Genomic DNA, 57,671 nt, shown 5'->3' on the forward strand with positions numbered 1-57,671 from the left:
TCTCTTTTTGGTGCATGCCAAGGTTCTAAACCTGTTTTTATACAATAGTCTTTAATGTCTTTTAGTTGATTTTCAAACTCAGCATCAAATAAACCTGAATCTTTATTGAGGTTATCACCACACCACCAAGTACCACGTTTTTTAAAACCAAGTGTGAATTCATCAATATCCGTTTTTAACTCATGGTCATAACCAATGGCAGAAAAGCCATATTCCATTTTATTTCTATAATGGAAAGTATTAGGCGAATCAACAAATTCATCAAATTTATCTTCAATATCAGCAACTTTACCAATACGCTTAAACAATTCTAAAGTACTTTTCTTTTTGTATTGATGTTGTTTTTCTATCGGTAAATTAATATAAGGAGCACCAGGAATACTTTGAAAAGGCATCTCAATTTCATCTTCCGATGATTCTAAAACTTCAAAAAGTTTACCCTCTGCATATTTTTTACTACTCTTCTTAATCTGAGTTTTTACTAATTGTCCTGGTAATGTATTAGGAACAAAAACAACAAATTCTCCATATTCATTTCTAATACGACCAATACCTTTGCCTCCAAAAGCGTAATCTTCGATTAAAATTTCAATGATTTGTCCGCGTTTTACAAATTTATTTCGTTCTCTTTTTGGCATTTTATGATGATTTGGATGCAAAGATAGCTGTAATTTTATAAATAGTTAAGCATAATTAGGTCTGTATAATTTAGATTAACTTTAAAATATTTTAAAATTAAATGAACCTTTTTAGAATTCTTTCGTCTTTAGAGTATGCAAGTCACAAACAACCATAAACGAATAATTAATCAACCTAAAGAAAAGGTATCTCAACTATTTAAAACTTTAGCGACACCACAAGATCAAATTTGGCCTCATAATAATTGGCCAGCAATGCGATTCAAAGACGGATTGAAAATAGGAAGCAAAGGAGGTCACGGAAGAATTCGTTACACAATCATTGCATTTGAAGCTGGAAATCATATTAAATTCAAATTCACAAAACCAGCTGGTTTTAATGGAACTCATGAGCTTACTGTTAAAGCTATTTCTAAAGTTACTTCGGAAATATCTCACAACATTACAATGAACACGATTTTTAAAGCTAGTCTGCTGTGGATTTTCGTTATAAGATGGTTTCACGATGCTTTAATGGAAGACGCTTTTGATAACGTGGAGAATTATTTTTCCGAAGAAAAGAAAAAAACGAATTATAATTTTTGGGTTAAATTTCTTAGAGGTCATTACAAACGTAAATCGAATAAAACGAAAATAGCCTAATTGAAAAAAGATAACCACATAGATATTGCGCTTGTTGAAGCTTATCAAGCAGGAGATCAAAAAGCAATAGCAGCTTTGGTAAAGCGATGGCATGTGGTGTTTTGTAAAAAGGCCTTTTTTTTGGTAAAGGATTCAGATATATCCAAAGACATAGCTCAAGACTGTTGGCAAACCATAATGGCGAAATTAGATACTTTAGAAAAACCATCTAGTTTTAAAAGTTGGGCTTTACGAATTGTGTATAATAAATCACTAGACGTTTTACGCCAACAGAGCAAGAATCATTTAAAGCAAACCAAAATTGATAATTTACAAGTTGTAGAAGTTGATGATTACGAAGAAAACACAGCGCTTAAAGCTGCATTATTAAAAGCAATAAAACAATTGCCAAAACAACAACAAATCGTGGTGAGACTTTTTTATACTGAAGACTATTCACTTAAAGAAATGAGTGAGTTATTAAAAATATCTGTTGGGATATCAAAATCAAGATTGTTTCACGCCAGAGAAAAACTAAAATTAATACTAAAAGACAATAATTATGAAAACTAATATGGAAGATATCGATCAATTAATTAAAGATACATTAACCCAAGAAGAAGCAAAGTTCTATGATAAGCTTGAAGAACAAAGCGTTTTAGGAATGATAGGAGGTTTGTTTACAGGTAAGAACAAATGGGTTGTAATTCTTATGAATATTATGACACTAGTTTTCTTTGGACTCTTCATTTATTGTGTGGTCAATTTCTTTGACACAACAGAAACTAATGAATTACTAAAATGGGGAATTGGCAGTCTTGTGTTTTTAATTGGAGTAAGCATGCTAAAGATTTTTGCCTGGATGCAAATGGATAAAAATGCGATTCTAAGAGAAATGAAGCGTTTGGAGTTACAAGTCTCATCATTATCTGTAAAAATTTCGGAATAAGCTTTTAAATTATTAATTTGCAAGCCTAGGGATGATTTCTCTCCTACGCTGCTTTTTCAGCTTCTCTGAAAGAATAAAGGTGATGAAGGAATGGTTATTTTATTAATTTAAAACAAAATTAAAATGGCTGTTTTAGACCAATTAACTTCGCAACAAGCGATCGATTTAGAAAACAAGTATGGTGCACACAATTACCATCCATTACCAGTAGTATTGAGTAGAGGAGAAGGTGTGTTTGTTTGGGATGTAGAAGGTAAGAAATATTATGATTTCCTATCTGCTTATTCTGCTGTAAACCAAGGACATTGTCATCCAAAAATTGTAGATGCAATGACTAAACAAGCTCAAACACTGAGTTTAACTTCTAGAGCATTTTATAATGATGTGCTTGGGAAGTATGAGAAATACGCATCTGAGTATTTCAACTTTGACAAATTATTACCAATGAATACAGGAGCCGAAGCTGTTGAGACTGCTTTGAAAATTTGTAGAAAATGGGCTTATGAAGTTAAAGGTATTGCTGAGAATAAAGCTGAAATTATCGTATGTGAGAATAATTTCCACGGAAGAACAACAACTATTATATCATTTAGTAATGATCCTGTTGCCAGAAAAAACTTTGGACCATATACAGATGGATTTATTAAGATTGAATACGATAACTTAAAAGCTTTAGAAGAAGCTTTAGAAAATAATAAGAATGTAGCAGGATTCTTAGTTGAACCAATTCAAGGTGAAGCAGGAGTTTTTGTACCAAGCGAAGGTTATTTAGCAAAAGCTAAAGCCTTATGTGAAAAGCATAATGTTTTATTTATTGCAGACGAAGTACAAACAGGAATTGCAAGAACAGGTCGTTTATTGGCTACCTGCGGAAATTGTAGTTGTGCAGATAAGAATTGCTCTGGTACTCCAGAAGTGAAACCAGATATTTTGATTCTTGGTAAAGCATTATCGGGAGGAGCATATCCTGTAAGTGCAGTTTTGGCTAATGATCCAATCATGAATGTGATTAGACCAGGAAACCATGGTAGTACATTTGGAGGAAATCCAATTGCTGCAGCTGTAGCTATTGCAGCTCTTGAAGTTGTTAGAGATGAGGATTTAGCTGAGCAAGCGTTTCAGTTAGGAGAATTGTTCCGAAGTGAATTAAATAAATATATCGAAACTAGTAGTTTAGTTAATCTTGTAAGAGGTAAAGGTCTATTAAATGCTATTGTTATCAATGATGATGAGGATAGTGATACTGCTTGGAATATCTGTTTGGCTCTTAGAGACAACGGACTCTTAGCTAAGCCAACTCATGGCAATATTATTCGTTTTGCACCACCATTGGTAATGACTAAAGAGCAACTGTTAGATTGTGTTTCAATTATTGTTAAAACGCTGAAACAATTTGAAGTTTAAATTTTCAGAAGAAAATAATAAGCATAAAAAAAACCTCAATAGAAATATTGAGGTTTTTTAATTTATGTTCTAATTGACTGACTATTGATTTTGCTCAGCCCATTCTTGCATACGTTGTTGCAATAATTCTTGATCTTGTAAAGCTTCCCATCCAAAGGTAGAAATTGCCCAAACAGTAGCTAATAAATACAATACGCTAAGAACTAATCCTATAATTGCTAATATTTTTCCAGTTTTTACATTTTGAAAACCTGTGTACATATCAGGATTTTCAGCATATATAGCTGTTGCTTTTTGAGCTAGAATTATTGTAACTATTCCTAATACAATACCTATAACTCCATAGCAACAACATGTTACTATAGATAAGATTCCTAATACTAAAATTAGAGTTGAGTTTTTTAATTGTTCTTGAGTTTGATTGTGGTCCATGTTATAATTTTTAGTTGATAAAAGTTTTATATATAAAATTGCCTAATATGAGAAAGCCATTTATGAGAGCCAAAATAATAATTATTTTGTGAGCATGCTTAAAATTCATGAAGTAATTTATAAAGATAAGACCAACCAAAGCTATTAAACTATAAATAGCTGGATACATTTGAAATGCAGCAATAAAATCACCATTTAGAATTAATGCTATTGAACGTTGCATACCGCAACCCATGCAATCTAAACCAAAGAGTTTTTTGTTTAAGCAAGGAAGCATGTAATCTTCTGGAGACATCATATTGATTGATATAAGTCTCACAAAAGTAGCAAAATATATTATTTAATATTAGTTTTTAATGACAACCTTCTTAGAAATAGCTTGATTATTATCAACGGTAACAGTAGCTACATAAATTCCATCACTTAATGATTTTGTTGTAAATCGATATTCATTTTGAGTACCTACGTTATTAGTATTGAGAATAACTTTACCTGAAACATCTATAAGTCTTACAGATTTAATGTTTAAACTGTTTGGGTTTAAAACTGTTAGCTCTGAGTCTTTAGTGTTTTGGTAAACTATAAAATCTTCATCTGTGATTTCTTCAACATTTAAAGTTTCTGGAGCTTGGAATGTTATTTCAAAGCGGTTTGTGTAGTTTCCAGCTTGAAGATTGATGTTATAATTTTGTTCTCTTAAATCTATATAGATTTCGTTTTCGATATCATGAACATAGATAGGTTGAGAGGTGTCAAAATTTTGAACATCAAAGATACTAAACTCAATAGGTTGTTGGTTTTCTAACTTTATAACAACAGGGATTCTTTTTTCAATAGCAAAAGCATGTGCTTGTATAACGAAATCTTCATCGTCTTGTGTCCATGATGCATCTGTTGGTGAATCGTCAGAACCTGGAGCTTCTAAGCCATAATCGAAGCCATCTGTAGCTGTGTTATGGAAATTTTGAACCAACTGTCTTGTAAAATCTTGGTTAAAATTGACATTTAATCTAAAACGTTTAAAATCGCTAGGAACTATATTGAGTCCTAATTCATCGTATTGGGTTTCTTCTACACTTGAATTAGAATTTGTGGTAGTATTGTTTTGTCCATTTGTTCTAAAGAAATAGCTGTCTCCACTTGATTCTTTTGTAAATACACGATGCTCATTTTTAACATATATTAAACTTGATCCAGAACCAGTTGCACCTTCAACCATAAAACCTTGACCAATAGGAATATATCTTTTTGCTACTTTAGATGGACCAGGTCCTGGAGGGGTTGGTGCCGCATTACCTTGATCATCATAACCGTAAAATGTAGGAAAAGAAAAAGTTTCTACGCCTCCTGAAGAAATTGTATAAGCACCATAACCACCTACATAATCTGCTGTATTGTGTGTTGTTGGTGTTTGTTCCCAATAGTAAAGAACACCAGTTGTTGTTGGAGCGTATTCAGGAAGTCCAGGAGATACAGCAATATTTGTATTTTGAGGATCGTGAATTAAAAGTAGTGCATCAATAGCAGAAGGATAAGGGTTACCTATTAATGTAAAGTTATCTGCTAAGACGTTAGTTGTTATTGTACCATTATTTGGCTTACCTCTAAAATCATATAATTGACTTCCTCCTCCAATTCCTTTCATGGTAAAACCTAAACCTGTTTGGATAGGAGTGTTTGAGTTTAATACAATCCAATCTGCATATAGATCTGAGACTACATAAGAGTATAACCAACGACTAGATATAGTTAGTGGAGACGTAGCACCATCATCTGCTGTTGTGAATAGAGCATCATTACTAGTAATTAATCCAGTTGACTCGTCAATTAAATCAACTCTACTAGCTTCATTACCTGAAGCAACTGAATTATTTCCTACAGGTGAACACCAGTAATTATATGAAAACGTATTAGCAGTACCTGTTTGTTGAACACTCAGTTCTCCAACTCCAGAATTGGTTGAAACAGTATTACCTTGTAGTAATTGGGCTTCGTTACGTAAGTATATTTTACTGTTTGCATTATTAAGGTTAACAGCACCAGTTACAAATAAAGGCGCCACATCAGGAGCTTCAGTAAAGCCATCTCCATCGACGTAAATATATGCGCTATTGGTTACTGTTAATTGCGCAAAACCAAAAGTTGTAACTAAAACTGTAATTATGAGGGTGTACAATTTTTTCATGGTAAATGGATTATTTTAATATTTAATGATATTATAATTAAAAGGTTAACTTTTTTGTGGTTTTTTAATACTGAATTTTTAGGTTAAGATTGAAAAAAATAAAATTTTTAGGGAACTACATGTATATGCTTTTAAATATAAGTAATTAAGCGTGTTTCTTATTCTTGAATTGTTGTAAGGCATCAATTCTCTATGGATTACTTATTATTTGCTTTTAATTATTGTTTTGAATTTTCTTTTCTGTTTTTGGTAACGATAAGTATTCCTTAAAAGATAATGCTTTTACAGGTTTAGATATAATTATTTTTGTTTTATCTGTTATCTTGTTGACTTCTGAATCTGAATTATATATTATCTTTTTTTTCGCTTTTTGAAGCCTATGATAATCAGACATTGAAAGAGCTACTACTTTTGGTTTGTCAATTATTTTTTTGTTACTATCTGTACGCGTATTAGATTTTTCGCTGTTTAGATTTATAGCCTTCTTTTCGACTTTAGGACTATCAAGATATTCTGTTAAAGATAATGCTTTGACGGAAGGCAAAGTAATTTTGTTTTTTTTAAGCTCAATCGAATCTGATTGAGAATACGAAAATAACGAAAGAAATAAAATTAATATACTTATTGGCTTGTGCATTTTTTTTGAGTTTAATTATTAACTGAAATAATAAAATCCATATTGAGATAATCTGTACCACCACCAAAGATACCTGTGTTATTAGAGATTACAAATCTTACTTCACCTGTTCTAGCTTCTACACTATGAATTGTAATATTATTTCCAATAGTACCACCCCAATCTCCAATCAAAGAAACGTTAACACTAGAAAAACTATTACAACTAGGTATTGTTGCTGTTAAATTATATGTTGTATTGGCATCTATATTCGAGGGTGGGTAATACCAGTATGTGGTATCTGAAAGTTTATTTTGAACAATCCATCTATTTTGAGCACTACTGTACATTAATGTTATTGAAGAGTATCTTCCTGTTAAAATTAGATCTTGTTCAGAGGGTATTAAAATTCTATTAGCAGCAGCACCTCCAATATTATGTTCAATAACCATTATTTGGTTTGTAGTGTTTTGCAATGTTACAATTTGACCATCAGCTCCAGTTACAGGAATTAAGCCTGTAATTGTAAAAAAAGCGGTAGGACCAGTTATTCTGTAATTTGAATATATAACTCCACTAGTTGAAGGAAGTGCGATATTATTATTGTTTCCATTAGTAAGTGTTAAAAGACCTCCATCTTTAGTAGAGATAGCACCATTTATATCCAATTGTGTTCTTGGAGTAGTTGTTCCAATTCCAACCTGAGCGTATATGAAACTTAAATTTGCTAAAGCAAAAACTAAAACAATTGTTTTGAGGTTGATTAACTTTTTCATTTTGAATGGATTAGTGTAATGAAAATTAGTGATTATTTCTTACAAGTTATTTTACTTATTTGATTATTATAACTAATTTCGATGAATCGTAAAATTCATCGTTAACATTATAGTATGAGTAAAAAAATTAGTTATATTTTAATTATAATTGGCGGATTTGTAGCAATTTATGCACAAGCCAAAGAAGAACAAAATCAATTAATTCTCATTGCAGGTATTGTTATTTTGATGCTTGGTATCTATAGTATTTCAAGAAATATCCCTAGCAAAACAAATCAAGAGGATGAACATCAAAATAATTTATAATGAATTTAAAAATTGGTGATTCTGTTTCTGTTTTAGATGAAGCTATTAATGGCGTAATTTCTAAAATTGTAGGTAATACTATTATCATTGAAACTGATGATGGTTTTGATATGGAGTTCTTGTCTTCCGAAGTCATAAAAACCAAAGCCTTATCCTCTCAATTATTTGCAGATATTGATGTTAATACTGTAATTAATGAAAAGGAAACGTCACATAAGCACAAATCCATAAAAGTTAAACCGAAAGATCGAACACTACCTGCAATGGAAGTCGATTTACATATTCATCAAATCACAACGTCTAATAGGCATATGAGTAATTATGATATGCTTAATCTTCAACTAGATACTGCAAGGCATAAGTTAGAATTTGCCATAAAAAAACGTATACAAAAAGTAGTGTTTATTCATGGTGTTGGAGAAGGTGTGCTTAAAGCAGAATTAGATTATCTTTTTGGACGCTATGATAATGTAAAATATTACGCAGCAGATTACCAAAAATATGGCTTAGGTGCTACTGAGGTTTATATTTATCAAAATGTTAAAGACTAATTTTATTCTTCTTCTGGATAAACAAAAATAGTCGTAAATGTATAAGTTCCTAATTCAATAGTATCAATACTAGCGATTCCTAAATTAGAATTCGTAATAACAACACTTACAACAGTAGTTCTTGTGTACTCTGTTTCTCCAAGTTCAATTGCAGTGTAAGAATCATCTGCATTAAAGTCTAAATAACGAGGTACAATATTGATACCTTCTGATTCATCAAAATCATCTGTTAAGAAGGTACTACCATCAGCATCTTCATTAATTGTAGGTGTACCATCTCCATCATCATCGTTATCTAAATAATTAGGCAGGATGTCTCCAGCACTGGCAATTTCTAAGTCAAGATCTGTATTTAATGCGTCACTTGGGTTACCATCTCCATCGGGATCTGGAGTTTCATTTTTGGTAAGAATACTGTCATTATCATCATCTTCATCAATATAATCTGGTAAACCGTCACCATCAGTATCTATAGCATCAGGATATGTACCATCATCAGCTCGAGTACCTCTGCCTTCCTTCTCTGATAAGATTCCATCAAGGTCATCATCTTCAAATGTGGTAGTGAATTCTGCTATCGCACCAGATGCAGATGAGTAGTCTTCAATTATTTCTGTGCCTGGATTTGCTATGAATTGACAAATTAAATCATTTGGATCTCCATTATAAGTTCTGTAATTAAATTTAATAGATGATTCATTTATAGTAAGTGTTTTTACGTAACCTACTGGATCAACGCTATTATATTCTGTTGGTTCAAAAATATCTATATTATTAGATATTGGGAATAGAAGAGAAAGTGACTCGCTTGGATCAAGTTTTGTATCATATAGAAGATTATCATTCTCATTTATATCTATGCAAAGTTCAAGCTCTTGATCAAACTCTAAGCTTACTTCAAAAACATCACCATCATCACAAGACAATGCAACCAATCCAATTAAACAGATATATAGTAAATTACGCATCACAGTATTTTTAAAACAAAAATAATAGATTTAAAAGTTTAATGGTTGGGATTAACAAATAATTTTGAAAGCGTAAAATGATAGTTTTAAAAACGTCGATAATGTTGCATCTTTGCAACACAATTATGTGATTTATGAAAACTGTTTATTTTGATAATGCTGCAACGACATCTATTCGCGATAATGTCATTGATAAAATGAGTGAGGTGATGAAATCTAATTTCGGAAACCCTTCATCAACACATAGTTATGGAAGGCAGTCTAAGTCTTTAATTGAATTATCAAGAAAACGCATTGCTTCACATTTTAATGTGTCTGCTGCCGAAATAGTATTTACTTCGGGAGGCACAGAAGCAGATAATTTAGTACTTAAAAGCGCAGTAAGAGATTTAGGCGTCACAGAAATTATCACTTCAAAAATTGAGCATCACGCTATTTTACATGCAATAGACCAACTCAAAAAAGAGTATGATATTACAGTTAAATATTTAGATTTAAATAGTGATGGAGATATTGACTTATCACAGTTAGAGTTGCTATTGCAAACAGATACAAAACAACTCGTCACGTTGATGCACATCAATAACGAGATTGGTAATATTTTAGATCTCAAAAAAGTAGCTGAATTATGTAAAGCAAATAATGCGCTTTTTCACAGTGATACGGTTCAATCTGTTGGACATTACAAATTAGATTTGCAGGAAATTCCTATTGATTATCTCGCAGCAAGTGCACATAAGTTTCATGGACCAAAAGGTGTTGGATTTACTTTTCTTCGGAAAAATAGCGGACTCAGAGCCACAATATTTGGAGGAGAGCAGGAGCGAGGCTTACGTGCAGGAACAGAGTCTATCCACAATATCGTTGGAATGGACGAAGCACTAACAATTTCATACAGCAATCTAGAAACCGAAAGAAATCACATCAAAACCCTCAAGTCTTATTTTATAGAGCAATTACAATCTGTATTTCCAAATGTTAGTTTTAATGGTCAATCTGGAGATTTAGAAAAAAGCACTTATACTTTAGTTAGTGTGTGTTTGCCAATTTCCGCAGAAAAAGCCAATATGCTACATTTTCAATTGGATTTAAAAGGAATAGCGTGTTCTAAAGGAAGTGCTTGCCAAAGTGGAAGTTCTCAAAATTCACATGTACTAACCGAAATTTTGAACTTAGACGATTTACAAAAACCATCTGTACGTTTTTCATTTAGTTGTTTTAATACTAAAGACGAAGTAGATTATGTGATTGGGATTTTGAAGGAGTTTGTAATCTCTTAATCATTCCATTAGAATTACTCTGTTAAATATTTTAATATCATCTATTGTGCCTTTAAAAGTGCTACTTGGTAAGCTTAATCTAGTACCAATTAATATAGGTGACGTATTGGGATTCATAGTTCCAACTATGGTTTTGGTGTCAATAAGTTCGCCATTGATATACAAGTACATCACTTGTTCTTTGTATATCGCAGCAATTTCATACCACGTGTTTATTTCATATTCGTTAGAGCTAAGAACATTGTAGTCTTCACCATTATTAGAACCTATAAAAAAACTTATAGAGTTTGTAGCAGAAAATGAAATACCAAATGGAGATTTATTGGGACCATTAACTTCTGCACCTTTTCTAACTACAGTTTGAGATTTAATTTCATCTGTTCTTACCAAAGCAATAATTGTAAACTCTTCCAAATTAGAAAACACATCATTATGTGGTACAGAAATAACATCGTCAATACCGTCAAAATAGAAAGCTGAATTTTCATTATTATTACTATCTTGGGTTAAAAAAGGTCCGTCAATAACGCCTGTGTTATGGTAAGTTGAAATATCATTAGCATTACCCTTAAAATTATAATGGGCAATCAAAGTTGGATCAATTGACGTCGTTTGGTTATCATCGTCATTTGAACAACTTAATATTAAAAAAGATAAAGCAGTTAAAAGCGCAGGTAGTTTAGATTTCATAAGAGTTGATTTTGGTTTCAATTAATAAAGGAAATTGAACATCAAAAATTATTCCGTTTGAAGCAGATTTTAGGAATAGATGATTAAAATTTTTTATAAATCATTCATTTCTTTAGCAATTTCCATGACCGTGTTTCCACCAGACTCTCCTAAAATTGAAATGTAATTACCATTTAAGTTATTTATAATCACAAAACTGTTACATCCATAGTGATACTCAAAAAATAGTTTTTCTATAAATTGATCCTTGTCTAATCTCCAATCAATATACTTTATGCGATTAAATTTTATGGTTTCATCTTTTTTGTGAACCCAGTAAATATTATGGTCTAAGATTGTTTTTAATTTTTTGATATATCCTCTGTGATAAATGTTGTTTTCATGTCCATTGGATTTGTATCTGCCATTATTACAACCGTCTCGACCAGGATGATATTGGATGATGCTAAATTTCTTTTTTGAGTTACTGTTTTCTAGATTAGAAAACAAATTTTCTAATTGCGAAGCGCTTAATTTGCCTAAATTCTTTCGCTTCTTTAAAAGTGCTATGTAGCAAGTGTCTTTTTCAAAAGCCAAAGCAATGTATCTCTCATCAAGGCTTTTATATCCAGAAGATTTAATTGAATAATCTTCCTTAGACATTTGATCTCCATTTACATCATAATAATATATAGGTTTAGAGCTAGTTTGACCAAAGCCATAAAAGCTTGTAAATAAAATGATATGAAATAATAACATTTTCATCTAAAACTTAGCACTCAATCTCACATTAAAAACACGAGGCGTTAAAAAGTTAGGAATCGCATATTGACGCTTACTATACACATCTCTAACCCAAGTATTTGTAATGGTGTTTTGTGCATTAAACATATTAAAAATCTCAACACCTAAAGACAACTCTTTGAATTTCTGTTTCCATTTTGAAGTGTAGGTTTTGTTGTGATCAACAAGAACATACGATATCCCTAAATCTGCACGTTTATAATCACGAAGTCGTGTTTGGTAATCATAAGGATCTGCATAACTAGGAGAACCACCAGGAACACCTGTGTTATAAACCAGGTTTAAATACATTTTAAGATCAGGTATGTTTGGCACATAATCTTGAAATAAGATTCCGAATTTTAAACGTTGATCTGTCGGTCTCGCAATATAACCACGATCATCAATGTTTTCTTCGGTTTTTAAATATCCAAAACTAAACCAGCTTTCTGTACCAGGAACAAATTCTCCATTAAGACGTAAATCCAATCCGTAAGCATATGCTTTTGCGTTATTTGTAGCTCTGTAGCGAATTCTCACGTTCTCAAGCGTATAAGGATTTACATCGGTCATGCTTTTATAGTATGCTTCGGAAACGAGCTTAAATGGACGATCCCATAGTTTGAAACTATATTCGTTACCAAGAACGATATGAATCGATTTTTGCGCTTTTACATCTGGTTGTACAGTTCCTGATGAATCTCTCAACTCACGATAAAAAGGTGGTTGATAATATACACCTCCAGCAACTCTAAATAACATATCCTTTTCCCAATCTGGTTTTATTGCAAATTGCGCTCTAGGGCTAAATACAGTTTGTGTAGATGAAGACACACCATTTTGATTAGGAACGTCACTATTTACAGTCCAGTTATGAACTCTCACTCCAGCATTATAAAACACTTCGTTATTGCCTAACATGGTACGTTTACTCCATTGAGCATAAGCTTGCAATCTGTCAATTTTCACATAATTTGTGGCTCTTACATTTTGAAAAGCAACCAAAGGACCTTCAAAAGGCTCATATGGTTGATTGTTTGGAAAATCAAAGATTGGAGGTCTTACAGAGAACCCAGCACTATCAATAATTTCCCATTCTACTTGACGATCACGTATGTCTTCATGCGTATATTTTACAGACCATTCTAATGTGGTTTCATCATCAATTTTATAATCACCTTTATGTTCTATATTAAAAATCAATGCATCTAGATCATTACGAGCATGTGTGAGTTGTGAGCCAATACCTTCAGCGAATTCTACTTCACCTAAATTCTCGTCACCAATATTACTATTCACTTCTCCTAGTCTATATCGTGCTAAAATATCAAAGTATTCTTCTTCAGTAGTGTGGTACGCAGAAGCAATTAATTTAAGTGTTAAGTCTTCGGTTGCGAAGTAATTTGCTTTAAAAGCCCCAAAATTGGTAAGGTATTGGTCTTTTTCTTGTCCGTCATAATTCACCAAAAGAGCCACAGGTTCGTCTAGCGTTCCAAAGTTAGTCTGACGATTTTTTGGTTGAAATGTATATTTGTTGAGTGAGATATTTCCGAGGAAATTAAGATGAAACTTATCACTAAACTTATACGTTAAATAAGTTTGAGCATCTGCAAAAACAGGTTTTACATTAGTTTCAGTTTCTAGAGAATTAATCAACAAACTGTTGTCTCTATAACGCAATCCTATAATTCCTGAAAATTTCGAATCTTTACTCACAGCTTCTGCAGCAAGGCTTCCACCAAGTAAACTTGCATCTGCACGAATCCCAAAACGTGTAGGATTACGATAAGTAATATCTAATACTGAAGATAATTTATCTCCATATTTAGCTTGAAATCCTCCAGCAGAGAAATCTACATTTTGAACTAAATCGGTATTGACAAAACTCAATCCTTCTTGTTGACCAGAACGAATTAAAAAAGGTCTGTAAATCTCAATTTCATTAACATACACTAGATTTTCATCAAAATTTCCACCACGAACAGAGTATTGCGTACTCAATTCATTAGAAATATTTACACCAGGAAGTGTTTTTAATAGATTTTCAACACCAGGATTTGCACCTTTAACGGTTCTAATAACTTCTGGCGAAATGGTGACAACTCCATCTACTTTTTGTCTCGTATTTGTATTAATAACAACTGTTGCAATTTGCTCAATTTCAACACTCATCACAGGGTTGAATTCTATCTCTTGTCCGTTTTTTAAATTGAATTTAGCTTCAATGCGTTTATGTCCTAAATGAGTAAAAACAATAGTTATATCTGTATTTACTGGGATTTTAAGAATAAAAAAACCGTTTTCGTTGGTGGTTGTACCATCGCTTCCTGCTTTGATGTTTACACCAGCGATTGGTTTATTAGCATCATCAAGAATGACACCTCTAATGGTTGCGGTTTGTGAATTTCCGAAGAAAGAAAAGCCAAGAAAGGCAATGAGTAGTGTGATGTGTAGCTTCAAAAGGTTGTTTTTTTATTTTCTAAAAAATGTAGATTCAAATGTAGTACTATTTCCTACATTATCGGTTACAATTAGTTTTAGGTTGTTTTCAGTTTCTGTATTTACTTTATCATCAAAATCATAGGTCAACATGTTTTTTTTGTATTCGTATTCCATTAAAATCCATTTACCGTTAATGGTTGCTCTGTAATTACTTATTCCAGATAAATCATCGTCTACTTTAACTTTTAATTCGCTCAATTTACTTAACCATTTACCATCTTGAAAATTGACTGGCTTAATTGTTGGATTAACAGTATCTCTGGCTAAAGTAAAGGTTCCTAGTGATTTAGTTCTGGCAGATAGCATGTCACCTAATCGTTTGGTACTTATATAACTCGGGTTTTGGTAATAACCGTATAAATTGGCAATAAATAATTTGTCTTTATCATCATCTGCATAATTTTTAATGTCAAATTTTATGGTATAACTTTTCATTAAGGGGATGATATTCTTGTGCAGTTTTAACGTATCGTTCAAAACACTAAAATCGATATGAAAATCATCGTAGAATGTTTGCTTCGGAAAATAAACAGCTACATTACCTTGTTCTAATTCATTAACTTTATTTGCTATAATGTACGTGTTTGGTTTGAGCTCTGGCGCTTCAAGAATTTCTTTGGCAGGTTTCCCTTTGACAGGAATGGTAAGCCAAGATTCATTACCTTTAAAATCTCTTAATCTTACTTTGTAAACTGTGTTGGTGCTATCTTCTACTTTAATATAACCACTAGCATCAACATCTTTTAACATACTTAATGTATTACCTGGTTGTACAAATAATTTCTGGATTCTTGATTTTTCTTCTTTATAAACTTCGTAATCTATAAAGCGATTGATGTGTTTAGATTCATCAAAACTAAATCGCTTAAAATCCATTTCAAAGGTTTTGTTGCCATTATAAAAACTTTGAATGTTACTTAGTCCGTTTTTGTTATAAGCAAAATCCAGTTGATCATAACTTACAACTCCAAAACCAATATCTCCATAGGCCTCAATAGGTTCTGTCGTATAATCACCATTTTTGTTTGGGATTAAGCGTAGCTCTATTCTTTTCTTTATGTTATTAATATGTGAATTTCTATCTTTAGGGTAAGCATAAACTGCAGAGAGAACAGGTGGTTTGGAGTCTTTAATATCAAAACCAAAGAGTAATGGGTTTATAGGACGTTCTTCATTGTCACGAATTTCAAAATGAAGATGTGGTCCTCCAGAGCTTCCACTATTACCAGATAAGGCAACTATGTCATCTGCAGAAATTGGCAATTCATCAGGAGAAGGAAACACTTCTACTTCATAACTTTCTTTATCATATTGACAAGTCTTTATATATTTTTGAATGCGTGGCGAAAACTTGCTAAGATGTGCGTAAACGCTAACATAACCATTAGGATGTGTGATGTATAGCGCTTTTCCGTAGCCATAATGAGACACTTTAATTCTACTGACATAACCTTGAGCAGCAGCATATATATTTAACCCAGTGCGTTGTTGCGTTTTTATATCTAATCCAGAATGAAAATGGTTTGATCTCAGCTCTGCAAAAGTACCAGATAATACAAGTGTTACATCTAACGGACTCCTAAAATAGTCTTGAGGATAAGGGGATTGTGAAAACCCAAAAGTAAAACAGAATAGTAAGAGTATGGTATATTTCATAAGCAAGTTTAGTTGAATGCTAAAGTATCAATTTCAAAATAATCCTCAAAAGTATATTGACAAAAAAGACTTATATATCAATTATACAGCATTATAACTGATTTTAGCGAATTAAATTTTAAAATTTTTGATAAAACAATAGTAAATATTCACGTAGTATGTTAACTTTGTTACATCAGTATTGAATTTTGTAAATGAGTAAAATTGAAGATGTTGTAGATTCTTTAGAGAATAAAATAAGCAAGGTTTTGCATAAACTTGAAGTTTTAAAGCAAACAAATGCCAAGATTTCTGAAGAATTAGCAATGCAGCAGCAGAAAAATATTCAACAACAAGAAGAATTAAGTTCTTGGGTTGAAAAATATGAAGCTCTAAAAATGGCAAATTCATTACTAGGCAGTGACGAAAATAATCGAGAAACAAAGCTCAAAATAAATACATTAATAAGAGACATTGATCATTGTATTGCTCAATTATCTGAATAATGTGAATCAAATTTAATGGCAGACCAGCTTAAAATAAAGCTATCTATAGCTAACAGAGTATATCCTTTAACTATTGCACCGAGTCAAGAAGAAGGTTTACGTAAAGCAGCTAAAAAGATAGAAGCCATGATAACTCAATTTGAGCAAAACTATTCTGTGAGAGATAAGCAAGACGTTTTAGCAATGTGCGCTTTACAATTTGCATCTCAAGTAGAACAGAAAACAATAGATAAAGCCAATGTTAGTGAAGATATTGAAGATAAGCTTAATGCTTTAGATCAGTTACTTCAAAAACATTTAAGTGCTTAAGTTCTTTTAAATAAATAATAGGTTACTGCCTACATTAGTGATATTTTTTGATAAACTCAACGATCAATTCTTTAAAAAGGGTGAGTCTAAGTTGTAAAATCGTGCTGCCAGGAATTAAATTTATTTAATTTCAAAGCAGATTTTTGATCAGCTTGTTAGCCCTAAACTTGTTTTTTAAGGAGTTTATACAAAACCAGAACTAGTGTAGGCTTTTTTATGCCATAATTTTTGGGTTTTATAGCTCAAAAATAAATTGATATTACCACTAATTAAAACTAACTAAACATGGATATGAATACAATTTTAATGATTGTTGGAGGCGTTGTGCTTGGCCTAGTAATAGGATACATAATTGCCAAATCATTAGAAAAAAACAATGCGTCAAAGCTTATAGAAAATGCTCAAAACGAAGCAAATTCAATTTTAAAACAAGCAAAAAATGATGGAGAGTCTATCAAAAAAGATAAGATGCTCCAAGCTAAAGAGAAATTTTTAGAATTAAAAGCAGAGCACGAAAAAGTGATTTTGTCTCGTGACAAAAAAATGGCTGAAGCTGAAAAACGTACTAGAGATAAAGAGTCTCAAGTATCTAGTGAATTAGCGCAAAATAAAAAATCTAACCAATCTTTAGATGACAAAATAAAAGATTATGATTTTCGCTTAGAATTTTTAGAAAAGAAAAAAGAAGAGGTAGAGAAAGCGCACAAGAGTCAAATTAAGCAATTAGAAGTGATCTCTGGGTTGTCTGCAGAAGATGCTAAATCACAATTAGTTGAGTCTTTAAAAAGTGAAGCTAAAACAGATGCGATGAGCTATATCCAAAATACAATGGAAGAAGCTAAGTTAACAGCACAACAAGACGCTAAGAAGATTATCATAAGTACTATTCAACGTATTGGTACAGAAGAAGCAATAGATAATTGTGTTTCTGTTTTTAATATAGAATCTGATGATGTTAAAGGACGAATCATTGGTCGTGAAGGTCGAAATATTCGTGCTATTGAAGCTGCAACTGGTGTAGAAATTATTGTTGATGATACTCCAGAAGCAATTATTTTATCTTGTTTTGATTCTGTAAGGCGAGAAATTGCACGTTTATCTTTACATAAATTGGTTACCGATGGAAGAATACATCCAGCACGTATTGAAGAAATTGTACAGAAAACACAAAAGCAAATTGAGCAAGAAATTGTAGAAGTTGGTAAGCGTACTGTAATCGATTTAGGAATTCATGGTCTACATCCAGAATTGATTAAAATGATTGGACGTATGAAATATCGTTCGTCTTACGGACAAAATTTACTACAACACTCACGTGAAGTAGCTAAACTTTGTGGTGTTATGGCTGCTGAATTAGGTTTAAATCCTAAGCTGGCAAAACGAGCAGGTCTTTTACATGATATTGGTAAAGTACCATCATCTGAAGCAGATATGGAAACTCCACACGCTATCCTTGGGATGCAATGGGCAGAGAAACATGGTGAAAAACCAGAAGTTTGTAATGCTATTGGAGCTCACCACGACGAAATAGAAATGACAACGCTATTAGCACCAATTGTTCAGGTTTGTGATGCAATATCTGGAGCAAGACCAGGAGCAAGACGTCAAGTTTTAGATTCTTACATACAACGTCTTAAAGATCTTGAAGAAGTAGCATTTGGTTTTCCTGGTGTAAATAAAGCGTATGCTATCCAAGCAGGTAGAGAATTACGTGTGATGGTTGAAAGTGAAAAAGTATCTGATGAGCAAGCTGCTAATTTATCGTTTGAGATTTCTCAAAAGATCCAAACAGATATGACATATCCAGGACAAGTAAAAGTTACTGTGATTAGAGAAACTAGAGCAGTGAATATTGCTAAATAATTTCCGAAGAAAAATATATTGAATATAAAAGCACTCTTTTTAAGAGTGCTTTTGTTTTTGAAAGGTGAGTATAAATGTAGAGCCTTCGCCCAATTTGCTTTCTACTTCAATTGTTCCTCCAAGAGTCTCCATTTGAGTTTTAGTGATATGTAATCCTACGCCTCTAGAATCGTCCCTTTTAGTACCATGAAATGTTTGATAAATTTCAAAAATTTTGTTCTTATATTTATTGGTATCTATTCCTATACCATTATCTCCAACTAGAATTTTAAGTTCATTTTTAGTGTGGACAGACTGTAAGATAATTTTAGAATTACGATTATTAGATTTGTATTTAATCCCATTTGTAATCAAATTATGGAGAATACTCTCCAAATAAGATCTGTTTACGCTAATAAAGTCATCTTTTCTTATCGAATTATAAATTGCTATGTCATTATGAGCGATATCCATTTCTAGACCATTTATAACCTTTTCTGCACAATTATAAATATTAACACGCTCATTAAGATCATTAGAATTGGATTTAGTTTTTATACTTATAATATCATCTAAATCGACTATTGTCGTTGATAACGCTTTAGAAATTGTCTTTAAATGCTGGAATAGTTGTAATTTTTCTTCTTCGGAATTTGGTTCATCAAGAAACTCAAGGATGTTTTCAAAATTACCTATGTGAGTCTTAAGATTATGCGATACAATATGAGTGAAATTATGCAATCTTTCATTTTGACTTGTTATGAGTTCAAGATAGCGTTCAGACTGTTCTTCTTTTTTCTTTCTATAACTAATATCAGTATGTGTACCAATGATACGGGTTGGTTTACCTTTTGCATTTCTCTCAATAACTTTGCCTTTATCAAGAATCCATTTATAGGTTCCATCTTTACATAAAATGCGATGTTCATTTTCATAAATATCTAATGACCCATTAATATGTGCATTGAAATCTTTAAAATAGGTTTCAGAATCTTCAGGATGTACTCTACGATTCCATTCGGTTGCAGAGTTTGTTAGTTCATTTTCTTCGAATCCTAATATTTTTTTTGACTGTTTAGAGTAATAAACTTGATTACGTATTGCGTCATAATCCCAAAGACCGACATTAGTATTTTCTAGTGCTATTTGCCATCTTTTATCCTCAATAGATTTTGTGTTTTCAATGGTATTTTGAGTTGTGGCTTTTTGTCTTTTCCAGAACATTTTGTAGGGCTTTTTTTATAAGACACTTATTATACGAAATTGTCACTTTTTTATCAATTTTATTTTTGCTTTTATTCTGCTAATTAATAAGAAAAACTAAAATGCATTGTGACTCAATAAGTTTCAAAAATTAAAGTGTTGTGGTATAAACGTAAATAACATTTGATTTATTCTGAAAAAAATAAAAACATGAGGTTTTTATGAATAGAGTAGTGGGTGTTCATAGGCAATTTTTCCGAAGAAAAGAATAGTAGAGAAAGTCTTACTATTAAGTCTTAATTCGTTGCAATAATTTTAAAGGTTGTGCCTTTACCTAATTCACTTTCTACTTTAATTTTGCCATTAAAGCTTTCTATTTGATTTTTTATAAGATAGAGACCAACACCTTCTGATTCCATATTGGGATGAAAAGTCTTGTAGAGTCCAAAAATATCGTTTCCAAATTTATTTAGGTCAATTCCAGAACCATTATCTGAAACACTCAATTCTATCGTTTTATGATCAAATATGCTGTCTATATTTATAACCGGATCTCTATCAGGATGTTTGTATTTAATTGCATTTGTTAGCAGGTTTTGAACAATGCTTTCAAAATAAGATTTATTGTACGTTATAAATAATTTTTCATTGACGTTATTTTTTATTGTTGCATTAGATTTTTTGATAACAAAATCTAACGAATTTAAAATACGATCAACTTCTTTAGAAATATTAATTTTTTCTAATCGTTTATTTTTATTGTTTTGAACACATACTATTTTGTTTAAATCACTTATGGTTTTACTTAAAGAGTTAGATAGTGTGAGCATGTGTTTAAAGATGTCGTTCTTTTCTGTTTCATCTTCTTCTTCTTGATAAAATTCTAAAAGACTTTCTAAATTACCTGTATGTTGTTTAAGGTTATGTGTTACTATGTGTGCAAAATTTTTGAGTCTATTATTTTGTTCTGAAGCAATGGTTAAAGCGTTGTTAATTTGTGTTTCATTGTTTTTAAGTTTTGTGATGTCTGTGTGAGTACCAATGATTCGTTTGGGTTTATCATCATTTGTCCATTCTACAATTTTCCCTCTATCTCGTATCCATTTATACCTACCGTTTTCACACTTTACCCTATGTACGTTTTCATACATGGTTTTATGACCGTTGAGATGGTCTTGAAAATCTTTAAAATACTGTATTTTGTCATCTGGATGAACACGGTCATTCCAATCTTGTGGATTTTTTCCAAAGTCGGGATTTGTAACTCCTATAATTTGTCTTGAACCTTCAGAAAAATGAACTTGATTTTTTTCGGCATTATATTCCCATACTCCAATACTAGAATATTCTAATGCAAGTTTAGATTTATAACCTTCTGTAACGTCTTCTTTTTTTGAAGCACTATGAAATCCCATCTTTAAATAATTCATATATAATATGTATTAAAGAATTTCGTTAGGGACTTCAATTCTTGGTTAATGCATTGATATTAGTAAGATTAAATGTACTAAATAAGCTTTAAAGATACAAGTTTTATAAGATTTTTCTAACGCCTTGGGTGAAACTCCATTAATGCATCTTTTAAATGTGATCTATCCACATGCATATAAATTTCTGTAGTAGTAATACTTTCATGGCCGAGCATGAGTTGTATGGCTCTTAGATCTGCACCATTTTCTAAAAGATGAGTTGCAAAAGAATGTCTAAAGGTATGAGGGGAAATAATTTTATTTAAATTAATTGCTTTAGCGAGGTCTTTTATGATTGTAAAAATCATTGCTCTTGTTAATTGTTTACCTCTATTATTAAGAAAAAGGGTGTCTTTGTGTTCTGGATGTACGTTGATATGAGTTCTTATATCTTTCCAAATGAGTATATATTTTTGAGTATTCGTACCAATTGGTACAAAACGTTGTTTGTCACCTTTTCCAGTGACTTTTATGAATCCTTCATCAAAAAATAAATCTGATATCTTTAAATTAGTAAGTTCACTAACCCGAAGACCACAACTGTAAAGTGTTTCTAATATGGTCCTATTACGTTCGCCAATTTTTACGCCATTATATTCTTTAGACAAGTCAATGGCATTTATAAGGTTATCAATGTCGTCTATAGATAATGTGTCTGGTAGTTTTCTACCAATTTTTGGAGATTCTATTTGGTCTAACGGATTAGTTTTACGGTAATCTTCAAAAACCAAATAGTTAAAAAAGCTACGTAAACCAGAGATTAAACGTGATTGAGATCTAGAATTTAATTGTTTTGAAGCATCATATATAAAAGCCTGTACTTGCTCGTAATCAATATTTATTGGGGAAATGATACTATTATTAGTATCAAGATAGTTGATGAGCTTTTCTACATCTAATTCATAATTTAAAATAGAGTTATTAGATAAGCCTCTTTCTATTTTGAGGTAATATTTATAATCGTTTAACGCGTTTTGCCATTTCATAACTATAAAAGTAAAAAACCATTCTAAACTAGTAAGAATGGTTTTAAATTTATTTTAAATAAGGAATATCTATTAGAAATTATCTGTAATAATATTTACTAAATCAACAATTGCCCAGACACCTAATCCTCCAAAAGTAAGGATGAATAAAATGTTCCAACCAATTGGTTTTCCATAATACCATCTGTGAGCAGCAAAAGGCCACAAAAATACCCATAAAAGAATTCCAACCACTTTATCATCACTAGCTTTAGCTGCTGGAGAATAAAACTCGTCTGATCCTACATCGCTAGATATATTGTCAGATAACGTAGTCGTTGTTGCAACAGTTCTTTTTACAGGAAATGATGCATGACTCAAAGTGATTGCCCCAAAAAAGAACAAAAACGAAAGTAAAAATTTAAATTTCATATAATATTGGTTTAAGTTTGTCTAACAATAATAGGAAATAATATGCGAAATTACATTGTAAGAATACTCTTTATTTTTATAGCAAGCATTCAGGTCACTGCACAGGAGGCAAATGAATATATTGGAGCTATTAAATTAAACGATTCTGCTATTATAACTTATAAAGTCAAATTTGATATAAATTATGATCAAGTAGAAGGCTATTCTATAACAGATTTTGGTGGAGACCATGAAACCAAGTCTAAATTAAGAGGGTCATATAATCCTTCTACAAGAGAGTTGTCGTTTAATGAATATGATATTATATATACTAAATCTGATGTGATTCATGACGATTTTTGCTTTGTGCATTTTGAGCCAACTTATTTTAAACCAGGTAAAACTAAATATTTTAAAGGTGACTTTAAAGGTGAATTTTCTGATGGCGAAGAATGTATTAGTGGAGAGTTATTTCTCAATTCTGCAGAAAATGTAGAAAAGCGTATGGAAAAGATGACGAAAAAAATTAATAATTCTAATCGTGTTCCAGATAGTATTAAACAAAAAGCAACAGATTTAAAAGTTTTAGATAAACTCAATATCAATATTTTGAAGAAATCTCAAATTACCAGCGTGTTTTCTAATAGTAAAGCAGTGTCCTTACTTATATATGATGGCGGACAAGAGGATGGAGATATCATCTCTATTAAAGTTAATGGTGAGATTGTACTTAGACGACATACTATTTCTAAAGAAGTTAAAACCGTTGAAATACCTCTTACATCAAAAAAAACAATAATTGAAGTCATTGCTGATGGTGTTGGTACAATATCTACAAATACTGCAGTCATAGAAATACATGATGGGATCAATGCAATCAAGGCAATGACTAATCTTGAAAAAAATCAATTCACTCAAATACATATACTTCAAAAAACACAATAAGGCCTCTAATTGTTAATAACTTTTATTTTAAAAAAGACTAAATCAGTGGTTTATGTGTTTTTGTTTGTAAAATTGTTAATAACATTTGTGAATTTGTTGATAGTCTCAAAAAAAAGTCTTTAGTTTGTATTAATCAATTTTAAAACTTTTTATTATGAAAAAATTAATGTTATTAGCTGCAGTTGCAGTTTTTGGATTATCGAGCGTAAATGCTCAAGAAGTTAAATTTGGAGCGAAAGCTGGTGTTAACTTTTCTACTTTCGGAGGTGACTATGAAGATGTGAAATCTAGAACATCATTTCATGTTGGTGGTATGGCAGAAATTAGTATTTCTGAGAAATTTGCTTTTCAACCTGAATTACTGTATTCTTCTGTTGGAGCAAAAGCTGACGAAGGTGATGGAGAACTAAAATTAGATTACATTAGTATTCCTTTAATGGCTAAGTATATGGTAGCTGAAGGTTTTTCTATTGAAGCTGGACCACAAATAGGTATTTTAGCTTCAGCTAAGTCAGAAGGAGGAGGAGAAGATGTAGATGTTAAAGATGAGACTAATGGTATCGACTTTGGTGTTGGTTTAGGTGCTAGTTATAGAATGGATACTGGATTAAATTTTGGACTTCGCTATAACTTAGGTTTGTCTAATGTTAATGACGCAGAAGATTCTGATGATTTTTCATTCCAAAACAACGTATTTCAAATATCTGTAGGATATTTCTTTAACTAAGAAGAAGTAATACTTAAATAATTAAAAAGGAAACCGCTAGGTTTCCTTTTTTTATGGATTAAATCGTTGAACGACATGATATTGACGATTAAGTGTGTTAAAAACATGTTATTTTTCTTGTGAGGTATTAAATTAAGATATAGTTTTGCCGACCAATTATAAAACGTAAATCTCAAATTAATTAAACTTTATTATTATGAAAAAATTATTATTTATTGCTGCAGTTGCAGTTTTCGGATTATCAAATGTAAACGCTCAAGATGAAGCACCTGCTTTTGGTTTTGCAGAAGGAGATATTTTTGCAACAGGATCTATTGCTTTTGGTTCTGAATCTGAAGGCGATTTAAAAACAAATTCATTTAACTTTTCTCCAAAAGCGGGTTACTTTGTATCAGAAAACATTGCTGTAGGAGTTGCTTTAGGAGTTACAACATCAAAATTAGAAGAGCCAGGTTTCGAAGATTTAAAAGGAAACATGTTTGAAGCAGGTGTATTTGGACGTTACTACTTTACTCCAGCTAAACAATTTTCTATTTTTGGTGAATTAGGAGCAAACTATGAAACTTCAAAATTAGAACAAGGACCAAATGAGTTAAAAAACGATGGCTTTAATATTGGTTTAGCACCAGGTATTAGCTATTTCGTGTCAGATTGTTTTGCATTAGAAGCTAGTTTTGGTGTATTAAACTATGCTACAAATGAAGATGATATTGATGGGGCTGAATCTACAGATACTTTTAGCTTTGGTTTAGATTTAACTGATATCAATTTTGGTATTGTATACAAATTCTAATTACTAGAATTCATAAAATTTTAAAAACCGAAGCCTAATCGCTTCGGTTTTTTTATGACCAAATTTTAATATCTTTACTATATGAAGAAACTTATCATCATTAACGGTCCAAACCTAAACCTCTTAGGTAAGCGTGAAACTAATATCTACGGAAATTTAACGTTCACAGAGTTCTTTGACCAAACCATCAAAAAAATTCCAAACGTTTCGCTAGAGCATTTTCAATCTAATATAGAAGGAGAGCTAATTGATAAAATTCAAGAGGTTGGCTTTAAATACGACGGGATTATTCTCAATGCTGCAGCTTATACACATACGTCAATTGGTATTGGTGATGCTGTAAAAGCGATTACAACTCCAGTAGTTGAAGTTCATATTTCTAATACGTTCTCTCGTGAGGAGTTTAGGCACCAATCTTTTATCTCGCCAAATGCTAAAGGAGTTATTTTAGGTTTTGGTTTGCAGAGTTATGAGTTGGCAATTCAAAGTTTTTTGGATAATTAATCATTAAGATTACTACAATAAAAATACATTATGAAATATGTGATGACACTTTTTAGTTTGTTTTTCTTCTTTTTAATTCTGAAATGTACCGCACAATCTAATGTTGACTTCGGAATTAAAGGAGGTCTAAACCTCACATTTTTTAAAGTGCCTGAAGCACAATTTGGAAACACCATCCAAACCGAAACTGGCTTTTATGGAGGTGTCTCCGCAGCTTTTGAAATAGATGAAAATGTTTCTCTTCAACCAGAACTATTATACATTCAATTAAGCGATTTCAAATTTTTAAACGCACCAATTTATGCTAAGTTTCAACTATCTGATAAATTGAGCTTCATGGCAGGACCAAGTCTCAACTACTTTTTTGACTTCTTTACCAATAAGTTTAAAGTAAGAGGAGATATTGCTACATCATACAATATAACAAATGCTTTAGATGTCCATATGAAATTTGTGGTCGGCTTTACTGAAGTGGCTCCAAATGGATTGTTTATAGGAACAGGTTATAAATTTTAAGTCTACTTATTATTGTTTTTTTTAAAGTGATAAACAATTATTTTTTTGAATACATATTAGGTTTATCTAACCTCACTTTTTCTTCTAATTCTAATCACCCAAATATTTTAATTTATTACCAAAATATAGTTATTTATAATTTAAAGAGTTAATGTTTTTATTGAAAAAGAACATCAATTATTCTCAGTTATAGTATAAAATTTAAGGCAAAAATTAAACTTCGTTAAATCACTGTTAAGTATTTAAAAATGACAATTACAGCCATTAATTTCGCTGTATTAACCCAAATAAATATTTAAAAATGAAAAAAATAATCTTAATTACAACAGCAACTTTTTTTACATTATTTACTTTAAATGCACAGTCAGATTCTAAGGCAGTCCAAGTAGGAGCAAAAGGAGGAGTTAACTTTTCAAATATTAATGGAGATGATATTGGTGACAATAAATCAAGAACCAGTTTTAATGTAGGTTTAGTTGCCGAAATTCCGCTTTCAGAAAGGATTTCATTTCAACCTGAGTTGCTCTACTCTGGTCAAGGATTTGATTTAAAAGAACAAGATCAAGATAATGTTTTTGATACAGATGATAATATAGAATACCAATTGGATTACATCCAAGTGCCATTATTAATTAAAGCATATTTGGTAAAAGGTTTGAGTGTTGAAGCAGGACCACAATTTGGTTTCAAAATAAATGAAGAAATTGATTTTCAACCTAATTCAGATGGAGGAGATTTAGATATCAATAGAGATGATTCTTATGTGAAAAATTTTGATACTAGCTTAGCTTTAGGTTCGTCTTATAAATTTGATGGAGGTTTTTTTGTAAACGCTCGTTATACTTTAGGACTGACTAATATTTTTAAAGAAGACACTGTTTTAGAAAATGTTGATGCCAAAAATAACGTATGGCAATTTGGTATTGGTTTTATGTTTTAAACTGAATAACATATTAATTTAAACTAAAAAGTTCCAGATAAATCTGGAACTTTTTTTGTTTTTATATCAAGTTACTCTACAAATGAATCACTTCATCATAAGCAGCAGCAACAGCTTCCATAACCGCTTCACTCATCGTTGGGTGAGGGTGTATCGCTTTTAATACTTCATGACCAGTTGTTTCAAGTTTACGACCTAAAACAGCTTCTGCAATCATATCTGTTACACCAGCTCCAATCATATGGCAACCTAACCATTCGCCATATTTAGCATCAAAGATTACTTTAACGAAACCATCTTTTGCTCCACTAGCACTTGCTTTTCCTGATGCTGAGAACGGGAATTTACCGACCTTAATGTCGATACCTTGGTCCTTTGCTTGTTTTTCTGTCAAGCCAACACTTGCAATTTCTGGAGAACAATATGTACAGCCTGGCACATTTCCGTAGTCAAGAGCTTCAACATGTTGTCCTGCAATTTTTTCTACACATAAAATACCTTCGGCAGAAGCAACGTGTGCTAATGCTTGACCTGGAGTTACATCACCAATAGCGTAGTAACCAGGAATATTTGTTTGGTAGTAATCGTTTACTAATATTTTATCTCTATCTACAGCGATACCAACATCTTCTAAACCAATATTTTCGATATTAGATTTGATACCTACAGCAGATAATACGATGTCTGCTTCAAGAACTTCTTCGCCTTTACTTGTTTTTACTGTTGCTTTAACACCTTTTCCTGAGGTATCCACATGAGTAACTTCCGAAGAAGTCATCACTTTAATTCCGCTTTTCTTGAAAGAACGTTCTAATTGCTTAGATACATCTTCATCTTCTACAGGAACTATTCTTGGTAAATATTCTACGACAGTAACATCTGTTCCCATCGAGTTATAGAAATAAGCGAACTCAACACCAATAGCACCAGAACCAACAATAATCATTTTCTTAGGTTGTTTCTCTAAGGTCATGGCTTGTCTGTATCCAATTACTTTTTTACCATCTTGTGGTAAACTAGGTAACTCACGAGAGCGAGATCCTGTAGCAATAATGATATGATCTGCACTGTAATCTTTACCGTCTACTTCAATTTTTTTACCTGTTTTAAGTGTTCCGAAGCCTTCAATAACGTCAATTTTGTTTTTCTTCATCAAAAACTTAACACCATTACTCATGCCATCTGCAACACCACGACTACGTTTTACTACTGCAGTAAAATCTTTGTCATATTCTTTAACAGAAAGTCCATAATCATCTGCATGCTTTAAGTATTCAAAAACTTGTGCAGATTTAAGTAATGCTTTAGTAGGTATACAACCCCAATTTAAACAAACACCACCTAAGTTTTCTTTTTCTACAATTGCAGTTTTAAAACCTAATTGAGATGCTCTAATTGCTGTTACGTAGCCTCCAGGACCACTACCAAGTACTATAATATCGTATTTACTCATGAGTTTTTTTTTGTCATAATTTTAAGGAAACGAAGATACAAAACCAAATTGTAATATTAAAGGTCATCTGTAAAATGTCTACGACCTTTTTCTTTACTAAATTTTTTAGTGTTGTAAGTTGTGGATTGCCCTTTAGGGATTGAGAGTGATTCCCATTGTTTTCCTTTGGTTAATTTTCCAAGAAAAACGAGCTGTCCAATATGATAAGAATAATGTGCTAGTTGACGATTTATCGCCTCAGTAACTGTGTGACCTTGATTTCTAATGAAAATGATACACTCTAAATCTTTTGAGGATAAAGGTCTAATGGCTTCAAATAAACAATCCCAACCTCTGTTCCAATAATTTAATAGTTCTTCTTTGTTTTTAAAGGTGTCTTCAAATTCATTGTCGCGATGTCTCCATTCTTTTTCACCATCTTCGGTTAAAAAATTAGTCCACCGACTTAGCATATTGCCAACAATATGTTTGATTATTATGGGAATAGAATTTGTCCCGATAGCTATTGGGATTGCAAATTCATGTTGGAGTTCTTCAATTGATAATTGAGCAATTGTTTTGTCGCCAAGACTTTTATAGTATTCAAATTGTTTAATAACACTAGTGAGATATGAGTTTTCCATGTGTTTAAATTTATACTATAAAAATAGCGATACAAGATCTATGAAACTATAAATTATTATAGATAGAAATTATATCGCTATTAAAATGTTTTGGGATTGTGATTTATTCTGCAGGAACAAATACTAAGGCATCACCATTTATACAATGACGTTTACCAGTAGTGTTTCTAGGTCCATCATTAAAAACATGTCCTAGATGTCCACCACAAGTTGCGCAATGCTCTTCATCTCTGCTGTAGCCTAATTTGTTGTCAGATCCAAAAGCGACATTACCTTCAATTATTCTATCAAAACTTGGCCATCCTGTCCCAGAATCAAATTTATGTTCACTTTTAAATAAAGGAGTATTGCATGCTACGCAATGAAATGTGCCTTTACGTTTTTCGTTATTTAGCTCACTAGAAAAAGGACGTTCTGTTCCTTCTTGGCGTAACACATAATAGGCTTCACTTGATAATTCTTTTTTCCATTCGGCATCTGTTTTGCTAACTGGAAATTCATTTTGTGTTTTAGTTTCTTTTTTTTGTGCTGAAGAATTACAACTAAAAAATAAGCCAAGTGTAATTACTAATAATATCTTTTTCATACTTTAAAAATAAGTTTTTTTCTTTTTTATTTTGTCGAACAAGAAAACCAATACTTACGAAAACGTTATAATTATAAATTTCAGTATATATTAATGTAAGTTGCTGCTAATTTTATTAAATTCACAATCTAAACATCTATTTAACCAACAAAAATGCAAAATCAAAAGCGTGTCGTTATTGATGCAGTTTCACCTCAAATTAACTGCGGAGAATTTTTTATCAAAAGAGTTATAAATGAAATAGTAAATGTAGATGCACATGTTCTCGTAGATGGTCATGATGTCATTGCAGTATCCGTTTTATTTAAACACGAAAAATCTAAGAAATGGAATGAAGTTAGAATGCATGAAGTTGGCAACGACGAGTGGAAAGCTTCTTTTATAGTTGAAAAGCAAGGGTTTTATAGTTATAAAGTACAAGGTTGGGTAGATTATGCGCTTAACTGGCAACATGGTATTGATCGTAAAATTGACGATAACCAACATGTAAAATCAGAACTACTTGAAGGAGTTACTTTTTTAGAACCATTATTAAAAAAGGCAACAAAAGAAGAAAAAGAGTATTTAAAGTACTGTATCGATTGTTTTAAAGACGAAAAAAAATATAACGATGCTATAAAAGAAGCAATGAGTTCTAAGCTTCATACTATTTTTGTGAAATACCCAGAAAAGTTTTTGGCAAATGAATCTAAAGAACTTCAAGTTTATGTAGATAGAAAGAAAGCGAGATTTAGCACTTGGTATGAGTTTTTCCCAAGATCAGCTTCTGAAGTAGAAGGACAACACGGAACATTCTCAGATTGTGAACGTTTGTTGCCAAGAATAAAACAAATGGGATTTGATACGTTGTATTTTCCACCAGTTCACCCTATTGGAGAAGTAAATAGAAAAGGAAAAAATAACACAACCGAAGCTAAAGATGGTGACGTTGGTTCTGCTTGGGGAATTGGCTCAAAAAATGGAGGTCATAAAGATTTGCATCCGCAATTAGGATCTGTAGCAGATTTTAAAAAATTAATAAAAGAAGCTAAAAAACATAATATTGAAATTGCAATGGATTATGCGTTGCAAGCAGCACCAGATCATCCTTGGGTAGATTCTCATCCAGATTGGTTTAAATGGAGACCAGATGGAACGGTACAATATGCTGAGAATCCACCAAAAAAATATCAAGATATTCTTCCTATTTATTGGGAAAGTAAAGACTATAAAAACCTTTGGAAGGAATGTTTAGACACGATGCTTTATTGGGTAGATTGTGGAGTTAATGTTTTTAGAGTAGATAATCCTCATACAAAGCCTTACTATTTCTGGAATTGGCTCATTTCCGAAGTAAAACAAAAACATCCAGACGTTATATTCTTAGCAGAAGCATTTACAAGACCAAAAGTGATGCAGCAATTGGCTAAGCAAGGTTATACACAATCATACACGTATTTTACTTGGCGTAATTCTAAACAAGAATTTATAGAATATTTGACCGAATTAACACAAACTGATCAACGCGAATACATGCAGCCAAATTTCTGGCCTAACACACCAGATATTAATCCGTATCATTTACAAGGCGCTAACGAAGCTAAGTATTTACAACGCTATGCTTTGGCAGCAACAATGAGTTCTAGTATTGGGATTTACGGTCCTGTTTTTGAGCAAATGATAGATGATGCTATTCCTGGAAAAGAGGAATATTACATGTCTGAAAAATTTGAAGTAAAACATTATGATTGGTTCAAGGTTAGTAAGTTGACATTATTGATTTCTAAAATAAATGCGATTCGTCATGAAAATGAAGCATTGCAACAAACTAATAATATTAAGTTTTTGAATATTGAGAATGATAATATTATTGCGTTTTATAAATGGAATGATGACAGGACTAATGAGCTATTAATCATTATTAGTTTAGATCAATACTATGCGCAACAAGGAAATGTACAATTGCCTTTGGCAGATTTAGGAATTAGCGCAGGACATCGTGTACAAGTTCAGGATTTGATAACAGCAAGTAGTTATAACTGGTATAGCGAATGGAATTATGTAGAGCTCCATCCAGCACTTCCGTTTCATATTTTTAAGGTTAATAAATAATCATGACACAAAAAATGGCAAAAAAAATAGCTTTACAATCACCTTATAATTTTGATGATAAGTGGGAAGAACTCTTACAAAATAAAGAGTTTATAAAAGTATTTTTGTCTGATGTTCTTGAAGATTATATTATTAAACAACGTTGGTATGGTGGCAAAGCAAGCAAGCTAAAATATATTGAACTTGCAGAATCTTTTAGAATCCAAAAAGATGGCGAAGTCTATTACGGATTGATATTAGAAGTCAATTTCACTGAAGCTTTCTATCAACATTATTTTTTACCAATAGCATTTGTATCTGATGAGAATTTTGCAAAAAACGATAGAATTCTACCAATAAGTATTCAGAATCAAGAAGGTTTTATTATTGATGCCATTAATCTTGAAGCGTTTAGAAAAGTCGTTTTTGAACGCATTTTAACCGCAGTTCCAAAAGATAAAACTCGTGTACGTTATCATAAAAGCGAATTGTTTAAAGATTGCTGTTATGAGTCATCACGTCACATGGGATTGGAACAAAGTAATACATCCATTGTATATAATGAGAAATATGTGTTGAAATTTTTTAGAAGAATTTATTCAGATCGTAATCCGGATTACGAAATGAGTCGTTTCTTATCTGAGAAAAAAGATTTTAAAAATACACCAGTATATTTAGGAAGTGTTCAAATTAAGGATGCAGACAATCTTAATGTTACTATTGGTTTAATGCAAGAAATGGTGGAGAACCAAGGTGATGCATGGGAATATATGCTTGGTGAATTTCACAAGGTTTTTTTAAACTTAGAATATAAAAGAATAGACATTTCAAAATTACCTAAAACAGAAGATTTTGGAAGACTAGAAATTAAAGATGTGCCAGCGCAAATTATTGATTGGGTTGGATTGAATGTTTTTATCAAAATTCAAACTTTAGCAAAACGAACTGCAGAAATGCACATTGCTTTAGGTAGTGAGTTTGAAGACACAGCATTTACACCATCACATTTTAATGGCGATTATGAAGTTTGGTTAAAAAACAGATTGCTCTATCAATTTCAAAACAGATTAAATACCATTGAAAACAGTTTACACAAACTTGATGGATTGGCATTAAAATTAGCAAACGAGTTTTTAGAACAAAAGAATAGCATTAGAAAACGTTTTGTAGATTTTGATTGGAGGAAGTTAAAAGGCGAGCGTATTCGTGTTCATGGCGATTATCATTTAGGACAAGTCTTAGTAAAAGACGACGATTTTTATATCCTTGATTTTGAAGGTGAACCAGAAAGTACGATTAGAGACCGTAAAGTAAAACAGCCACCTTTAAAAGATATTGCTGGTTTGTTTAGATCGTTTCATTATGCAATTTATGCGACCATTTTTAATAATATGGATTTGTATAAATACAATCAAGAACATTTGTTTGAAGCAGGAGAAGTTCTATATCAGTATTTAAAATGTGTCTTTTTAGAGACTTATATAACCAAAGTACAAGAAGCTAATCTTAATATAGGTTACAATCAAGAACGTATTTTTTTACTCAAATATGCAATGCTTGAAAAGGCAGTATATGAGTTGGGCTACGAACTTAATTCACGTCCACGTTGGGCAGTAATTCCACTAAAAGGAATTTCAAATATTATTAACAACTAATTTATGGCAGAAGTAATTGCACACAGTCTTTTTACAGAATTTGACATCAATCTTTTCAAATCTGGAAAACACTATCGTTTATACGAAAAATTTGGATCTCATATCACAACCGTTGATGGAGTAGAAGGCGTTTATTTTGCAGTTTGGGCACCAAGTGCTAAACATGTTTCTGTTATTGGCGACTTCAATTTTTGGGTAGAAGGAGAGCATCAACTTAATGTACGTTGGGATTCTAGCGGAATTTGGGAAGGTTTTATCCCAGGAGCAGGAAAAGGCAGTACCTATAAATATAAAATACAAAGTAGCAACAACGATATTAAAACCGAAAAAGCAGATCCTTATGCCAGACGGTCTGAGCACAATCCTAAAACAGCATCGATTGTTTGGGATGAGCCTTATACTTGGAAGGATAGTAAATGGATGGAAAAGCGTAAAAAGAATAATGCTTTAGACGCACCATTTTCGGTTTACGAAGTTCATTTAGGATCATGGAAAAAGAAGGTTGATGAAGGTCGTTTTATGTCTTATGTAGAAATGGCAGACGAATTAGTCGCTTATGTTAAGGACATGAATTTTACGCACGTAGAATTGATGCCAGTAATGGAGTTTCCTTATGATCCATCTTGGGGTTATCAAGTCACAGGTTATTTTGCACCAACATCACGATTTGGTTATCCTGAAGAATTTAAATTGCTCGTTGATAAATTTCATCAAAACGATATTGGGATTATATTGGATTGGGTACCATCGCATTTTCCAGAAGATGCACATGGACTTGGTTTATTTGATGGAACAGCACTATATGAACATCCAGATCCTAAAAAAGGCTATCATAATGATTGGAAAAGTTTAATTTTTAACTATGGAAGAAATGAAGTTAAATCCTTTTTAATAAGTAATGCTATTTTTTGGTTAGATCAATACCATGCAGATGGCTTACGTGTTGATGCGGTTGCATCTATGTTATTTCTAGATTATAGTAGAGAAGATGGTCAATGGGAACCAAATATGTTTGGTGGTCGTGAAAATTTGGAAGCGATGTCATTTTTAAGAGAAATGAATGAGGCAGTGTATACCTCATTTCCAGATGTACAAACTATTGCCGAAGAATCTACAGCATTTCCAATGGTGTCAAAACCAACATATATGGGAGGTTTAGGTTTTGGTATGAAATGGATGATGGGTTGGATGCACGATACGCTTCAGTATTTTGCAAAAGAACCGGTTTATAGACAATTTCACCAAAACGATTTAACCTTCTCAATGACCTATGCATTTACTGAGAATTTTATGTTGCCTTTGAGTCATGATGAAGTTGTTTATGGTAAAAAATCAATATTAGGAAGAATGCCAGGAGATGAGTGGCAACGTTTTGCTAATTTAAGATTGTTATACAGTTATATGTTCACGCATCCTGGAACAAACTTATTATTTCAAGGTTGTGAATTTGGACAAAGCGGAGAATGGAATTTTGAAACCAGTCTCGATTGGCATTTACTGGATTATGCACCACACAAAGGAGTTCAAGAATTAATAAAAGATTTAAATACACTTTATAAAAAACAACCAGCATTATACGAAAAGCAATTTTCTGCGGAAGGTTTTGAGTGGATCGACTACAATGATTCTGAAAACTCAGTATTTACATACATAAGAAAAGGAAATGATGACAAGGATGATTTAATCATAGCTTGTAATATGACACCAATTCCGAAAGAAAATTACCGTATCGGAGTTCCGAAGAAAGGAAAGTTAAAAGAAGTTTTTAATAGTGATTTGAAAAAGTATTTTGGTAGTGATCAATATAAGAACAAACCATTAACTTCTGAAGTTGTGGCGCATCATTATAGAGATAACTCAGTTGAGATTAATATACCACCTTTAGGGATGGTTGCTTTTAGGTATGGGAAGTAAATGAAATTAAAAACCTCTTTAAATTAGATTTAAAGAGGTTTTTACTCCTTTCTTAATTGAATTACATCTTCGAAAACGTTATAGTTAACAATTCATAACAATAACTTTTTGCATTTCTTTATCACGTCTTAATTTTTCCGTTATTTGTATGTTTTTCATATAACAAAGTGATTTATGATTGTAAATACAGAATTAGAAAATAAAGGAAATTTAGTTCCTTCAAAAATAATAAACTTCAAAAAAGACGTTGACACGCTCTATTTTTCAACAGAAAATAATGTAGTGCTACAACTCACAGTACTACGTGATAGTGTCTTACGATTTAGATATACAACAACTGGTACTTTTGAAAATGATTTTTCTTATGCAATCACAAAATATGCGAGTACTGGTTACAATCATTTAGAAATAGAAGAATCTAAAACAGATTATATAATTACCACAAATAAATTAATTTGTCACATTTCAAAAGACAATTTAAGGGTTAAATTATATGATGCTGTAGACAATGTTTTAATCAGTGAAGATGAAACTGGTTTTCATTGGGAGGAAAGTTACCAATACGGTGGAAACATTGTTAAAATGAGTAAGGTTTCTAAAGATGGTGAAAGTTTTTATGGTCTTGGAGATAAACCTAGTCACCCAAATTTAAAAGGAAAACGCTTTGAGAATTGGGTAACAGATTCTTATGCCTACGGAAAAGATTCAGATCCAATTTATAAATCTATTCCATTTTACACAGGCTTACATAACTCTAAAGCCTACGGAATTTTCTTTGATAACACTTTTAGATCGTTCTTTGATTTTGCTCATGAACGTCGTAACGTGACCAGTTTTTGGGCGCAAGGAGGTGAGATGAACTACTATTTTATCTATGGTCCTAAAATGACCGAAGTTGTAGAAAGCTATACTGATCTTACAGGAAAACCACACCTATTACCACCACTTTGGGCTTTAGGATTTCACCAATGTAAATGGAGTTATTATCCGGAGTCAAAAGTAAAGGAAGTCACCTCTAAGTTTAGAGATTTAAAAATACCTTGTGATGCGATTTATTTAGATATTGATTACATGGAAGGATTCCGTTGTTTTACTTGGAACAAAGAGTATTTTCCAGATCCAAAACGTATGGTTAAGGAATTAGCAGACGACGGATTCAAAACCGTAGCCATCATAGATCCAGGAATTAAAATTGATCATGAATATTCTGTTTTTAAAGAAGCTTTAGATAAAGACTATTTCTGTAAACGTGCAGATGGTCCATATATGAAAGGTAAAGTTTGGCCTGGAGAATGTTATTTCCCAGATTATACAAAACCAGAGGTTAGAGAATGGTGGTCTGGATTATTTAAAGAATTAATAGAAGATATTGGTGTAAAAGGTGTTTGGAATGACATGAATGAACCTGCTGTTATGGAGGTTCCTAATAAAACATTTCCAGATGATGTACGTCACGATTATGATGGGAATCCTTGTAGCCATAGAAAAGCACATAATATCTACGGAATGCAGATGGCAAGAGCCACATATCAAGGGCTTAAAAAGTTTGCATATCCTAAACGACCATTTGTAATTACACGTTCGGCATATTCAGGAACACAACGTTATACGTCAACCTGGACGGGTGATAACGTCGCAACTTGGGAACATTTATGGATTGCTAATGTACAAGCACAACGTATGGCAATGTCTGGATTTAGTTTTGCAGGAAGTGATATTGGAGGATTTGCAGAGCAACCACAAGGCGAATTATTTACGCGTTGGATTCAGTTAGGTATCTTTCATCCGTTTTTTAGAGTACACTCTTCTGGAGATCATGGCGATCAAGAACCTTGGACATTTGGTAAAGAAGTCACAGATATTGTTAGAAAATTTATTGAAATTAGATATCAACTTTTACCATATTTATATACATGCTTTTGGAAATATGTTGAAGATGGAACACCAATATTAAATTCATTGGTGCTTTATGATCAAGAAGATGTACAAACACATTACAGAACAGATGAGTTCGTGTTTGGTAACCAGATATTAGCTTGTCCAATTCTAGAACAGAATGCAAAAGGAAGACGTATGTATTTCCCAAAAGGAAACTGGTATGATTTCTGGAGCGATGAAATTGTAAAAGGTGGACGAGAATTGTGGGTAGACTCAGATTTAGATAGTATGCCAATTTTTGTAAAAGAAGGAGCCATCATTCCGAAGTACCCAATACAACAATATGTAGGAGAGAAAAAGATCGAAACTGTGGTGCTAGACGTATATTATAAAGAAGGAAAAGAGAAATCTCAATTGTTTGATGATGCTCATGATGGTTATGATTATACAAAAGGACGTTATAGTTTGCGTACTTTAAAACTAACAGGGAAACCAAATGAGTTAATTATTCAGCAACATAAAGAAGGAAAATTTGATGCTAGTTATGAAACCTTTGAAATTAAAATTCATGGATTGCCTTTTGAAATTTCTGAAATTCAAGTAGATAACGTTGTCATTCCTTTAGAACGTATTGAAACAAACGGAATTTCAACAATGATAATCAATAAAGAATTTTCAGAATTACATCTTATTGGAACCTTATAATTGAAATTATATTCGTTTCAAATGTGACAAAATTATAATGTATTGTGTCAAAGTAAATAGAATCATTTTGTAAATTTAGCTAACACATTAAAAACGATTAAATATGAATATTAAAAATAAAATTGTAGCTGTAGGGATCATAGCATTATTTCTATCCTGTACTACAAACCCATTTACAGGAAATAAAACGTTGGCATTGGTGTCTAATTCAGAGTTGTTTCCTACTGCATTTGCACAGTATGATGAGTTTTTGACAGAAAACAAAGTCATTACAGGAACTTCTGATGCAGAAATGATAAAGAGAGTTGGTCAGCGAATTGCTGTAGCAGCAGAACGTTGGTTAAATGCAAATGGTCATCAAGGTTATTTAGATGATTACAAATGGGAATATAACCTTGTAAACGATAATACAGTTAATGCTTGGTGTATGCCAGGAGGTAAAATAGTTTTCTATACAGGGATTTTACCAATTGCTCAAAATGAAACAGGTATTGCAGCAATTATGGGACACGAGGTTGCACATGCACTTGCAAATCACGGACAGCAACGTATGAGTGCTGGTATGTTACAACAAATTGGTGCAGTTGCAGGTAATGTGGCCATAAAAGATGAGCAAACGAGAAATATATTTAACCAAGCCTATGGTGTAGGAAGTCAGGTAGGTGTGATGTTGCCTTTTAGTAGAAGTCATGAAACACAATCTGATGAAATAGGGTTGTATTTAATGGCAATTGCTGGTTATAATCCTGCTGAAGCAGCAGAGTTATGGAAACGTATGAAAGCCAATAGTGGAGGAGAAGCTCCACAAGAATTTTTAAGTACACATCCATCTAATGATACAAGAATTAAGAATCTTACGGAATGGGCTCCTAAAGCAGTTGCTGAAGCCAAAAAGTTCGGTGTAGATTCATTTAGACCTTTAGGTAACTTTTAATTGAATCACTTGTAAAGCATAAAATTTATAGTAATTTCGAAGCTGTCCAACTAAGGGCAGCTTTTTTTATTTCCTAACTATGGCAAACCTCAAAAAAGGTAGCAAGAAACTTCTCAATGCTTGGGCATTTTACGATTGGGCGAATTCAGTATATACCCTAACGATAGCTTCTTCTATATTTCCTATATTTTATTCTGCATTATTTATTTCAGAAATTAAAACTGTTGAAGCTTTTGGAATGGTTTTTAAAAGCACAGCTTTAATTACTTATGTTACTGCATTTACTTTTTTGGTAGTTACTTTTACATCACCTATACTTTCTGGCATTGCAGATTATGTTGGTAATAAGAAGAGTTTTATGAAATTCTTTTGTTACGTTGGAGGAGCAGGATGTATTGGTTTATATTGGTTTAACTTAGAACATATTCATGTAAGTTTATTGTTTTATTTCATGGGTTTGATTGGGTATTGGGGAAGTTTAGTGTTTTATAATTCGTATTTGCCAGATATCGCTTTTCCTGAGCAACAAGATCGCATTAGTGCTAAAGGATTTTCTCTTGGTTACTTCGGAAGCGTAATTTTATTACTCTTAAACTTAGCTATGGTTATGAAACCAGATTGGTTTGGTTTTGATATTAGTATTTCTGAAAACCTTAGAGAAACTGGTACTGAAGCTCAAATTTCCGAAGCATTAAAAACAGCAAGCGAGAATGCTTCAAAAGAAGCTATGAGAGTTGCTTTTATTACAGTTGGTTTGTGGTGGATTTTGTTTAGCCAATATTCATTTTATGTCTTACCAAAAGGTGTTTCTAATGGACATAAAGTAACTAAAGATGTAGTGTTTAATGGATTAAAGGAACTACGATTAGTTTGGCTTCAGTTAAAACAAAATTTACGTCTAAAACGATATCTAGTCGCTTTTTTCGTGTTTAGTATGGCAGTACAAACCATCATGCTTGTCGCTGTATATTTTGGTGAGGAAGAAATTTCATGGGGAAGTTCTGATTCTAAAACACAAGGACTTATAGTGAGTATACTTGTTATTCAATTAGTAGCTATTCTTGGTGCATTTTTAACCTCTCGTGCTTCTGCTATCTTCGGAAATATTAAAACGTTGATAGTCGTCAATTTTATTTGGATGGGACTCTGTTTTTATGCCTATTTTATGGAAACACCTATGCAATTTTATATTGCAGCTGCTTTTGTTGGACTAGTAATGGGAGGCATACAATCGTTGGCACGTTCTACCTATTCTAAGTTTTTACCTGATACAGAAGATACCACGTCTTATTTTAGCTTTTTTGATGTCGCAGAGAAAATCGGTATCGTAATAGGTATGGTTATCTTTGCAACAATTGATCAAATTACGGGTAGTATGCGTAATGCTATTCTATTTCTATTCGTTTTCTTCTTAATAGGTATTGTTTTACTATTTAGAGTTCCTAAGGAAGCTAATTAAATTTGTATATTTGTAGGATAAAACTCTAAAAAATATAATAATGAAACAATTTAAATTACTTTTTGCTCTTTTAATAGTCACTTCGATGACGTTTTTTCAATCATGTAGTGACTCCGATGATTCTAATAATGGTGAAGCTGCTGGTGCTTTTCAGGTAGATTTTGATGGACAAACTTATGTTGCCGATGTTGTTAGTGCTACAATTACAGATAATAATCTTAATATCACAGGTTTAAGAGGTGCAAATGGTGAAAACATCGTATTAACAATATTTGGAACTTCAGTAGGAACATATCAACTAGGAGTTGTTAGTAATCAAACACAAGTTAATGGTGCAGCGTATATTGAACCTAACAATACTGGATCAGGTGTTTTTGTAGCTCAAACAGACGGTATTGAATCACAAGGAGAATTAATAATTACTGCAATTGATGAAGTGAATTTAACAATGACTGGTACTTTCAGTTTTACTGGATATAATCCAAATACAGATGAAGTAAAAGAATTCACTAATGGTATTTTTAATCAAATTACTTATAGTGACGGATTAGTAAGCGTTGGTGATAATACGTTCTTTGCAAATGTTGATGGCACAGAATTTGTCGAAGATCTTGTAGCTGGTACTAGTTTAAATACTGGTGGAATGTCAACTATAGCTATTTCTGCAACAAAAAATAGTAATGAAACTATTGGTTTGTATTTTGATGCCGATGTTGCTCCAGGAACTTATGATTTTGGTGGATTTGGTGGTACACCACTTGCTCAATATAATTTAAGCTCTTCAGAGTTTACTATTGGAGATGGTACATTCACAATTTCATCACATGATATTGAAAATAAACGTATTATTGGCACTTTTGAATTCACAGCGAGTGATCCATTTGGTGGTAGTTCTACTACTTATGAAATTACAGAAGGGAGTTTCGATGTGACATATTTCTAAATAAAAAGCTAAATCTTAAAAGTATTTTAAAGCCACTATTTAAATTTAAATAGTGGCTTTAATTTTTTTGCTTATTCAGAAATAACGAATTAATTAGTATGTTTGTACAAACCCAATTTGAAATTATTATGAAAAAGTTATTTGCACTTTTATTATGTACAGCAGTTTTAACGTTTGTGTCTTGTGAAAATGAACCTTTAGAGGGAGATTTTGTAACAGGCGGAACAACTTGTGAAACTGCAGTTGCTAACACAGCACAAGCTGCCTTGAATTTTATAGGCGTCAATGATGATAATTATATGCAATTATGTATTGCATATCGTAGTGCTTTGCAAACTCAAATTCAAGCATGTGGTGATACAGATGGTAGTTTGCAAGCTGCAGTAAATGCTTTAGGTGATTGTAGTGAAGTTGTAGAAAGTAATTGTGAAGATGCAACATCAGCTGTAGCTTCGGCTCAAGTCGCTTTTGAAAGTGCTACTGATGATAATTACTCAAGTTCATGTAATGTTTATAGAGCAACTTTAGAAAATCAAATCGTGCAATGTGGAGATGAAGATGGTAGCATACAAGCTGCAATAGACGCTTTAGGAGATTGTACAATTGATATTCAAGAACCAACTGAAGTTGAAGGAACTTGGTTGTTAACTGCTTGGATTGGAACAGAGGCAATTGATTTAAATGGAGATGGAACAGAAAGTATTAATTTCTTAGATGAAATGGACTGTTATGAGAATGAAACTATTGTTTTTAATGCAGATGGAACTGGAGTTACTATGAGTACGTCTTATGCTTCCTTTAATTTTGAAATTGAAGTTGGTACCACGAATGAATATACGTATACGATTACATGTGATCTAGAAGATGAAAACTTAAATTTCACATGGTCTCAAAATGGGAATATTGTGTCAACAAGTGACGGTACTGATACGACAGATTTAACCCTAAATGGAAATCAATTATCAATATTTGTTCCTGAAGGGTTTGTTGCATTTAGCTCAGATTTTACAGCAACTACAACTCAAGATTTAACGTTCGTTTACACAAAGCAATAAATTTTTTTCTTCGGAAAAAATAAAGCCACTAACTGTTTTGTTAGTGGCTTTTATTTTTAGTTATCTGTTGTTTGAAATTCAATTAAATAAGGTTTCAAACGAATGCCATTTTCTAATCTAAAATTAGACACAATCATTTGATATTGCTTATTTGGTTCTAACATCATATTAAAAGTGTAAGATTGATTTTTATTAGTCCACACTCTACTATTATTATCAACATTTGGATATTTTGTTTTGCCTAAAGGTCCAAAATCCAATGCACTATGAATTCCGTTTAATACTTCAGAAAAATTAATAGTCATTATATTAATAGTTGGAGATACAGTTGTGCTTCCATTTTTGAATTCAGATATACTAATAACTTTAGGTCTTTTGAGCTCATAATCATTTTTGATATCTGCTAATGATTTTGGTAAAAACCTTGAAGCATCAACAATGCGAGCAATTTCTTTTTCGTTATAAAAGTCTAACTCGATTAAATCTTTAATTGCTTTTATTTTATCATTACATAAATTGTAATAGCGTTCACTAATCTCATAACCTATATAATATCCTAAATCTCTTTCTTTTAGTTCGTTTCGGTTTTCTCCCCAAAGCCAATTGTAATTATTCTCTGGAGCATACAAATCTTCAATAAATTTATTTACGACAGCTTCATTGTTTTCTTTTCCATAAGCAAGTGCAGGAGTATTTGATTTTTGTTCTGTAACTTTACATGAAATAAATTCTGCAATCCCTTCATAAAGGCACATCGATAATAGATTTTCAACTATTTCTGTTTGTTGTGTATGGACGTATTCATGTGTGCATAATAAAGGTAGATTTTCTAGAGGTTTAAAATCTTTATAATAAGGTTGTCTCCATTCTGGTAGCTCGCTAACATTTGTACTATCATTTCCTAAAGTGAGTTCGCTACCTATTAAGACATTATTCCATTTTGCAGTTCCTCCAGTTCTAAATACACCAACAGTGAAATAAATAGTAGAAGGTTTTAAATCTGGATACGCAGTTTTTAATTTTTGAATATTCTCACGAATAGCATTTTTGTTTGCATCAATTTTGGACATGTTAGGACGAATGGATTTCCAAAATTTCGGATAAGAGTTTATGGCTTCAATATATTCAGCTCTTGAATACCCACGAGCATCTATAATGTCTTTAAGACCTTGACTTGCATTTTTAATATAGATGTCTTGTAGGAGCTTATATTGTAATATGGTATCATTAGTTTGTTTTATTTTGTCATAAGCATTCCAAAAATTATCAATATCAGTAGTAACAATTTTTTGAATAGGCTCGTTTTTACAACCAAAAATTAATAAAACAATTAGCAAGAATATTAGATGTCTCATAATTTGATTAATGGTTAGTTTATATAAAATAGTCACAACTTGAATAATAAATTGTGACTAAAGAGTTTAATTGATTGATGATTTTAGTTTTCTATACTTCCAGAACCCGTAACTTTAGAATCCTCCTTAGTAGGATTTCCTCTATATTCAATGTCACCAGAACCAGTTACTCTAGCTTTTAAATTTCCGTTGCAAACAACTTCTGCATCTCCAGACCCAGTAACAGATACATCTGTGTTTACTGTTTTAAGGTTAAATCCATGAAAATCTCCAGAACCTGTAACTTTAGCACTTAAATTGTTTGTGGTTCCTTTTAGAGTTAAATCTCCAGATCCAGCAACACTACCTGATGCGTTTTGAGATTGAATATTTAAAATAACATCTCCAGAACCAGATAATGTTGCCTTAAAGTTATTTGAATTTATTTGATCTTCATTCCATAAATCACCAGATCCAGAAAGTGATACAGCATCTATATCTTTAAATGGGATTGTGATTTTTATGGTTTTATTATTACTTGGATTTAAATTTTTTCCTTTTTGAGTTTTGATAACTAATTTCCCGTTTTTAACTTCAGTAATAATATATTCAAGTAGATTAGATTCTCCTTCTAAAGTAATCTTACCTTCTGTACCTGCAACTAAGATATAATCGAAACTGCCTGCACAATGTACAGCATCATAATCTGATGTTGTTCTTGTTACTGTTGTAATGTTTCCGTTGCCTTTAATTTTTTTTCCGCCCCATTGAGCATGAGAGAATGTAAAGCTTAATAATACTGCAATTAATACAATTGATTTTTTCATGATGTTATGTTTTTAATGACTTGTTTTTAGTTTCTTTTAAATGTGACACTTCCGTATTCAGATTTTATATTGATTAGGTTTGGACTGTTTGAATCTCCATAATAGCCTTGATAATATTTATCTGTGGATTCAATTCGTTTTTTAGTAAACTCAAAATCATCTGCATCACGTAACGATGCGTATTCTAAATCTATATCAAATCTAAATGTATATGCAGGATCATAACCAATGGTTATCCCATTGTAATCTGATTCAATTTCAATATTGCCAGCACCTGCAGCCATTTTTTCAATTTTTATTGAGCCATAATCTGCTTTGATATTAACGTTTTTATAAATGGTTCCTAATCTAACAGTTAAGTAATCGCCATTACCAGATACATTATTTGCATTGTTGATTTTTATAGAACCATAGTCACAATTGTAGGTAATGTTTTCTGCTATTTCAATTTCAGACTTCGTGTAATCTGCATTGATAGATAGCTTCTTTGCTTTTCCTACAGTATAACCACTATAATCTGCATCAATATTTCCACCTGCTATATATTCAAAATAGGAATTATTTGTATAGTCAAATGAGATAGAATTATTATCTGCCATTAACTCTTTAGTTGTAATTTTTCCGTAGTCACAATTAATCATTGCACGACCTTCTAGTTTGTCTAGATCAATGTTTCCGTAGTCATTATTTAAATCCACATTATTAGTAATAGGCATTTTAATAATGTAATTGATTTCCATGTTTACATTATTGTCTTTTCCCCAATTCCACCAAGAATTAGACTTGCTTTTACTAAACAATGTTTTTGCAGAAACCATTGAATTAGAAGCAGAAAACTCTACATCAATATCATTAAGTTTTTTGTTTACTTTTTCTAAATCATTACCATTGGTTTTAATCCTCACTTCAAAAGTGATTGTAGAACCATCATAGGTTGAAATATTAATGTTGCCATAGCTATTATTGACTTTTAAAGTCGCATTAGAGCTAACATGAAACTCTTTTTTTATCGTTTTTTCTTTGGTGTGCTTTCCATTTGATTTTCCGTTTGAATTGGCAAATACAAGGGTAGGTACTAAGATAAATATGAATAATATTTTATATAGTATTGTTGTTTTCATTTTGGTTTAGTTTAAAATTTTTGACTTCTTCAATGTGTTCTAATACGGTTTGTAATACGTCTATACGGTTTTGAAAATTGGTAATCATTGCGTAAATAACTCGCTTATCATTGCCACTTTCATTTAAATCTATTTTAAGAGATTGATATTCTTTTTCTAAAATTTTAAGCTCTTTCATGGCATCATTAACCATCTCTTCTGTTTCTGGAGAACGTTTAGCTTCTAGAGATGCAATTTCTTGAGCAATAGCAGTAGTAAAAAAAGATTGGGTTTGAGACAACTCTGGAGATACACTCGCCAAATCGTTAAGTCCATTACCTTGTTGCTGTTGCATTACAGTAAAAACACTAAAGCAAAGTACAATAGATGCTGCGACTGCTAAAAATGGTTTCCAGTAGTTGGATTTTTTAGGAGTGCTATCTACAACAGTATTGTTTTGTTGTTTTAGCTTTTCTAAAAACCTATTCTCATGACCATGATTTGGCATGTCAACATCAAAGTTCCCCTCGAAATCGTTGAATAGTTTTTTTATGTTATCTTTTTCTTTCATTGTTTAGATCTTGATTTTTTAAGGACACATGCTGTTCGCTATTAATCATTCCCTAGGGTATAAAGTTTTGAACATGCTCGTTTCATATTAATATTGAACCAATGGCTCTAATTTTTTTCGTAAACTATCTTTTGCTCTAGAGATCATAGTTCTGCAATTTGCTGCCGAAATATCCATAATCTCACAAATTTCATCATAATCAAAACCTTCAATTAAATGAAGCGTTAAGCACGTTTGATAATTGTCTTTAAGCTTTTTCATGGTCTCCAGAATCTGATTAGCTTTAAGGTTTTTAAATTCATAATCTTCAGGTATTCCAGAGGTGTCTTCCACTTTATAAAGAACATCATCAAGTGCAACTTCCTGGTATTTACTATTTTTTTTATAATGATAAATACTGTTGTTAATTACGATTCGTTTTAACCATGATCCAAAAGTTTTAATCTCTTTAAGACTATCCAACTTTGTGAATGCTGTTAAAAATGAATCCTGCATGATGTCCTCAGCCTCAAAACTGTCTTTAACAATTCTAAAGGATGTGTTATACATCGCCTTGTAATATCTATTATAAACCTCCATTTGTGCGTGTTGGTTTCCAGATTTACAAAGCAGTAATAACTGTTCGGTATTTTGATTGGTTAGTGTCAAAAAACAATTGCTTTTATATAGAGAGTCGACGTGTTTTGAATTGTTACACTTTTACTAAAAATAAATTTTATTTCTTCGGAAATATTAATATTCATACAATGGCATAACTATTGGAATTAGATAAAGGTATATAATTACGTTCACTTGTTAAGTATTTGATTATCAGTGAAAATTGTGATTATTAAAATTAATATAAATCTAGAATTCTGTTGTTTTAATGACAGAATGACCAAAAAAATAATATGGCTAAGTCTAAATTTTTAAAGCTTGACAGTTTGTCATTTCAGGATTTTGATGAAAATTCAGAATTAATTCCGTTAATGACTCCTGAAGACGAAGAAGAAATAAATAACGAAGTGTTACCAGAAACCTTACCAATTTTATCATTGCGTAATACGGTTTTGTTTCCTGGTGTCGTCATCCCAATTACTGCAGGACGTGATAAATCTATAAAACTCATTAACGATGCAAACAAAGGTAGCAAAGTTATTGGTGTGGTATCTCAAAAGGATGAATCTGTAGAAGATCCAGGAGCTAAAGACATTTTCAAAACAGGAACAGTAGCGCGAATTTTAAAAGTGCTAAAAATGCCAGATGGTAATACAACAGTAATCATCCAAGGTAAAAAGCGTTTTGAAATCCAAGAAGTCGTGGCAGAAGATCCATACATGACTGCGACGATTAAAGATGTACAAGAAGCTAAACCTGCGGTTGACAATAAAGAATTTTCTGCAATTATAGATTCTATAAAAGATTTATCACTTCAAATAATAAAGGATAGTCCAAATATTCCGTCAGAAGCTTCTTTTGCAATTAAGAATATTGAGAGCAATTCATTTTTAGTGAATTTTGTGTCTTCTAATATGAACCTTTCTGTAAAAGAAAAGCAACAATTATTAGAAATCAATGATCTAAAGGAACGTGCATTAGCAACGTTAACATATATGAATGTTGAAGTTCAAAAATTAGAACTTAAAAACGATATTCAATCTAAGGTTCAAAGTGACATGAACCAACAACAACGTGAGTATTTCTTACACCAGCAAATGAAAACTATCCAAGAAGAATTGGGTGGTGGTGTATCTTCTGGAGAAGAAATTGAAGAGATGCGTACACGCTCTAAAAAGAAAAAATGGAATGATGATGTCGCTGAACATTTTGAAAAAGAATTGGCAAAAATGCGACGTATGAATCCGCAAGTGGCAGAATATTCTATCCAACGTAACTACTTGGATTTATTTTTAGATTTACCATGGAACGAGTTTTCAAAAGACAAGTTTGATTTAAAACGCGCTATGAAAATTCTAGATCGCGACCATTATGGTTTAGACGATGTAAAGAAACGTATCATAGAATATCTAGCAGTTTTAAAATTGCGTAATGATATGAAATCTCCAATATTATGTTTGTATGGACCTCCAGGTGTTGGTAAAACCTCATTAGGAAAGTCTGTTGCAGAAGCTTTAGGAAGAGAATATGTACGTATGTCTCTTGGTGGTTTACGTGATGAAGCAGAAATTCGTGGTCATCGTAAAACCTATATAGGAGCAATGCCAGGAAGAATCATCCAGAGTTTGAAAAAAGCAGGAACATCTAATCCAGTATTTGTATTGGATGAAATAGATAAGTTATCTAATTCTCATCAAGGTGATCCATCATCAGCATTATTAGAGGTTTTAGATCCTGAGCAAAATAGTGAGTTTCATGATAACTTCTTAGAAATGGGTTATGACTTATCTAAAGTGATGTTTATTGCGACTACTAATAGTTTAAATACGATTCAGCCAGCATTACTTGATCGTATGGAAATTATTAATGTTACTGGTTATACCATTGAAGAAAAAGTTGAGATTGGTAAGCGACATTTACTTCCGAAGCAATTAAGAGAGCATGGATTAACAGACAAGCATTTAAAAATAGCTAAACCACAATTAGAAAAGATTGTTGAAGGTTATACTAGAGAATCTGGAGTTCGTGGTTTAGAGAAACAAATTGCAAAAATGGTACGTCATGCAGCCAAAAATATTGCAATGGAAGAAGATTACAATATTAAAGTCACCAATGAAGATGTTATAGATGTTTTAGGAGCTCCAAGATTAGAGCGTGATAAATATGAGAATAACGATGTTGCAGGTGTTGTTACAGGATTAGCATGGACTAGAGTAGGAGGCGATATTTTATTTATAGAATCTATCTTATCTAAAGGAAAAGGTACCTTAACAATTACCGGTAACTTAGGTAAAGTAATGAAAGAATCTGCTACCATAGCGATGGAATATATCAAAGCCAATGCAGAAGAATTTGGAATTGATCCAGAGATTTTTGGAAAATATAACGTGCATATACATGTACCTGAGGGAGCTACTCCAAAAGATGGACCAAGTGCAGGTGTGACTATGTTAACTTCTTTAGTATCTTTGTTTACACAACGTAAGATCAAAAAAAGTCTAGCAATGACTGGAGAGATTACACTAAGAGGTAAAGTATTACCTGTTGGTGGTATAAAAGAAAAGATACTAGCAGCTAAACGTGCAAGAATTAAAGAGATTTTACTTTGTGAAGATAACAAGCGAGATATTGATGAAATTAAACCAGAATATTTAAAAGGGTTGACGTTTCATTATGTAAAAGACATGAGTGATGTCTTGAAGCTCGCGTTAACTAATCAAAAAGTAAAGAATGCTAAAAAACTTTAAATTAATAATTTCAGTTATTTTGGTAACAGCTTCAAGTTTTGGAGCTGTTGCCCAAACTGAAACTTATAAAGATGTTATTTTAGACGGTAAACCAGCAAAACTTAATGTAATAACTGGTGAAGTAACTAATAGTGATGGTACGATAATTAAATCATTGGCAGCAAGAAAAATTAAAGATTCTGTTAAAGCGAGTAATACCATTATTAAAAAAAATCCTATTACTTTTGAATCAAAATTGGATAGCATTAAAACCGCTCAGGAAGTAAAATTAACTCAAACTAATGCTTCTAACACAGTTAAAAGTACTCCCGAAAATGTAATTTATACTAATGAATCTAATACATTAGTTAACTATTACAAAAATAATAAAGTCATAGTTTCTTCAGATTCAGATAAAGTTATGACCACACAAACTGTATTTATTACAACTAATTCCTCAAATATAGATACAATAGAAGCTAAAGGAGCCACCAATATATCTGAAAACGAACTTCTCAAAATTAAAGAAAAAGCAGCATCAGTGGTTTATGAGGTTTCGAAACCTGCTACTAATGATGATAATACTACAAATTTCCATACAGTTCTTAAAGGAGAAACGTTATATATCTTATCACAAAGGTATCATACATCTTTAGGTATACTCAAAAAGGCTAATAATTTAGAAACTACACTTATTAGGGTTGGACAAATTTTAAGAATTAAAAACTTTGAAACATATAGTTATGGACCAATTTCAAATGATTGGACAGTTTCAAAAGGTGATACTTTATACAATATTGCCAACCGAAATAACACAACTGTAGCTTCTTTAAAGTCGCTCAATGGCTTAACAAGTAATCTTATAAAAATTGGACAAAAGCTTCAATTAAAATAGAAAATATTCTTTTTAAAAAATAAAACAGACATACATTCGTTTTAAGATAGATTTATTTACTTTGCAAACTTATATGCTAAAGAGAATTACTACAATTTTTTGTCTGTTATTAACAACTTCAATCTATGCGCAAGTAGGAGGAGAGTCTACATATCAATTTCTCAATTTGATGTCATCACCTAGACAAGCAGCTCTTGGTGGTAAAACGATTACCAATTATGATAACGATGTTACAGGAGGTTTGTTTAATCCTGCGTCTATAAATCCTGAAATGGATAACCAATTAGCCCTCAACTATTCTAGCTATTTAGGCGGAATAAGTTATGGGACAGGAGCATATGCTTACACTTGGGATAGACATGTACAAACATTACATATTGGAATGACATACATCAACTATGGTAGTTTTGACGGTTATGACCTTAATGGTGTTTCTACAGGAACGTTCACAGGTAATGAAGCAGCTTTATCTGCTGGTTATGCGTATCAAATCCCGTTTAGTGATTTTTATATTGGAGCAAATTTAAAATTAATCACATCAAAACTAGAACAATATAATTCCATTGGTGTTGCTACAGATCTTGGAGCAATGTACATCAATGAGCGTTTAGATTTTCATATGGCATTAGTCGTTAGAAATCTTGGAACTCAAATTACAACTTACGCAGGATTAAATGAGAAACTACCTTTAGAAGTCTCATTAGGATTATCACAAACTTTAGAAAATATGCCTTTACGTTGGCATTTAACGTTTGAGAACTTACAAGCTTGGCCAATTGGGTTTTCTAATCCTGCAAGAGCAACAACAGATTTAGATGGAAACCAAACCCAAGAAAAAGTAGGATTCTTTAATGAAGTATTGAGACATACTATTATAGGAGCAGAATTGTTTCCTGAGCGAGGTTTGAATATTAGATTAGGTTATAACTTTAGAAGAGCAGAAGAATTACGTATTGTAGATCAACGAAATTTTTCAGGATTATCGTTTGGTGTTGGTATTAAATTGAATAAAATGAGATTTAATTTTGCTCATGCACGATATACAGGAGCTGGTAATGCTAATTTCTTCGGAATACAAATTGACTTGAGATAATGCAAAAAATAACAATAGCTATAGACGGATTTTCATCCACAGGAAAAAGTACAGTTGCCAAACAACTCGCTAAATCCTTGGGTTATGTGTACGTAGATTCTGGAGCCATGTATCGCGCAGTAACTTTATTTGCCATGCAAAATGGTTTTATAGAAACCGGTTGTTTTGATAAAGATGGTCTTATTTCTCAACTAGATCACATAAAGATTAGTTTTAAGTTTAATAAAGACTTGGGTTTTGCTGAGGTTTATCTCAATGAAAAAAATGTAGAGAAAGACATCAGATCCTTAGAAGTTTCCAACTTTGTAAGTCCTGTTGCAACTATATCTGAAGTGAGAGAACAGTTAGTGAAACAGCAACAAAATTTCGGAAAAGATAAAGGTGTTGTCATGGATGGTCGTGATATTGGTACTGTGGTTTTTCCAGATGCAGAATTAAAGTTATTTATGACCGCTTCCGCAGAAAAAAGAGCAAAACGTCGCTATGACGAATTGATTGAAAGAGGAGATGATGTGAGTTATGATGATGTTTTGAAAAATGTACAAACCCGAGATCATATAGATTCTACACGAGAAGATTCTCCATTAACAATGGCAGAAGATGCTATTAAGGTTGATAATTCTAGTATGAATTTGAAAGAACAATTTGAGTTTGTTTTGAAACTTTCCGAAGACAAAATAAAATCCATATCATAAAAAAAAGCGACACTAGGTCGCTTTTTTGTTATCTTAAATTATGTCAAACTTATAAGTTTGGGATAATTAATTCTTGATCTGGATGAATCACATCTGGATTCTTTAAGATATCAGAGTTTGCTGCAAAAATAGTTTGGTATTTTGAAGCATTTCCATAATACTGCTTTGCTATCTTTCCTAAAGTCTCACCGCTTTTTACAGTATGTCTTGCGTATACAGAAGTATCTGCTACTTTAATATCTGCCATAATATCTGCTGGGTTTTCTCCACCTGCAACTTTAATGCTATCCCAAAGTAAATCTTTATCGTATTGTGTTTTTGCTGTTCCAGTTACTTTCAATACACCGTTTTCTTCTTTTACATCACCATTCTCGATGTTTAATGTTTGTCCTAAGTCTAATACGCTTTGGTATTTTGCTCTAACCATAATAATATTTGTTTTTTAATTAAGTGTTAATACTAATGTAAAGATACCAAATTATGTGCCAAAAATTAAAACTGTCAATACTGATTTTTTAACATTTTTAAATTCTGAAATTCAATAGGTTAGACAATTGCGCAATTATTTTGTTTTATAGTAAATAATGTGTATTTTTGCACTCCTTTTTGGCGAACTAAAGAAAGACAAAAGGAATAAACAAAAACAAAAATAACGCTTCTGTGTGTTATCGCTTGATTCTTTCAAAGCATACAGAATACAAATTTTAATTCAGCAAATGTCTGAAAAAGAAACAACAAAAGCAGAGGTAGAAACTACTGAAGCAGCAGCAACAGAAACTACAACTGTTGAAACTCCAAAAGAGGAGAAAGTAAATCCAGAACAATTTTTAGCAGATTTTAATTGGCACAATTACGAAGAAGGAATTGATCCTGTCGATGAAAAGCAATTAGAAGAGTTTGAAAAATTAGTATCAGAGAATTTCGTTGACACATTAGATGACGAAGTTGTAGAAGGTACTGTTATTCATTTATCAGATCGTGATGCTATTATTGATATCAATGCAAAATCTGAAGGTGTAATTTCTCTTAATGAGTTTCGTTACAACCCAAATTTAAAAGTTGGTGACAAAGTAGAAGTATTAATTGATGTGCGTGAAGATGCAACTGGTCAATTAATATTATCACACAGAAAAGCTCGTGTTATCAAAGCATGGGATCGTGTAAATAATGCACATGACACTGGTGAAATCGTAAATGGTTTTGTAAAATGCAGAACTAAAGGTGGTATGATCGTTGACGTATTTGGTATTGAAGCATTCTTACCAGGTTCTCAAATTGATGTGAAGCCTATTAGAGATTACGATCAGTATGTAAATAAAACAATGGAATTTAAAGTTGTGAAAATCAACCACGAATTCAAAAACATTGTAGTATCTCATAAAGCGCTTATTGAAGCTGATATTGAGGAACAGAAAAAAGAAATCATTAGTCAATTAGAAAAAGGTCAAGTATTAGAAGGTATCGTTAAGAATATTACGTCTTACGGTGTGTTTATTGATCTTGGTGGAGTTGATGGATTAGTTCATATCACAGATTTATCTTGGTCTAGAATTAATCATCCAAATGAAATTGTAGAATTAGACCAAAAATTAAACGTGGTAATCTTAGACTTTGATGAAGATAAGTCTAGAATCCAATTAGGTCTTAAGCAGTTAAGCAAGCATCCTTGGGAAGCTTTAGGTGAAGATGTAAAAATTGGAGATAAAGTTAAAGGTAAGGTTGTAGTTATTGCAGATTACGGTGCATTCGTAGAAGTAGAAGAAGGTGTAGAAGGTTTAGTTCACGTAAGTGAAATGTCTTGGTCAACACATTTACGTTCTGCAAATGATTTTGTAAAAGTTGGAGATGAAATAGATGCAGTAATCTTAACTTTAGATAGAGAAGATCGTAAAATGTCTCTTGGTATTAAGCAATTAACGCCAGATCCATGGACAGATATTACAACTAAGTATCCTGTAGGTTCTAAACATTCAGGTATCGTACGTAACTTTACAAACTTTGGTGTTTTTGTAGAATTAGAAGAAGGAATTGATGGGTTAATTTATATCTCAGATTTATCTTGGACTAAGAAAATCAAACATCCAAGTGAGTTTACTAACGTAGGTGATACACTTGATGTTGTAGTATTAGAATTAGATGTTGAAGGACGTAAATTATCTTTAGGTCACAAACAAACAACAGATAATCCATGGGATAAGTATGAAACTGAATTCGTTTTAGGATCAACTCATACTGCTGAAATTGGAGAAATCGTTGATAAAGGAGCAACTATTGACTTTAACGAAGACATCGTGGCATTTGTACCACAACGTCATTTAGAAAAAGAAGATGGAACTAAGCTTAAGAAAGGTGAATCTGCAGAGTTTAAAATTATTGAATTCAATAAAGAATTTAAACGTGTAGTCGCTTCTCATACTGCTATCTTCAAAGAAGAAGAAATGGCAAATGTAAAAGCAGCTGTTAAGAAGCAAGAAGCTCAAGCAGCAGAAGCAAAACCAACTTTAGGTGATGCTAACGAAGCTTTACAAGCGCTTAAAGATAAATTAGACGGGAAGAAATAATTCCTAAATAATTTTCAATACTGAAAAGAGCCTATCATTTATGATAGGCTCTTTTTTATTTTAGTCAAGTGAAGAATTTAAGAATTATTACATAGAAGTACTTAAAGTTTTACGCAGAGATTCACAGATGATTTTTTAACTTTTATTTAAATTTAATAGAAATAGTAAGACTTGTCTTTCTGTGAATTTTTCCGTTTCTCTTTGTTTCTCTATATAACAACTATTAAGAGCAAGAGTAATACAACTCCACAACAAACACCTTCACAAGTTTAAAAAACCATTGCAAACCCTATTTTTTTACCTTAACTTTGTTCACCAAATACGTTTGGAAACCACATGAGTCAAAAAGTATTACTTAATGCTAAAGCCATAAACATCATTCTTCATCGATTGGCTTGTCAACTTATTGAAAATCACAATGACTTTTCTAACACTGTTCTCATAGGATTACAGCCTAGAGGAAAATTTCTTGCTAATCGTTTAGCTGAAATGTTAACTACCGAATATAAAATCAAAAACATAAAATTAGGTCATTTAGACATTACCTTTTATAGAGATGATTTTAGAAGAGGAGAGAAGATTCTAGAAGCCAATACAACTGACATAGATTTTATTGTTGAAGACAAAAACATAGTGTTTATTGATGATGTATTATATACAGGACGTAGCATTAGAGCTGCTTTAACTGCAATTCAATCATTTGGGCGACCTAATGAAATTGAATTACTCACATTAATTGACAGACGATTTAGCAGACATTTACCGATACAACCAAATTATAGAGGTCGTCAAGTAGATGCCATCAACGAAGAAAAAGTAAAAGTAAACTGGGTTGAGAACGAAGGTGAGGATGCGGTTTATTTGGTGAATAGTTAAAATGAATAATCAAGTATTGCAGCACAACTTAAAACTGCAAACTGAATACTAAAAACAATGAGCGAACTAAGTGTCAATCACTTATTAGGAATTAAATATCTTAACAAAAAGGATATTCAATTAATTTTTGAAACTGCAGATCATTTCAAAGAAGTGATCAATAGACCAATTAAAAAAGTGCCTTCGCTTAGAGATATTACCATTGCTAACTTATTTTTTGAAAATTCAACACGTACAAAATTATCTTTTGAACTTGCTGAAAAACGTTTATCTGCAGATGTGATTAATTTTTCTGCATCTCAATCTTCAGTAAAAAAAGGAGAAACATTAATTGATACCGTAAATAACATTCTATCTATGAAAGTAGATATGGTAGTCATGCGTCATCCCAATCCTGGAGCTGGTGTATTTTTGTCAAAACATGTTAATGCAAGTATTATAAATGCAGGAGATGGAGCACATGAGCATCCTACGCAAGCTTTATTAGATAGTTATTCAATACGAGAACGTCTTGGAGATGTGAAAGGAAAAAATGTAGTTATAGTAGGCGATATTTTACATAGTAGAGTCGCATTATCAAATATTTACGCATTGCAATTACAAGGTGCAAATGTGATGGTTTGTGGACCAAAAACCTTGCTTCCGAAGTATATAAAAGAATTAGGAGTAAAAGTTGAAACCAATTTACGAAAAGCCTTAAATTGGTGTGACGTCGCAAATATGTTGCGCGTACAAAATGAAAGAATGGATATTAGTTATTTCCCTTCAACTAGAGAATATACACAACAATACGGAGTTAATAAAGCGCTTTTAAACTCATTAGATAAAGAAATCATCATTATGCATCCTGGACCAATTAATCGTGGTGTGGAGATAACAAGTGATGTTGCAGATTCTGATCAAGCCATTATTTTGGACCAAGTTCAAAATGGTGTAGCAGTAAGAATGGCAGTTATTTATTTATTAGCATCCAAAATAAAACATTAATATTATGATTATAGATCAAGACGGTAACACCACCTTAATTACACAAGAAAAAGCATCAATTATAGAACTTGTTAAAAAAATTGACATTCTTTATGATCGTTTTAAAAACAACAATCTTATTGTAAATATTACCAAATTGGACGACGTTAAGTTATCAGATATTGTTGAGTTTTTACAATTATCAAATAAACATCGTAAAGCAAAACACTCTTTCGTTATTGTATCAAACAGTGCAAATCTTAATGAAATGCCAGATGAAATTATCGTAGTGCCTTCAACTAAAGAAGCATATGATGTTATTGAAATGGACGTTATGGAACGTGATTTAGGATTTTAAGAATTTCAGAAGAAAACTCGATTTACAGTAATATAGTTCGTTTTATTTCTTTAGCAATTTTTAATTGCACTAAGTTATATGTCCAAACAAGTGTTAATTGAAAATGGTGAAATTGTTAAAGGGCTTATGTATTGTTTTTTGTTTTTAAGAAAGAACGACTTCCCATATCTGAAATTGAAGAATTTATATTGAATCAAAATGATAATCTATATTTTGAAATCGTAGCTAAAAATATTAAACGTACAGATTTTATCATAATGAGTTTGCCAAATAAAAATCCAGCTTAAAAAACCTGAATGGATTAGTTAGTATGACTTATGGAGTTGATAAAAATGAGTAAATAGAACTCAAC

Annotated in this window: 56 protein-coding genes and 1 other RNA gene (1 of these 57 only partly in view); 33 read left to right on the forward strand and 24 right to left on the reverse strand. The window is 31.9% G+C overall.

Annotated elements, in window-relative coordinates:
- Positions 1-638, reverse strand: partial view of a 23S rRNA (uracil(1939)-C(5))-methyltransferase RlmD gene (gene rlmD / locus IM744_RS09510; RefSeq protein ID WP_194507892.1) — the start only. The gene continues 817 nt to the left of window position 1, outside the view; the window shows 638 of its 1,455 coding nt (coding positions 1-638); the start codon lies at positions 636-638; its stop codon lies beyond the left edge, outside the window.
- A 135-nt stretch (positions 639-773) separates the two neighbouring features.
- Between rlmD and IM744_RS09515 the strand changes: the two genes are divergently transcribed.
- From IM744_RS09515 to rocD, 4 genes are all read left to right on the forward strand, one after another.
- Positions 774-1,280, forward strand: a complete 507-nt coding sequence (locus IM744_RS09515; RefSeq protein WP_194507893.1) for a hypothetical protein — start codon at positions 774-776, stop codon at positions 1,278-1,280.
- Positions 1,281-1,832, forward strand: coding sequence for an RNA polymerase sigma factor (locus IM744_RS09520; protein ID WP_194507894.1), 552 nt, complete (start codon positions 1,281-1,283; stop codon positions 1,830-1,832).
- Positions 1,822-2,208: a DUF6768 family protein gene (locus IM744_RS09525; protein WP_194507895.1), complete on the forward strand. Its 387-nt coding sequence runs from the start codon at positions 1,822-1,824 to the stop codon at positions 2,206-2,208. The genes IM744_RS09520 and IM744_RS09525 overlap by 11 nt, the downstream gene beginning before the upstream one ends.
- 123 nt (positions 2,209-2,331) lie before the next feature.
- Positions 2,332-3,612, forward strand: coding sequence for an ornithine--oxo-acid transaminase (gene rocD, locus IM744_RS09530; RefSeq protein ID WP_194507896.1), 1,281 nt, complete (start codon positions 2,332-2,334; stop codon positions 3,610-3,612).
- Positions 3,613-3,693: 81 nt separating this feature from the next.
- Here rocD and IM744_RS09535 read toward each other — a convergent pair whose 3' ends face one another.
- The 5 genes from IM744_RS09535 to IM744_RS09555 form a co-directional block, all read right to left on the reverse strand.
- The gene (locus IM744_RS09535) at positions 3,694-4,044 is read right to left on the reverse strand and encodes a CCC motif membrane protein (protein ID WP_194507897.1); all 351 of its coding nucleotides are present in this window, start codon (positions 4,042-4,044) and stop codon (positions 3,694-3,696) included.
- A 10-nt stretch (positions 4,045-4,054) separates the two neighbouring features.
- Positions 4,055-4,363, reverse strand: coding sequence for a DUF2752 domain-containing protein (locus IM744_RS09540; RefSeq protein WP_317175389.1), 309 nt, complete (start codon positions 4,361-4,363; stop codon positions 4,055-4,057).
- Between the two features lie 27 nt (positions 4,364-4,390).
- Positions 4,391-6,229, reverse strand: a complete 1,839-nt coding sequence (locus IM744_RS09545; protein WP_194507898.1) for a T9SS type A sorting domain-containing protein — start codon at positions 6,227-6,229, stop codon at positions 4,391-4,393.
- 214 nt (positions 6,230-6,443) lie between these two features.
- Entirely contained in the window at positions 6,444-6,866 is a 423-nt protein-coding gene (locus IM744_RS09550) for a hypothetical protein (protein WP_194507899.1), read from the reverse strand.
- Positions 6,867-6,877: 11 nt separating this feature from the next.
- Positions 6,878-7,621, reverse strand: coding sequence for a hypothetical protein (locus IM744_RS09555; RefSeq protein ID WP_194507900.1), 744 nt, complete (start codon positions 7,619-7,621; stop codon positions 6,878-6,880).
- A 114-nt stretch (positions 7,622-7,735) separates the two neighbouring features.
- Between IM744_RS09555 and IM744_RS09560 the strand changes: the two genes are divergently transcribed.
- Together IM744_RS09560 and IM744_RS09565 are read left to right on the forward strand one after the other, a co-directional pair.
- Entirely contained in the window at positions 7,736-7,927 is a 192-nt protein-coding gene (locus IM744_RS09560; RefSeq protein WP_206694481.1) for a hypothetical protein, read from the forward strand.
- Complete coding sequence (locus tag IM744_RS09565; RefSeq protein WP_194507901.1) at positions 7,927-8,478, forward strand: Smr/MutS family protein; 552 nt, start codon at positions 7,927-7,929, stop codon at positions 8,476-8,478. Before IM744_RS09560 ends, IM744_RS09565 begins: the two co-directional genes overlap by 1 nt.
- A 2-nt stretch (positions 8,479-8,480) precedes the next feature.
- On the opposite strand, the gene IM744_RS09570 is transcribed toward IM744_RS09565, so the two are convergent.
- Positions 8,481-9,446, reverse strand: coding sequence for a hypothetical protein (locus IM744_RS09570; protein WP_194507902.1), 966 nt, complete (start codon positions 9,444-9,446; stop codon positions 8,481-8,483).
- Positions 9,447-9,580: 134 nt separating this feature from the next.
- Between IM744_RS09570 and IM744_RS09575 the strand changes: the two genes are divergently transcribed.
- Positions 9,581-10,726, forward strand: coding sequence for a cysteine desulfurase family protein (locus tag IM744_RS09575; protein WP_194507903.1), 1,146 nt, complete (start codon positions 9,581-9,583; stop codon positions 10,724-10,726).
- Here IM744_RS09575 and IM744_RS09580 read toward each other — a convergent pair whose 3' ends face one another.
- The 4 genes from IM744_RS09580 to IM744_RS09595 form a co-directional block, all read right to left on the reverse strand.
- A complete protein-coding gene (locus tag IM744_RS09580; RefSeq protein WP_194507904.1) occupies positions 10,727-11,416 on the reverse strand; it encodes a LamG domain-containing protein in 690 nt (229 codons plus the stop codon).
- Positions 11,417-11,509: 93 nt separating this feature from the next.
- The gene (locus IM744_RS09585; protein ID WP_194507905.1) at positions 11,510-12,160 is read right to left on the reverse strand and encodes a hypothetical protein; all 651 of its coding nucleotides are present in this window, start codon (positions 12,158-12,160) and stop codon (positions 11,510-11,512) included.
- Positions 12,161-14,638 carry a TonB-dependent receptor gene (locus IM744_RS09590; RefSeq protein ID WP_194507906.1) on the reverse strand — a complete coding sequence of 826 codons (2,478 nt, stop codon included), beginning with the start codon at positions 14,636-14,638 and terminating at the stop codon, positions 12,161-12,163.
- A 12-nt stretch (positions 14,639-14,650) separates the two neighbouring features.
- Positions 14,651-16,336, reverse strand: coding sequence for a M23 family metallopeptidase (locus tag IM744_RS09595; protein WP_194507907.1), 1,686 nt, complete (start codon positions 16,334-16,336; stop codon positions 14,651-14,653).
- A gap of 194 nt (positions 16,337-16,530) precedes the next feature.
- Between IM744_RS09595 and IM744_RS09600 the strand changes: the two genes are divergently transcribed.
- The 4 genes from IM744_RS09600 to rny all read left to right on the forward strand — a co-directional run bounded on the left by IM744_RS09600 (position 16,531) and on the right by rny (position 18,993).
- A complete protein-coding gene (locus tag IM744_RS09600; protein WP_194507908.1) occupies positions 16,531-16,821 on the forward strand; it encodes a hypothetical protein in 291 nt (96 codons plus the stop codon).
- A 15-nt stretch (positions 16,822-16,836) separates the two neighbouring features.
- Positions 16,837-17,130: a cell division protein ZapA gene (locus IM744_RS09605; RefSeq protein WP_194507909.1), complete on the forward strand. Its 294-nt coding sequence runs from the start codon at positions 16,837-16,839 to the stop codon at positions 17,128-17,130.
- Positions 17,131-17,184: 54 nt separating this feature from the next.
- A non-coding RNA gene (gene ssrS / locus IM744_RS09610) (6S RNA) lies at positions 17,185-17,315 on the forward strand.
- A gap of 100 nt (positions 17,316-17,415) precedes the next feature.
- A complete protein-coding gene (rny, locus tag IM744_RS09615) occupies positions 17,416-18,993 on the forward strand; it encodes a ribonuclease Y (protein WP_194507910.1) in 1,578 nt (525 codons plus the stop codon).
- A gap of 39 nt (positions 18,994-19,032) precedes the next feature.
- Here rny and IM744_RS09620 read toward each other — a convergent pair whose 3' ends face one another.
- The 4 genes from IM744_RS09620 to IM744_RS09635 form a co-directional block, all read right to left on the reverse strand.
- Entirely contained in the window at positions 19,033-20,196 is a 1,164-nt protein-coding gene (locus IM744_RS09620; protein ID WP_194507911.1) for a sensor histidine kinase, read from the reverse strand.
- A gap of 275 nt (positions 20,197-20,471) precedes the next feature.
- The gene (locus IM744_RS09625; RefSeq protein ID WP_241738307.1) at positions 20,472-21,605 is read right to left on the reverse strand and encodes a sensor histidine kinase; all 1,134 of its coding nucleotides are present in this window, start codon (positions 21,603-21,605) and stop codon (positions 20,472-20,474) included.
- Positions 21,606-21,721: 116 nt separating this feature from the next.
- On the reverse strand, positions 21,722-22,630 hold the full coding sequence (gene xerA, locus IM744_RS09630; protein ID WP_194507912.1) for a site-specific tyrosine recombinase/integron integrase: 909 nt from the start codon (positions 22,628-22,630) through the stop codon (positions 21,722-21,724).
- Between the two features lie 72 nt (positions 22,631-22,702).
- Positions 22,703-23,041 (reverse strand): TM2 domain-containing protein, encoded by a 339-nt coding sequence (locus IM744_RS09635; protein ID WP_194507913.1) that lies wholly within the window; start codon positions 23,039-23,041, stop codon positions 22,703-22,705.
- A 42-nt stretch (positions 23,042-23,083) separates the two neighbouring features.
- On the opposite strand from IM744_RS09635, the gene IM744_RS09640 reads away from it, so the two are divergent.
- The 6 genes from IM744_RS09640 to IM744_RS09665 all read left to right on the forward strand — a co-directional run bounded on the left by IM744_RS09640 (position 23,084) and on the right by IM744_RS09665 (position 27,445).
- A complete protein-coding gene (locus IM744_RS09640) occupies positions 23,084-23,965 on the forward strand; it encodes a hypothetical protein (RefSeq protein WP_194507914.1) in 882 nt (293 codons plus the stop codon).
- A gap of 154 nt (positions 23,966-24,119) precedes the next feature.
- Entirely contained in the window at positions 24,120-24,692 is a 573-nt protein-coding gene (locus IM744_RS09645) for a porin family protein (protein ID WP_194507915.1), read from the forward strand.
- A 196-nt stretch (positions 24,693-24,888) separates the two neighbouring features.
- On the forward strand, positions 24,889-25,485 hold the full coding sequence (locus tag IM744_RS09650) for an outer membrane beta-barrel protein (protein ID WP_194507916.1): 597 nt from the start codon (positions 24,889-24,891) through the stop codon (positions 25,483-25,485).
- Positions 25,486-25,566: 81 nt separating this feature from the next.
- Positions 25,567-25,989 (forward strand): type II 3-dehydroquinate dehydratase, encoded by a 423-nt coding sequence (gene aroQ, locus IM744_RS09655; protein ID WP_194507917.1) that lies wholly within the window; start codon positions 25,567-25,569, stop codon positions 25,987-25,989.
- Positions 25,990-26,019: 30 nt separating this feature from the next.
- Positions 26,020-26,505 carry a porin family protein gene (locus IM744_RS09660; RefSeq protein WP_194507918.1) on the forward strand — a complete coding sequence of 162 codons (486 nt, stop codon included), beginning with the start codon at positions 26,020-26,022 and terminating at the stop codon, positions 26,503-26,505.
- 301 nt (positions 26,506-26,806) lie between these two features.
- The gene (locus tag IM744_RS09665; protein WP_194507919.1) at positions 26,807-27,445 is read left to right on the forward strand and encodes a porin family protein; all 639 of its coding nucleotides are present in this window, start codon (positions 26,807-26,809) and stop codon (positions 27,443-27,445) included.
- Positions 27,446-27,521: 76 nt separating this feature from the next.
- Here the strand turns inward: IM744_RS09665 and lpdA are convergent, their stop codons facing one another.
- The 3 genes from lpdA to msrB form a co-directional block, all read right to left on the reverse strand.
- Positions 27,522-28,898 carry a dihydrolipoyl dehydrogenase gene (gene lpdA, locus IM744_RS09670; RefSeq protein WP_194507920.1) on the reverse strand — a complete coding sequence of 459 codons (1,377 nt, stop codon included), beginning with the start codon at positions 28,896-28,898 and terminating at the stop codon, positions 27,522-27,524.
- A gap of 56 nt (positions 28,899-28,954) precedes the next feature.
- On the reverse strand, positions 28,955-29,521 hold the full coding sequence (locus tag IM744_RS09675; protein WP_194507921.1) for a DUF1572 family protein: 567 nt from the start codon (positions 29,519-29,521) through the stop codon (positions 28,955-28,957).
- A gap of 103 nt (positions 29,522-29,624) precedes the next feature.
- The gene (gene msrB / locus IM744_RS09680) at positions 29,625-30,107 is read right to left on the reverse strand and encodes a peptide-methionine (R)-S-oxide reductase MsrB (RefSeq protein WP_194507922.1); all 483 of its coding nucleotides are present in this window, start codon (positions 30,105-30,107) and stop codon (positions 29,625-29,627) included.
- Between the two features lie 153 nt (positions 30,108-30,260).
- Here msrB and IM744_RS09685 point away from each other — a divergent pair, with 153 nt between their 5' ends.
- The 8 genes from IM744_RS09685 (at position 30,261) to IM744_RS09720 (ending at position 42,720) form a co-directional block, all read left to right on the forward strand.
- Positions 30,261-32,198 (forward strand): alpha-1,4-glucan--maltose-1-phosphate maltosyltransferase, encoded by a 1,938-nt coding sequence (locus IM744_RS09685; RefSeq protein ID WP_194507923.1) that lies wholly within the window; start codon positions 30,261-30,263, stop codon positions 32,196-32,198.
- A 14-nt stretch (positions 32,199-32,212) separates the two neighbouring features.
- Positions 32,213-33,832 (forward strand): maltokinase N-terminal cap-like domain-containing protein, encoded by a 1,620-nt coding sequence (locus tag IM744_RS09690; RefSeq protein ID WP_379660169.1) that lies wholly within the window; start codon positions 32,213-32,215, stop codon positions 33,830-33,832.
- A gap of 3 nt (positions 33,833-33,835) precedes the next feature.
- Positions 33,836-35,746 (forward strand): 1,4-alpha-glucan branching protein GlgB, encoded by a 1,911-nt coding sequence (gene glgB / locus IM744_RS09695; protein WP_194507925.1) that lies wholly within the window; start codon positions 33,836-33,838, stop codon positions 35,744-35,746.
- Positions 35,747-35,920: 174 nt separating this feature from the next.
- Positions 35,921-38,329, forward strand: a complete 2,409-nt coding sequence (locus IM744_RS09700) for a glycoside hydrolase family 31 protein (RefSeq protein WP_194507926.1) — start codon at positions 35,921-35,923, stop codon at positions 38,327-38,329.
- 103 nt (positions 38,330-38,432) lie between these two features.
- Positions 38,433-39,263 (forward strand): M48 family metallopeptidase, encoded by an 831-nt coding sequence (locus IM744_RS09705; protein WP_194507927.1) that lies wholly within the window; start codon positions 38,433-38,435, stop codon positions 39,261-39,263.
- A 79-nt stretch (positions 39,264-39,342) separates the two neighbouring features.
- Positions 39,343-40,722: an MFS transporter gene (locus IM744_RS09710; RefSeq protein ID WP_194507928.1), complete on the forward strand. Its 1,380-nt coding sequence runs from the start codon at positions 39,343-39,345 to the stop codon at positions 40,720-40,722.
- A 40-nt stretch (positions 40,723-40,762) separates the two neighbouring features.
- A complete protein-coding gene (locus IM744_RS09715; protein WP_194507929.1) occupies positions 40,763-41,665 on the forward strand; it encodes a DUF6252 family protein in 903 nt (300 codons plus the stop codon).
- Between the two features lie 128 nt (positions 41,666-41,793).
- A complete protein-coding gene (locus tag IM744_RS09720; RefSeq protein ID WP_194507930.1) occupies positions 41,794-42,720 on the forward strand; it encodes a hypothetical protein in 927 nt (308 codons plus the stop codon).
- A 56-nt stretch (positions 42,721-42,776) separates the two neighbouring features.
- On the opposite strand, the gene IM744_RS09725 is transcribed toward IM744_RS09720, so the two are convergent.
- The 5 genes from IM744_RS09725 to IM744_RS09745 all read right to left on the reverse strand — a co-directional run bounded on the left by IM744_RS09725 (position 42,777) and on the right by IM744_RS09745 (position 47,200).
- Positions 42,777-44,075, reverse strand: a complete 1,299-nt coding sequence (locus IM744_RS09725) for a DUF2268 domain-containing putative Zn-dependent protease (protein ID WP_194507931.1) — start codon at positions 44,073-44,075, stop codon at positions 42,777-42,779.
- Positions 44,076-44,158: 83 nt separating this feature from the next.
- Complete coding sequence (locus IM744_RS09730; RefSeq protein ID WP_194507932.1) at positions 44,159-44,881, reverse strand: head GIN domain-containing protein; 723 nt, start codon at positions 44,879-44,881, stop codon at positions 44,159-44,161.
- 26 nt (positions 44,882-44,907) lie between these two features.
- A complete protein-coding gene (locus IM744_RS09735) occupies positions 44,908-46,002 on the reverse strand; it encodes a hypothetical protein (RefSeq protein WP_194507933.1) in 1,095 nt (364 codons plus the stop codon).
- A complete protein-coding gene (locus IM744_RS09740; protein WP_194507934.1) occupies positions 45,980-46,552 on the reverse strand; it encodes a hypothetical protein in 573 nt (190 codons plus the stop codon). The genes IM744_RS09735 and IM744_RS09740 overlap by 23 nt, the downstream gene beginning before the upstream one ends.
- 87 nt (positions 46,553-46,639) lie before the next feature.
- Entirely contained in the window at positions 46,640-47,200 is a 561-nt protein-coding gene (locus IM744_RS09745) for an RNA polymerase sigma factor (protein ID WP_194507935.1), read from the reverse strand.
- Between the two features lie 242 nt (positions 47,201-47,442).
- On the opposite strand from IM744_RS09745, the gene lon reads away from it, so the two are divergent.
- The 4 genes from lon (at position 47,443) to cmk (ending at position 52,558) form a co-directional block, all read left to right on the forward strand.
- A complete protein-coding gene (gene lon, locus IM744_RS09750) occupies positions 47,443-49,896 on the forward strand; it encodes an endopeptidase La (protein WP_194507936.1) in 2,454 nt (817 codons plus the stop codon).
- Positions 49,880-50,770, forward strand: coding sequence for a LysM peptidoglycan-binding domain-containing protein (locus IM744_RS09755; protein WP_194507937.1), 891 nt, complete (start codon positions 49,880-49,882; stop codon positions 50,768-50,770). Before lon ends, IM744_RS09755 begins: the two co-directional genes overlap by 17 nt.
- Before the next feature lie 73 nt (positions 50,771-50,843).
- Positions 50,844-51,863 carry a type IX secretion system protein PorQ gene (porQ, locus tag IM744_RS09760; RefSeq protein ID WP_194507938.1) on the forward strand — a complete coding sequence of 340 codons (1,020 nt, stop codon included), beginning with the start codon at positions 50,844-50,846 and terminating at the stop codon, positions 51,861-51,863.
- Positions 51,863-52,558, forward strand: coding sequence for a (d)CMP kinase (cmk, locus tag IM744_RS09765; protein ID WP_194507939.1), 696 nt, complete (start codon positions 51,863-51,865; stop codon positions 52,556-52,558). The genes porQ and cmk overlap by 1 nt, the downstream gene beginning before the upstream one ends.
- A gap of 49 nt (positions 52,559-52,607) precedes the next feature.
- Here cmk and IM744_RS09770 read toward each other — a convergent pair whose 3' ends face one another.
- Positions 52,608-52,985, reverse strand: a complete 378-nt coding sequence (locus IM744_RS09770) for a LysM peptidoglycan-binding domain-containing protein (RefSeq protein ID WP_194507940.1) — start codon at positions 52,983-52,985, stop codon at positions 52,608-52,610.
- Between the two features lie 289 nt (positions 52,986-53,274).
- Here IM744_RS09770 and rpsA point away from each other — a divergent pair, with 289 nt between their 5' ends.
- The 4 genes from rpsA (at position 53,275) to IM744_RS09790 (ending at position 57,319) form a co-directional block, all read left to right on the forward strand.
- A complete protein-coding gene (rpsA, locus tag IM744_RS09775) occupies positions 53,275-55,119 on the forward strand; it encodes a 30S ribosomal protein S1 (protein WP_194507941.1) in 1,845 nt (614 codons plus the stop codon).
- Between the two features lie 336 nt (positions 55,120-55,455).
- Positions 55,456-55,995 (forward strand): bifunctional pyr operon transcriptional regulator/uracil phosphoribosyltransferase PyrR, encoded by a 540-nt coding sequence (pyrR, locus tag IM744_RS09780; protein WP_194507942.1) that lies wholly within the window; start codon positions 55,456-55,458, stop codon positions 55,993-55,995.
- Between the two features lie 57 nt (positions 55,996-56,052).
- A complete protein-coding gene (locus tag IM744_RS09785) occupies positions 56,053-56,982 on the forward strand; it encodes an aspartate carbamoyltransferase catalytic subunit (protein WP_194507943.1) in 930 nt (309 codons plus the stop codon).
- A gap of 4 nt (positions 56,983-56,986) precedes the next feature.
- A complete protein-coding gene (locus IM744_RS09790) occupies positions 56,987-57,319 on the forward strand; it encodes a ribonuclease Z (RefSeq protein WP_194507944.1) in 333 nt (110 codons plus the stop codon).
- Positions 57,320-57,671 lie beyond the last annotated feature (352 nt).

This window comes from Psychroserpens luteus, from assembly GCF_015319355.1.
Classification (GTDB): Bacteria; Bacteroidota; Bacteroidia; order Flavobacteriales; family Flavobacteriaceae; genus Psychroserpens; species Psychroserpens luteus.

Bases quoted from the DNA above. Each gene is read 5' to 3' on its own strand.
- IM744_RS09515 (WP_194507893.1), top strand. From the start codon at position 774: ATGCAAGTCACAAACAACCATAAACGAATAATTAATCAACCTAAAGAA.
- IM744_RS09525 (WP_194507895.1), top strand. From the start codon at position 1,822: ATGAAAACTAATATGGAAGATATCGATCAATTAATTAAAGATACATTA.
- rocD (WP_194507896.1), top strand. From the start codon at position 2,332: ATGGCTGTTTTAGACCAATTAACTTCGCAACAAGCGATCGATTTAGAA.
- IM744_RS09535 (WP_194507897.1), bottom strand. From the start codon at position 4,044: ATGGACCACAATCAAACTCAAGAACAATTAAAAAACTCAACTCTAATT.
- IM744_RS09545 (WP_194507898.1), bottom strand. From the start codon at position 6,229: ATGAAAAAATTGTACACCCTCATAATTACAGTTTTAGTTACAACTTTT.
- IM744_RS09550 (WP_194507899.1), bottom strand. From the start codon at position 6,866: ATGCACAAGCCAATAAGTATATTAATTTTATTTCTTTCGTTATTTTCG.
- IM744_RS09555 (WP_194507900.1), bottom strand. From the start codon at position 7,621: ATGAAAAAGTTAATCAACCTCAAAACAATTGTTTTAGTTTTTGCTTTA.
- IM744_RS09560 (WP_206694481.1), top strand. From the start codon at position 7,736: ATGAGTAAAAAAATTAGTTATATTTTAATTATAATTGGCGGATTTGTA.
- IM744_RS09565 (WP_194507901.1), top strand. From the start codon at position 7,927: ATGAATTTAAAAATTGGTGATTCTGTTTCTGTTTTAGATGAAGCTATT.
- IM744_RS09570 (WP_194507902.1), bottom strand. From the start codon at position 9,446: ATGCGTAATTTACTATATATCTGTTTAATTGGATTGGTTGCATTGTCT.
- IM744_RS09575 (WP_194507903.1), top strand. From the start codon at position 9,581: ATGAAAACTGTTTATTTTGATAATGCTGCAACGACATCTATTCGCGAT.
- IM744_RS09580 (WP_194507904.1), bottom strand. From the start codon at position 11,416: ATGAAATCTAAACTACCTGCGCTTTTAACTGCTTTATCTTTTTTAATA.
- IM744_RS09585 (WP_194507905.1), bottom strand. From the start codon at position 12,160: ATGAAAATGTTATTATTTCATATCATTTTATTTACAAGCTTTTATGGC.
- IM744_RS09595 (WP_194507907.1), bottom strand. From the start codon at position 16,336: ATGAAATATACCATACTCTTACTATTCTGTTTTACTTTTGGGTTTTCA.
- IM744_RS09600 (WP_194507908.1), top strand. From the start codon at position 16,531: ATGAGTAAAATTGAAGATGTTGTAGATTCTTTAGAGAATAAAATAAGC.
- IM744_RS09605 (WP_194507909.1), top strand. From the start codon at position 16,837: ATGGCAGACCAGCTTAAAATAAAGCTATCTATAGCTAACAGAGTATAT.
- rny (WP_194507910.1), top strand. From the start codon at position 17,416: ATGGATATGAATACAATTTTAATGATTGTTGGAGGCGTTGTGCTTGGC.
- IM744_RS09620 (WP_194507911.1), bottom strand. From the start codon at position 20,196: ATGTTCTGGAAAAGACAAAAAGCCACAACTCAAAATACCATTGAAAAC.
- IM744_RS09625 (WP_241738307.1), bottom strand. From the start codon at position 21,605: ATGAATTATTTAAAGATGGGATTTCATAGTGCTTCAAAAAAAGAAGAC.
- xerA (WP_194507912.1), bottom strand. From the start codon at position 22,630: ATGAAATGGCAAAACGCGTTAAACGATTATAAATATTACCTCAAAATA.
- IM744_RS09635 (WP_194507913.1), bottom strand. From the start codon at position 23,041: ATGAAATTTAAATTTTTACTTTCGTTTTTGTTCTTTTTTGGGGCAATC.
- IM744_RS09640 (WP_194507914.1), top strand. From the start codon at position 23,084: ATGCGAAATTACATTGTAAGAATACTCTTTATTTTTATAGCAAGCATT.
- IM744_RS09645 (WP_194507915.1), top strand. From the start codon at position 24,120: ATGAAAAAATTAATGTTATTAGCTGCAGTTGCAGTTTTTGGATTATCG.
- IM744_RS09650 (WP_194507916.1), top strand. From the start codon at position 24,889: ATGAAAAAATTATTATTTATTGCTGCAGTTGCAGTTTTCGGATTATCA.
- aroQ (WP_194507917.1), top strand. From the start codon at position 25,567: ATGAAGAAACTTATCATCATTAACGGTCCAAACCTAAACCTCTTAGGT.
- IM744_RS09660 (WP_194507918.1), top strand. From the start codon at position 26,020: ATGAAATATGTGATGACACTTTTTAGTTTGTTTTTCTTCTTTTTAATT.
- IM744_RS09665 (WP_194507919.1), top strand. From the start codon at position 26,807: ATGAAAAAAATAATCTTAATTACAACAGCAACTTTTTTTACATTATTT.
- lpdA (WP_194507920.1), bottom strand. From the start codon at position 28,898: ATGAGTAAATACGATATTATAGTACTTGGTAGTGGTCCTGGAGGCTAC.
- IM744_RS09675 (WP_194507921.1), bottom strand. From the start codon at position 29,521: ATGGAAAACTCATATCTCACTAGTGTTATTAAACAATTTGAATACTAT.
- msrB (WP_194507922.1), bottom strand. From the start codon at position 30,107: ATGAAAAAGATATTATTAGTAATTACACTTGGCTTATTTTTTAGTTGT.
- IM744_RS09685 (WP_194507923.1), top strand. From the start codon at position 30,261: ATGCAAAATCAAAAGCGTGTCGTTATTGATGCAGTTTCACCTCAAATT.
- IM744_RS09690 (WP_379660169.1), top strand. From the start codon at position 32,213: ATGGCAAAAAAAATAGCTTTACAATCACCTTATAATTTTGATGATAAG.
- glgB (WP_194507925.1), top strand. From the start codon at position 33,836: ATGGCAGAAGTAATTGCACACAGTCTTTTTACAGAATTTGACATCAAT.
- IM744_RS09700 (WP_194507926.1), top strand. From the start codon at position 35,921: ATGATTGTAAATACAGAATTAGAAAATAAAGGAAATTTAGTTCCTTCA.
- IM744_RS09705 (WP_194507927.1), top strand. From the start codon at position 38,433: ATGAATATTAAAAATAAAATTGTAGCTGTAGGGATCATAGCATTATTT.
- IM744_RS09710 (WP_194507928.1), top strand. From the start codon at position 39,343: ATGGCAAACCTCAAAAAAGGTAGCAAGAAACTTCTCAATGCTTGGGCA.
- IM744_RS09715 (WP_194507929.1), top strand. From the start codon at position 40,763: ATGAAACAATTTAAATTACTTTTTGCTCTTTTAATAGTCACTTCGATG.
- IM744_RS09720 (WP_194507930.1), top strand. From the start codon at position 41,794: ATGAAAAAGTTATTTGCACTTTTATTATGTACAGCAGTTTTAACGTTT.
- IM744_RS09725 (WP_194507931.1), bottom strand. From the start codon at position 44,075: ATGAGACATCTAATATTCTTGCTAATTGTTTTATTAATTTTTGGTTGT.
- IM744_RS09730 (WP_194507932.1), bottom strand. From the start codon at position 44,881: ATGAAAAAATCAATTGTATTAATTGCAGTATTATTAAGCTTTACATTC.
- IM744_RS09735 (WP_194507933.1), bottom strand. From the start codon at position 46,002: ATGAAAACAACAATACTATATAAAATATTATTCATATTTATCTTAGTA.
- IM744_RS09740 (WP_194507934.1), bottom strand. From the start codon at position 46,552: ATGAAAGAAAAAGATAACATAAAAAAACTATTCAACGATTTCGAGGGG.
- lon (WP_194507936.1), top strand. From the start codon at position 47,443: ATGGCTAAGTCTAAATTTTTAAAGCTTGACAGTTTGTCATTTCAGGAT.
- IM744_RS09755 (WP_194507937.1), top strand. From the start codon at position 49,880: ATGCTAAAAAACTTTAAATTAATAATTTCAGTTATTTTGGTAACAGCT.
- porQ (WP_194507938.1), top strand. From the start codon at position 50,844: ATGCTAAAGAGAATTACTACAATTTTTTGTCTGTTATTAACAACTTCA.
- cmk (WP_194507939.1), top strand. From the start codon at position 51,863: ATGCAAAAAATAACAATAGCTATAGACGGATTTTCATCCACAGGAAAA.
- IM744_RS09770 (WP_194507940.1), bottom strand. From the start codon at position 52,985: ATGGTTAGAGCAAAATACCAAAGCGTATTAGACTTAGGACAAACATTA.
- rpsA (WP_194507941.1), top strand. From the start codon at position 53,275: ATGTCTGAAAAAGAAACAACAAAAGCAGAGGTAGAAACTACTGAAGCA.
- pyrR (WP_194507942.1), top strand. From the start codon at position 55,456: ATGAGTCAAAAAGTATTACTTAATGCTAAAGCCATAAACATCATTCTT.
- IM744_RS09785 (WP_194507943.1), top strand. From the start codon at position 56,053: ATGAGCGAACTAAGTGTCAATCACTTATTAGGAATTAAATATCTTAAC.
- IM744_RS09790 (WP_194507944.1), top strand. From the start codon at position 56,987: ATGATTATAGATCAAGACGGTAACACCACCTTAATTACACAAGAAAAA.